The sequence below is a fragment of the Cupriavidus sp. 207A1 genome, from assembly GCF_057798955.1.
Window position 1 is genome coordinate 286,425 of the sequence record NZ_JBYOJO010000004.1, and the last position, 46,006, is coordinate 332,430.

Below are 46,006 nucleotides of genomic sequence, written 5' to 3' on the forward strand. Positions count from 1 at the left end.
AGCGGGGCCTGCCGCTGGTGCCGCGACCCTATGCCGAAGCCGCCGCCTCGCTTGGCATCGCGGAGGATGAACTGCTGGCGCGGCTGCGCCGGCTGCTCGACCACGGCGTGCTGACGCGCTTCGGCCCGCTCTACCAGATCGAGCGCGCGGGCGGCCGCTTCGTGCTGTGCGCCTGCCACGCGCCGGAACAGCGGCTCGACGCGGTGGCCGCCGCGATCAATGCGTTCCCCGAGGTCGCGCACCACTACCAGCGCACCCACCACCTGAACCTGTGGTTCGTGCTGGCGGTCGCGCGGGCCGACGACGTGGCCCCGGCGCTCGCGCGCATCGCCGCCGCGGCGGGCGTCGAGATCCTGCCGTTTCCCAAGGAGCGCGAGTTTTTCGTCAACCTCTACCTTGCCGCATGATGTCCGCCGACGCCTACGATGCCATCGACCTTGCCCTGATCCGCGCCACCCAGGCCGGCCTGCCGCTGGAGCCGGCGCCGTTCGCAGCGGTCGCCGCCATGCTGGGCCTCGAAGAAGCCGAAGTCATCGCCCGGCTGGCGGCGATGCAGACGCGCGGCATGCTGCGCCGCATCGGCGCGGTGCCCAACCACTACCGGCTGGGCTGGCGCGCCAATGGCATGACGGTGTGGGACGTGGACGATGCCCGCGCGCATGCGCTCGGCGAACGCGTGGGCGCGCTGCCCTTCGTCAGCCACTGCTACCTGCGCCCGCGCCGCCTGCCGCACTGGCCCTACAACCTGTTCGCGATGGTCCACGCGCACACGCGCGCCGACGCGGCGCCACTGATCGACCGCATCGCGGCACTGCTGCGCGACGCCTGCCGCGCGCATGACGTGCTGTGGTCCACCCGCATCCTGAAGAAAACCGGCCTGCGCCTGCCGCCGGCCGGCGCTGCCCCACAGGAGCTACGCTGATGTTCCGCCTGTCCCGTTTCATGGAAGCCCTGCGCGATGCCGGGCCGGTCCCGCCTGCCCGCAAGGCCGCCGGGCCGGTGGTGATCTGGAACCTGATCCGCCGCTGCAACCTCAACTGCCGGCATTGCTATGCCACCTCGGCCGATACCGACTTCAAGGGCGAGCTGGGTACCGCCGAGGCGCTGCGCGTGCTGCAGCAATTGCACGACGCACGCGTGCCCGCACTGATCCTGTCCGGCGGCGAGCCGCTGCTGCGGCCGGACCTGTATGACATCGCCGCGCATGCGCGCGCGCTCGGCTTCCACCTGTCGCTGTCGTCCAACGGCACGCTGCTCGATGCCGGCCACGCCGCGCGGCTGGCTGCGGCGGGGTTCGACTATGTCGGCGTCAGCCTGGACGGCCTGCCCGCCACGCACGACCGCTTCCGCCGCTGCGACGGCGGCTTCGCGCAGGCGCTGGCGGGCCTGCGCGTGGCGCGCGCCGCCGGCCTGCGCGTGGGCGTGCGCATGACGCTGACCGAAGCCAACGCCGCGCAGCTGCCCGACATGGTCGCACTGGCCGAACGCGAAGGCATCGACAAGTTTTACCTTTCTCACTTCAACTATGCGGGCCGCGCGCGCAGCCATCGCGCCGAGGACGCGCGGCATGCGCGCACGCGCGCCGCGCTGGACTGGCTGTTCGACCATGTCTGGCAGCGCACGCGCACGGGCCATGCCGGCGACTTCGTGACCGGCAACAACGACGCCGACGGGGTCTACCTGCTGCACTGGATCGCGCAGCGCTACCCGCACCGCGTCGCCGACATGCGCCAGCGGCTGCAACAGTGGGGTGGCAATGCGACCGGCGTGGGTGTCGCCAATATCGACAACCTCGGCAACGTGCATCCCGACACGATGTGGTGGCACGTCACGCTGGGCAACGTGCGCGAACGGCCTTTTGGCGAGATCTGGGCAAGCCGCGCCGATCCGCTGATGGCGGGACTGGCCAGCCGGCCGCGTCCGCTGCAGGGACGCTGCGCGGACTGCTCGCACCGTGCCATCTGCAACGGCAATACGCGCGTGCGCGCGCTCGCGCTGACCGGCAACGCGTGGGCGGAAGATCCGGGCTGTTACCTCAGCGACACGGAAATCGCCACCTTGCCCCACGCGGAGGTGACGGCATGACACGCATTGCCCGATGGATACTGTCCGTGGCGCTGGCTTGCGGGATGCAATCCGCATTTGCGCTCGACCCCGCCGCGCTCTATGGCCAGCACTGCGCCGCCTGCCACGGCGCGGACCGCCTCGGCGGCATGGGCCCCGCGCTGCTGCCGGAAAGCCTGGAGCGGCTGCGCGCCAGCGAACTCGACGCCGTGCTGCGCGACGGCCGCACCGCGACGCAGATGCCGGCCTTCGGCGCCACGCTGGCTGCTTCGGAACTGCAGGCGCTGGCGCGCTGGCTGCGCACGGCGCCCGCTGCCGCGCCGCAATGGAGCGCCGACGCGATCCGCGCCAGCCACGCGGTCATGCATGCACCCGGCACCCTGCCGGCGCGTCCCGTGTACAGCGCCGATCCGCAGAACCTGTTCGTGGTGGTCGAGGCAGGCAGCCATCACATGACCGTGCTCGACGGCGACCGGCTGGCACCGATCCATCGCTTTGCCACGCGCTTCGCCTTGCACGGCGGCCCGAAGTTCAGCCGCGATGGCCGCTATGTCTACATGGCAAGCCGCGACGGCTGGGTCAGCAAGTACGACCTGTGGAACCTGGCCTATGTCGCCGAGATCCGCGTCGGCATCAATACGCGCAACGTTGCCGTCAGCGACGACGGGCGCTGGGTGCTGGCCGGCAATACGCTGCCGCGCACGCTGGTGCTGCTGCGCGCCGACGACCTGTCGCTGGCGCGGGTAATCGACGTCAAGGGCCGCGGTGGCGACGCCTCGCGGGTATCTGCGGTCTACGACGCGGCGCCGCGCCACAGCTTTATCGCGGCGCTGAAGGACATCGCCGAGGTCTGGGAAATCCCGTATGCCGACGCCGCCGGCAAGCCACTGGCGTCGCTGGCGCCGCGTGCGATCGTGCTGGACGATGTGCTCGACGACTTCTTCTTCGACCAGCCTTACCGCCACATCCTCGGCGCGTCGCGCAACGGCGGCGGCCAGGTGATCGACCTGGACCGGGGTCGCAAGGTGGCCTCGCTGGCGCTCGGCGGCATGCCTCACCTCGGCAGCGGCATTACGTGGGAACGGGGCGGCGATCAAGTGATGGCGTCGCCCGACCTCGGGCAGGGCCGCATCCCGGTGATCGACATGCAGGACTGGCACACTGTCGCCACCATTCCGACCCACGGCCCCGGCTTCTTCCTGCGCAGTCACGAGAACAGCCGCTACGCGTGGGCCGACGCCATGATGAGCCCGCGGCGCGACACGCTGCAGGTGATCGACAAGCAGACCCTGCAGGTCGCCGGCAGCGTCACGCCCAGCCCGGGCCGCACCGCCGCGCATGTGGAATTCACGCGCGACGGCCGCTACGCGCTGGTCAGCCTGATGGAGCGCGACGGCGCGATCGTGGTCTACGACGCCGCCACGCTGCAGGAAGTGAAGCGCATCCCGATGGACAAGCCCATCGGCAAGTACAACGTCTTCAACAAGACCACGCGTTCGGCCGGCACCAGTCATTGAGGCCATGCCGCCGCGCATGCAGGAGTCCCTCGCATGAACTTTCCCCTCAAGCCCGGCAAGGTCTGGCTGGTCGGCGCCGGCCCCGGCAGCCCGGACCTGGTCACGGTGCGCGCGGCCCGCGCGCTCGCCTGCGCCGACGTATGGCTGGTCGACGACCTGGTCTCGCCGGAGATGTCCTGCTATGCCCGGCCCGGCACGCATGTCGAGTGGGTCGGCAAGCGTGGCGGCCGCTGCTCCGTCACCCAGGCGCGCATCCAGCAGCTGACGTTGCAGCATGCGCTGGCCGGCCGCACCGTGGCGCGCGTCAAGGGCGGCGATCCGCTGCTGTTCGGCCGCGGCGGCGAAGAAGCCGCCTTCCTGCGCGCGCACGGCGTGCCGGTGGAAGTGGTCAACGGCATCAGCAGCGGCGTGGCGGCGGCGCAGGCGCTGGGCATCGCGCTGACCCACCGCGCCCACTGCCACGGCGTGACCTTCGTCACCGGGCACACCAGCGAACACGGCTCGCCGGACTGGGACGCGCTGGTGCGCGGCGGCACCACGCTGGTCATCTACATGGGCATGAGCCGGCTCGGGGCGATCCGCGACGGGCTGCTGGCGGCCGGCATGCGCGCCGACATGCCGGCCGCGGTGGTGATGCATGCGGGCGGCGCGGACGAGCGCTGCTGGGCCGGCACGGTCCAAACGCTGGCCGATGCATTGGCCGCCGGGATGGCCAGCCCGGCGGTGGTGCTGGTGGGCGGCGTGGTGGCAGAGGCGATGCCGCGTCAGATGGCTATCTCCTCGGCCTTGTCGGCCTCGTCCGCCGCGCCGTAGCTCTCGCTGGCGGGGACTTTCCCGTCCAGCCCCGGGATATGGCACTATCGTCGGCACGCGCCGACCAACACGCACGCGCCCCGAAGTGGCTACCCTGACACATCACTCCCCCAAGCTGCACCTGACCGCCGAGCGTGGCTTCGCCTTGCATGAAAGCCGCCACGCGGGATTCCGGCGCGAATGGCATACGCACGACTGCAGCATGTTGCTGTGGACCCGCGCCGGCCGGTTGCGCAGCGTGTGGGAAACCCAGCCCGACACGCTGCAGCCCGGCCCGGTCGCGGCCACGCTGGTCCGCGGCGGCGCGGTGCTGCTGCCGGCGTCGACGCGCCATTTCACCGCCGCGGAAGCCGGCCGCCAGCATCACGGCGAACTCTACCTGCCCCCTGACAGGCTGCGCGGCGCCGCCCCCTACGGCGCGCTGCGGCTCGACGGCGCTGCGCTGGCGATGCTCGAAGCGCTGCTGACGCCCGGGCTTGCGCCTGCCAGCGCGGACCTGCTGGTGCGCGCCATCGTCGGCCAGGTCATGGCCAGCCCGCCGCTGGCGCTGCCGCAGGAGCCGGCCTCGCTCGCGCTCAGGCTGGTGCGATGCTTCAGCGCGGCGCTGGAGCGCGACCAGGCGCTGCCGTCGATCGATGCCGCGGCCTGTACCCTTGGCGTCTCCGCGCGGCAGCTGCAGCGCGCCTGCCACCTCGAGTTTGGCGCCAGCCCGGTCGCGGTCCGCCGGCGCGTGCTCGCGGCACATGCGCGCAATCTGCTGGCCGCAGGATTGCCGCTGTCGCGCGTCAGCGAGCGCCTTGGCTTTGCCAGCAGCGGCCACCTGGCGCGCCTGCTGCGCGAGGTGCCGCCGGCGGACTGAGCACACTGGCCGGGGGCATTGCCTGCCATTCACGCCAGGCAGGCTTCCAGTTCGATCTCGATCCAGGCACGGTCGGGCAGGCTTGCCACCCCCACCGCGGTGCGGGCCGGCAGCGCCTGATCGGGGAAAGCCAGTGCCAGCAGCGCCGAGGCACTGTCCACCACCAGCGAATGCCGGGTGAAATCGCCATGCGCACGCACGAACCCGCGCAACCGCGTGACCTGCCGCACTGCCGCCAGCTGGCCACCGGCGGCTGCGCGCAGCGCGGCCAGCGCATTCAGCATCGCCACCTCGGCGGCAAGGCGAGCAGCCGGGATATCGGCGTCGGTGGTGCAGCACCCCGCCATCGCAATGCCGTCACGCCGCGGGGTCTGGCCGCTGATGCTGACGCGGCCGTCGCTCACGCAGGCGGGCGCGTAGCTGCCGCGCGGTACGGGCGCGTTCGGCAGCGCAAAGCCCGCGGCGGCGAGCCGGGCTTCCGGCGTCGTGGCGCTCATGGCTGGCTCCATTGGACCGCGCCGGTGAGCCAGCAGCCCTGCGCCGTGCCGTCGGCCGCGACGCGCGGTGCCACCAGGATTTCCGACGGGCGGCCCATGGTTTCGCCCTGCCATACCGCGAGCACCGGCGCGACACCGCGGGAATTGCCGGCAAGGTGTCCCCACAGCGCGGCGGCGGCAATTCCGGTGGCGGCGTCTTCCGGGTAGCCGGAAGCGCGCGGAAACTGCCGTGCATGCACCGCCCGCGTGGCCGGCGGCGGCGCCGGTTCTTCTGGTGCCGCATCCGCATACGGGTACAAGCCGGTGGACCCGATCGCATCGCACAACTCCGCCATCCGTGCGAAGTCCGGCCGCAGCGCGGACAGCGTGGCCACATCCGGCATCGCCACCAGCGTCTTGACGCGGCTGGTGCAGGCATTGGTCATGGCATGGCCGGCGCCATCGCCAGGCAGGCCCAGCACCGCGGCGACCGCCCTGCGCCGGGCCGCATCCAGCGTGCTTGCCTGCACCGGCGGCTGCGAAATCCACACCCGCTGCGCCGCGTCGTCCCAGCGCGCCGTCACGATGCCGCTCAGCGTCTCGACGCGCGCGGCCGGCGTGGTCCAGCGGCCCCATTGGCGCAGCGCCCACAACGCGCCCACCGTGGCATGGCCGCACATCTCCATCTCGTGCCGCGGCACGAAGAAGCGCAGGCGCAGGTTCGCGCCATCGGACGAAGGCGGCAGCACAAAGGCGGACTCATGGCCATGCCGCGCCGCGACCTGCTGCATGTCCGTCTCGGACATGCCTTGCGCATCGGCCACCAGCGGTACCGGGTTGCCGCCGCCGGGGCCCCGCACGAACACGTCGATCAGCGCCGCGCGGCCGCGCGCGGGCAGGGTCTGTAGCTGTGGCTTATTCAAGCGTCGCTCCCACGGACCGGGCAATTCCGCCCCAGTAAGACAAGTCGTGCTGCACGGCGGCGAGCATCTCTGCAGGCGTGCCCGGGCGCACCGTCACGCCCTTGTCGGCGAGTTCGCGGATGATGTCCTTGTCCGCCAGCACCTGGTTGAGCGCCTGGTTCATGCGCGCAACGATCGGCGCCGGCGTCCCGCGCGGAAACGCCAGTCCATACCAGAGCTGTTGCGCAAAGCCCGGCACGCCCTGGCTGGCGAAGCTCGGCACGTTGGGCAGCAGCGGTGTCGGCGCGGTCGTCGCGACGGCAACCAGCTTGCCGGCGCGGAGGTACGGCACGAGTCCCGCGGGGTTGTCGAACATCAGCTGTACCTGGCCACCGATGAGGTCGGTATAAGCGGGCGCCGCGCCGCGATACGGCACATGCGTCAGCGGCACCCTGGACAACGCCTGGAACTGCACACCGATCAGGTGCGATACCGTGCCCACTCCGACCGAGGCAAAGCTGTGCTGCGCAGGCTTGTCGTGGCGCAGCCGGTCGAGCAGCGTCTTCACGTCAGGTGCCTGCAGTGCGCGATTGACCGCGAGCACATAGGGCGAGGTGCCGATAAAGCCAGCGTAGGCAAAGTCGGCGACCGGCTTGTACGGCAACCTGGGATAGACGCTGGCGCTGACCGCATGCGTGCTGGTGGTCGCCACGCCCACCACGTAGCCGTCCGGCGCGGCACGCGCCACGAACGTAGCGCCGATGGTGCCGCCCGCGCCGCTGCGGTTGTCGATCACCACGGGCTGGCCGAGCGCCGCCTGCAGCCGGGGCTGGATGGTGCGGACCAGCAGGTCGGTGCCGCCGCCGGCCGGAAACGGTACCACCAGCGTGACCGGCTTGGCGGGCCAGTCCTGTGCGAAGGCAGCGCCGGCCGGGGCCAGACAAAGCACCCCGAGCAGGCAGGCGGATAGATTGGGAAGGAAAGGTGGCAGGGTTGCCATGGCGCGTTCTCCTGGACTCGAACGGCTTGAGTCTAGGGATGGCGCATCCAGCGGCCAAACCGGCAGCCGACGGGGCTTGATCCGAAATCGGACAACGGCAATCGCCGTTCCACCATGGCGCCGCGCCGGTGTTTGCTTCCCTCTCCCATTAGTGGAAAAGGGGAGCAAACCTGGGCTTTAGCGGGCCGCCGCGGCAGCCAGCCAGCCTTCTTCGGTGCTCGCGGCTGCGACCTGGCTGGCAATCGTGTGGCCCAGCCGGGTCGCATCGGCACAGACCGAGTCTTGCGTCATTTCCGTGGCGCCGTGCACGCCGGCGCCGGCGGCTGCCGCCATCGCCACATGCCCGGCTGCGGCACCGATGCCGGCGGTTTCCGCCACGCCCGGGACATGGCCAGAATCCGCGCTGGCTGCAAAGCTCTGCAGCGGGACCGGGGCGCCGTTGGCGGGCTTGTACGAGATGCGCACGTGGGCGCCGACTTCGCTCTTGCCCGCACCCAGGCCGATCAGCAGGCGGCGGCGGCCGCTGCCTTCATCGATCTTGCGGAAGTCGCCCTCGACCACCAGCGCGTTCGCACCCGCCGGCGCCGGCGCATCGGAACGCACCGCGTTCAGGCCCATGCCGCGCAGTTCGCGCACGATCTCGTTGGCGACCTGCTCGCGCGCTTCGGCGGCGGCCTGGCCTTGCGCGCTCGCCGGCGAACCGCCGGTGGCCATCCTCCTGACCTGCTGCGCCAGGCCGCCGTCAAGCTTCACCTGCCCGGCATCGGCATCGAACGCGTGGACGTAGATCACGTCGGCGTGCACGGCCTGCATCAGGCCCATCTGGTTGATGCCGGTGACACCGGCGTTGGCGCAGCCGGCGCCCAGCACGGTGGTGGCGGCGAGTGCAGCGATGGTCAGGCGCCTGGTTTGCCTGGCGATGGTCTGGAGAGCGTTGCGCATATCGGTTCCTTTGGGTTGGCGAGTGGTGCCGTCAGTGGTCTGTAAAAGCTGTCACCGACATCGTTGCATCAGCGGATCGCAAACCATCGGGCGCTTCTTGCCGCGCTGCCTGCTTCGGTGTTGCCGAGTGTGTTGCCGTTCGGCAGCGCGGTGACGGAAGTATGGGAAAAACCCACGCGCAGCGCCACGCGGGAATTATTTCGCGCCATGTCACGGCCCTGGGACACGAGGCGTGCGGCGCTACGCCACCGGGGCGTGCAGCGGCAGCGCCAGCACCGCTTCAAGCCCGCCGCCATCGCGCGGGCGGAACTGCAGCGAGCCGCCGTGCAGCCGCGCAATGCGTTCGACGATGGCCAGCCCGAGCCCCGTGCCGCCAGCATGGCCGCGCGCGTTGGCGCCACGGCTGAAGGGCGCCTTGAGCTGCTCCAGCTCATGCGCGGCGATGCCGGTGCCGCGATCGCCGACCGCCACGTAGGCACACGCCGCATCGCACCACGTGCGCACGCTGAAGCCCGACTTTCCATAGACGACAGCGTTCTGCATCAGGTTCATCAGCAACCGCATCAGGCTGACCGGGCGATAGGGAACCGGCGGCAGTTCCGCCAGCGACAACTCGAATTCATGGCCCAGGCCGGCGAAATCGGCGGCGAGCTGCGACACCAGCGCGTTGACGTCGCCGGGCTGCGGCTGCTCTTTCTCGCCGCTGCCGGCGTAGTCCATGAACTGCTGCAGGATGGTCTCGATGTGGTCCAGGTAGCCCTCGGCCGAGGCCACGAAGGCGTCGTCGGCGCCGCGCGGGATCGACATGGCCATCGCCAGGCGCAGCTTGGTCAGTGGCGTGCGGATGTCGTGCGAGACACCGGCCAGCATCAGCGCCCGGGTCTGCTCGGCCTGCTGCAAGGCTTGCGTCATCTGGTTGAAGGCACCGCTGACCTGGGCGATCTCGGTCGGGCCGTCGGTCGGCAGCGGCCGCGGTGTCGAGCCCGCGCAGATCTCCCCCGCGGCCCGCGCGAGGTCCTGCAGGGGGCGGTTCAGGTGGCGCTGGATCAGGTAGCCCGTCAACGCCGCCAGCAGCGCCAGCGCGGTCGACAGCGCCAGCGCCGTGGCGATGCCGCCGGCGCGCACGTCCTCGCTGATCGGCAGGCCGATCCAGCGCGGCTCGCCCCCCACATGCATGCGGATCCAGAGTTGCTCGGCCTCGCCGGCCTGCCATCGCACCGGCATGTCGGCGGGCAGGTGGCGCCGCAGCGCCTCCATGAAGACATCGCGTTGCCAGGTGCGCAGCAGGTGCCGCAGGTCGGTCGCGGGTTTCGCGGCGGCGTGCTCGGGCTCTTGCGCCTGCGCCCCCATGCGCGTTGCCGCAACGCCGCTGGGGTCAAGCGGCATTGCCGCCACCACGCGGTCGAGCGTGCGCACGTAGTCGGCAAAGACGATGGCGGCGCGCTCGATGCGCGGGCGCTGCACGTAATGCATCAGCACCGTCAGCGAACAGGCCTGGGTGATGGCCACCAACGCCACCAACAGCAGGATATTGCGCGCCAGCAGCGAGCGCGGCAGCAGGCGCCTGAGCATGGGCGACGACCGCGTCACGAATCCACGCCGGCGACCAGCATGTAGCCGACGCCCCACACGGTCTTGATAAAGCGCGGCTTGGACGGGTCGTCTTCGACGATCTGGCGCAGCCGCAGGATCTGCACGTCGATGCTGCGGTCGAGCGCGTCATGGTCGCGCCCGCGCGCCCGCGCCAGCAGGTTCTCGCGGCTGACCGCGCGGTTCGGCGACGAGCCCAGCGCGTGCAGCAGCAGCATTTGCGCCGAATGCACTTCGACCGGCTCGCCGCCGCGCAGCAGCGTCTGCTTGCCGACATCGAAGGTGAAATCGCCAAAGCGCAGCCGCTGCGTGGTCACGGTAGGGTCGCCGGCCGACATCTTCTGCCGGCGCAGCAGCGCGCGGATGCGCGCCACCAGCTCGTCCGGCACGAAGGGCTTGGCGAGGTAGTCGTCGGCACCCGTTTCCAGCCCCGCCACGCGGTCCATCGGGTCGCCCCTGGCCGTCAGCATCAGGATCGGCAGCGTATGGCCCTCCGCCCGCAGGCGCTTGCAGATGGTGAGGCCGTCCTCGGGCTCCATCATCAGGTCGAGCACCAGCAGGTCGTGCGGCTCGCGCTGCAGGTACTTGTCGAGCTGCTTGCCATCGGCCACCGCGCGCACGCGGAAGCCGTGCCCGGTCAGGAAGCGCTGCAGCATGTTGCGCAGCTCGGCTTCGTCGTCGAGCACGACAATCCTGTTCACCTGTTCCATCACGGGTCTCCCGGCGATGCCGGCGTGCAGTCCGAACTCCGGCTTCAGCGCGACATCATCATCTGCTGCATGAACGCCTCGATCTGCGGCAGCGTCACGTAGCCCAGCCGCTGCGTGTCGATCTGGTCGAAGTGGCTCGCGACCATCGGCATGCCGGCCTGCGCCTGCTCGCGGGTCAGCTTGCCATCCCGCGTGGTGTTCGCGCTGGCGAAACGCTTCTGCAGCTGCTGCAGCGCCCGCTCGGCCCGCGCTCCACCGGCACCCGCCGCCGGCATCTCGGCACTTTGTGCATGCGCGCCTGCAGAAACAATACACAACATAAGCACTGCAATCATCTTCTTCATGATGGACTCCGCTGGGACGGCCGGCCTTGCCGGCAATTGGTAAAGGTGCAGCTGCCGCCACCGCAGGCGCCGCTATGTCCGCTGTTGAACGTGCCGCCGGGGCAGGCGCAGGGAGGCGGCGAGACTGCTGAGGCATTTCGTCATGGCAGGTCCTTCTGGTTCGGTTCATGCCGCGCAACATGTCGCGGCGACGGCCGAACTATAGGAAAGCGACCGCGGCATTTCGCGGTGGAAAGAATGTCGCGGTGTTACACCGCCAGCGGGCATGACATACGGCGAAATAATTGCCGGATGGCGCCGCTCGGGTCCAGCCACTACCTTTGCCTCACCGACGCAGCAAGCAGCCCCCGCAAGCAGGCGTCCCACCTCACCACACTGGACCCCGACATGCACAACCTCGGAAAATTCACGCTCTATGTCACGGCGTTTGTTGTGACGATCTCTCTGGTCGAAGCCTTCTTCCTGGCACGCAAGGCGAATCGCCAGGGCAAGGCCTATCCCTGGCATGAAGTCACGCTGTCGCTGGCCGACCTGGCTGGTCGCAAACTGCTGGCGCTGCTGCCCCTGTCGCTGGCCGCTCCCGTGTTTGCGTTGGCCTGGCAACATCGCCTCTTCACGGTCGAGATCAACAGCGCGCTGGCCGTGCTGCTGCTCTTCCTCGGACAAGAGTTCTGCTACTACTGGTACCACCGCGCCTCGCACCGTATCCGCTTCTTCTGGGCGACGCACGCGGTGCACCACTCGCCGAACGAACTGACGCTGGGCACCGCCTATCGCCTTGGCTGGACCGGCAAGGTCACCGGCACCGCCATCTTCTTCGCGCCGCTGGTCTTGCTGGGTGTTCGTCCTGAAGTGGTGCTGGCCACGGTGAGCCTGAACCTGCTGTATCAGTTCTGGCTGCATACCACCTGGATCCCGAAGCTGGGCTGGCTCGAATACGTGTTCAACACCCCCTCGGCGCACCGCGTGCACCATGCTTCGAACATCGACTACCTCGATGCCAACTTCGGCGGCGTGCTGATCATCTTCGACCGCCTGTTCGGCACCTATGTGGAAGAGCGCGCGGAAGAGCCGTGCCGCTACGGCCTGGTCCACCCGACCACCACGCACAACCCGCTGGTCAACCAGTTCGAACACTGGGTCGGCCTGGGCAAGGACATGGCCAACGCTGGCAGCGTGCGGAATGCGATTGGCTATCTGGTGATGCCTCCCGGTTGGACGCCGGATGGCTCGGGAGAGACCACCGAGGGTCTGCGGCTGCAGGCGCAGGCTGAGCGTGCGGTGGCGGTTGCGGCGGAGGTCAGGTAATACCTGCCGGATGCAGGGTTGAAAGGCGCGGCAAATGCCGCGCTTTTTTGCTTTCGACAACGCGCGCGCGCCGCCGGTTTGCGTTCCTCACTGTCAGTAAGGCAACCCCACATAGTTCTCCGCCAACGCCCGGCACGCCGCGTCCGACCCCACCAGGTAATCGAGCTCGGCCCGCTGCATGCGCAACGAGAACGGATCCGCATCCGGGAAGCGATGCATCAGCGAAGTCAGCCACCATGAAAAGCGCTCGGCCTTCCAGATGCGGCGCAGGCAACGCGCCGAATAGGCATCCAGCTCGCGCTTGTCGTCATGCCGGCAGGCGGCGATCAGTCCGTCGGCCAGGGTCAGCACGTCGCTGGCGGCCAGGTTCAGCCCCTTGGCGCCGGTGGGCGGCACGATATGCGCGGCATCGCCGGCCAGGAACAGGTTGCCGAAGCGCATCGGCTCGCACACAAAGCTGCGCAGCGGCGCGATGCTTTTCTCGATGCTCGGGCCCGTCACCAGCGACTGCGCCGACTGCGGATCGAGGCGGCGGCGCAGTTCGTCCCAGAAGCGCTCATCGGACCAGTCCTCCACACGCTCGCTCGACGGCACCTGTACGTAGTAGCGGCTGCGCGTGCGCGAGCGCATGCTGCACAGCGCAAAGCCGCGTTCGTGGCTGGCGTAGATCAGCTCGTCCGCCACCGGCGGTGTATCCGAGAGGACGCCAAGCCAGCCGAACGGGTAGACGCGCTCGAACAACTGCGTAGCGGTCTGCGGCACGCTCTGCCGGCTGACGCCATGAAAGCCGTCGCAGCCGGCGATGTAGTCACAGTGGATCTCGTGCGTCACGCCGTCCTTGCGGTAACGGACCACCGGCCTTGCGCTGTCGAAGTCATGCAGGCTGACATCCTGCGCGTCATAGACCGTGGTGATGCCCGCTTCCTGCCGTGCCGCCATCAGGTCGCGCGTGACCTCGGTCTGGCCGTAGACGGTCACGCTGCGGCCGACCAGCGCGTGCAGGTCGATGCGATGCCGCTGGCCATCGAACGACAGCTCGATGCCGTCGTGCACCAGCCCTTCCTCCTGCAGCCGCGCCGCCACGCCCGCGCGCTTCAGCGCATCGACGGTCACGCTCTCGAGGATGCCGGCGCGGATGCGCCCCAGCACGTATTCCGGACTGCGTTGCTCGACGATCACGTTGTCGATGCCCGCCCTGGCGAGCAGCTGCCCGAGCAACAGGCCGGCGGGGCCGGCGCCGATGATGGCGACCTGGGTGCGCATGTCTTGTCTCCTTGTGCATATCGATCTGATGGCGCTAACGATAGTGGCCGCGCACCGGCTACGGAATGGACAGACGGAACCAACGACAGGACAATCGGAACATTGCTGGTAAACACTGACGCCCCCGTGAAACCTGTCCCGACCTACTCCCTGTACGGCGTGAATTCAACCGAGCCGCTGTCCGACCAGCTGCATTTCGAATCCATCGCCGCGCGCAGCCGCCTGCACGGGTGGGAGATCAAGCCTCACCGGCATGAGCGCTTCCTGCAAATTCTGTACATCCATGCGGGTGGCGGCGAAGCCCTGCTCGAAGAGCGCCGCGAGCCGCTGCGCAGCGGCTCACTGGTGACGATGCCGCCGCGGCATATCCACGGCTTCGTGTTTACGCCGGACACTGACGGCATGGTCGTCACCATGACCGACAGCCACCTGCGCACGCTGCTGGCGGGTGTGCCGGATGCGCTGCCGCTGTTCGAACACCCGCGCCATGACCGCGTGCGGCGCGGCCACGTGCTGGCGAGTTCGCTGGCGCTGTTTCGTGGGGAGATGGAAGCCGTGTCCGCCTGGCGCGGGGCGTCGCTGTCGGCGCTACTGACTTTGGTGCTGATCGGTATCGCGCGGCTGGCCAATGCCGATCAGCCGGCAGCCGCGCGCAGCGGCAGTCGTCCGGCGCGGCATTTCCAGCACTTCCAGCAACTGCTGGAATCGGACTATCGCGAGCAGAAGGAGATTGGCCACTACGCCGGCGCGATCGGGATCACGTCCACGCAGCTCAACCGCGTGTGCCGCCACGCCTCGGGGCAGTCCGCGCTGCAGATGATCCACGCGCGCGTGCTCGCCGAAGCGCAGCGCGACCTGCTCTTCAGCGACCTGGAGATCAAGCACATCGCGCTGTCGCTCGGGTTCTCCGACGCGGCGTACTTCTCGCGCTTCTTCGCGCGGCTGGTGGGGCAGGCGCCCACGGAGTTCCGGCAGTCGGGACGGGCGCGGCTGCCGGCGTTCGCGGTGCGCTGATCGATCCGATCAGTCCGGCTGGTCCATCGCGGCGAAGATTTCCTCGGCCAGGTGGAAGGCCGAATTCGCCGCCGGCACACCGCAATAGATCGCGGTCTGCAGCAGCACTTCCTTGATCTGGTCGCGCGTGACGCCATTGTTGGCGGCAGCGCGCAGATGCAGCTTCAGTTCATCCGTGCGGTTCAGCGCCACCATCATGGCGATGGTCAGCAGGCTGCGGGTGTGGCGCGGCAGGCCCTCGCGCGTCCAGATCTCGCCCCAGGCGTAGCGCGTGATGAGGTGCTGGAATTCTTCGTTGAGCGGCGACAGCCGCGCCAGCGAGCGATCGACGTGCGCGCTGCCGAGTACCTCGCGCCGCACCGAGAGTCCGGCTTCGTAGCGCGCGTGATCGTCGGTCACGGGCAGGCGGCCTTGCACGAAGTCCACCAGTGCAGCGGTGAAGCGGCCTGGCTGCTCGAAGCTGGAAATATGCGCGGCAGGCAGTTCGACGAAGCGCGCACCGGGAATCGCATCGGCCAGCGCGCGGCCCTCTTGCGCGGTGGTCGACGGGTCCTGGCTGCCGGCGATGACCAGCACCGGCACCGTGATCGACGACACCGTCTCGCGGAAGTCGGCGTCGCGCACCGCCGCGCAGCTGGCCGCATAGCCGCGCGGATCGAGTCCTGCCAGCACGCCGCGCAGGCTATCCAGCGCGCGGTCCGAGGTGGCGGCAAACCCCGGCGTGAACCAACGTTCGATCGATGGCGCGACCATCCCGGCCATGCCGTCGCGCAGCACGGTGTCGATGCGCGTGTTCCATCCCTCGGCGTTGCCGATCTTTGCCGCGGTATTGGCCAGCACGATGCGGCAGAAGCGCTCGGGCGCATGGATGCCGAGCCACATCCCGGTCAGGCCGCCCAATGACAGGCCGCAGAACACCGCTTGGTCAATCCGCAATGCGTCCAGGATGGCGATTACGTCCTGACCGAGCTGTTCAACCGTGAAGGCATCGCCCGGCGCGGTCGAGCGGCCGTGGCCGCGCGTGTCGTAGCGCACCACGCGACAGCGCCCGGCCAGCGCGGCGGCCTGTGGCTCCCACATGGTGTGGTCGGTGCCGAGCGAGTTGGAGAAGATGATGGCCGGCGCGGCCTCGGGGCCGTCGACGGTGTAGAAGAGCCGGGCACCGGCGTGATCGAGATAGGGCAATGCAGTCTCCTGAGAATCCTTGGCGAGTTACCGTGCGGCACGTTCGGCAAGCGCGGATTGCCACGCCTGCACCGCCGCATCCGCGAAAGCCGATGACTGGCCCGCATAGTTGCCAGGATTGGCAAGTCGGTCAAGCGTGGTGTCGTCGAGCAAGCCCGCATGGGCCGGTTCTTCCTGCAGCGTGCGGGCCAGCGCATCGCGCAGGCTGGTGCCATCGGCCACGGCGCGGCGCGAGGCGCGCTCCACCACGTGGTGCGCTTGCAGCCGGCCGATCCTGCCACCGAGCTCCAGCATCGCGGCCTCGCCGAGTATCAACCCATGCGTGAGATCGAGATTGCTGCGCATGCGCGCCGCATCGACCTGCAGCCCCGCCACCACCTCGCCCATCTGGCGCAGCGCGCCCGCGGCCAGCGCGACGATCTGCGGCAGCGTGTCCCATTCCGCCTGCCAGCCGCCCAGCGCACGCTCGTGTTCCTGCACCATGCCTGACAGCATGGTGGCCACCAGCGGCGGCACGCGCACCGACGCCGTCAGCACCGCCGCGCAACCCACCGGATTGCGCTTGTGCGGCATGGTGCTGGAGCCGCCACGGCCGGGCCCGGCGGGCTCGGCCACTTCCGCCACCTCGGTCTGCATCAGCAGCGAGATGTCGCGAGCCATCTTGCCGAGCGTGCCGGTCAGCATGCCGAGCGTGGTGGCAACTTCGACCATGCGGTCGCGATGCGCATGCCACGGCAGCACGGGCGCGACCAGGCCGAGTTCGCGGGCCAGTGCGGCGGTCACGCCGGGCGCGGCGTCGCCCAGGCTCGCGAGCGTGCCCGCGGCGCCGCCGAACTGCAGCGCGCGGGCCTGCGCGCGCGCTGCACCAAGGCGGGCGAGGTCGCGGCGCAGCGCGTCGAGCCAGCCGGCGGCCTTGCAGCCAAAGGTGGTTGGCAGTGCATGCTGCAGCCAGGTGCGCGCCACCATCGGCGTGGCGCGATGCGCGCTGGCCAGCACGGCGCAGGCTTCGCCCAGGCGTACCAGGTCGGCATCGAGCGCGCGCAGCGCGTCCGCGACCTGGAGGACCAGCGCGGTGTCGATGATGTCCTGGCTGGTGGCGCCCCAGTGCACGAAGCGCGCTGCATCGGCATCGCGCTCGGCCACGGCGGCGGTCAGCTGTTTGACAAACGGAATGGCCAGATTGCCGGCAGCGACCGCGGCCTGCGCCAGCGCTTCGCGGTCGATGGCGCCGACGTGGCTGCAGACTTCGGTGATGACGGTCGCGGCAGCGGCCGGGATCACGCCGCATTGCGCTTCGGCACGCGCGAGCGCGGCCTCGACGGCAAGCATGCGCTGCACGGTGCCGGCGTCGGAGAAGATGTCCAGCACCGCGGGGCTGCCGAACATGGGATCGGTAAGACGCGTGACGGTTGGCATGGGGGCGATCGGTAGGGGGTCGTGGCGATGACGACCACCTGATTATGCGTCTGTCGCCGGCGGCCGGGAGATGCCTGCCCGCCGGCGCGGCGTGTCAGATATCGAAGAACACCGTCTCGTCCGGACCTTGCAGCACGATGTTCCAGCGCAGCGTGCCGTTGCCGGCATCGTTGCCGGAATCGAGGCCAACGAGCGTGCCGCGCCGCTCGGCCGGCACCAGCGCCAGCACTGGATCCGCCGCATTGGCCGCGGTCTCGTCCGGGAAGTACATGCGCGTGGCAACGTGCTTGACCAGCCCGCGCATGAACACCGACACCATGATGTGCGGCGCCTGCGGCCGGCCGTCGGCCCCGGGCACGGCGCCCGGCTTGACGGTGACGAAGCGGAACGACCCGTCGGCCTCGGTCGGCACGCGGCCGAAGCCGGTAAAGCCGGGCACCAGCGGCAGTTCGCGCGTGTCTTCGGCGTGGCGGTAGCGACCGGCGGGATTGGCCTGCCAGATCTCGACCATGCCGTCGGGCACGGGCTCGCCGTTGCCGTCGGTGACGCGGCCTTCGATCACGATGCGCTGGCCGGCCAGTGCCGGGGCGCTGGCGGTCAGGTCGGCGCAGTTCAGTCCGCTCAGGCCGATATGGAGGTAGGGGCCGACGGTCTGGGATGCGGTGGCGTAAAGCATGGTCTTACTCCATCGGCGTGGCATCGCGGCCACGCAGCACGATATCGAAACGGTAGCCGAGCGCGTATTCGGGCTGGGTAGTCTCCCAGTCGAGACTGGCGATGAGCCGGTCGCGTGCCTTCTCGTCCGGCACGCAGTTGAAGATCGGGTCGAACGGCAACAGCGGATCGCCGGGGAAGTACATCTGCGTCACCAGCCGCGTGGCATAGGCATTGCCGAACAGCGAGAAGTGGATATGCTGCGGCCGCCAGGCGTTGTGGTGGTTGCGCCAGGGATAGGCGCCGGGCCTGATGGTCTTGAACCGGTAGTGCCCGTTGGCGTCGGTGACGGTGCGGCCCTCGCCGGAGAAATGCGGGTCCAGCGGCGCGTCATGCTGGTCGCGCTTGTGCACGTAGCGGCCGGCTGCGTTGGCCTGCCACACCTCGATCAGCGCGTTCGGCACCGGCCGGCCATTCTCGTCCAGCACGCGGCCGGTCACCAGGATGCGCTCGCCGATAGCCTCCCCACCGTTGCCGGCGGTGAGGTCGTTATCGCCTTCGCGGACGAATTCGGCGCCGAAGGTGGGACCGGTCACTTCGGACAGCGACTGCGGCAGCGCAATCAGCGGCTGGCCGGGCGAGCGCTTCTGCGTGGAAGCGTAGGGGTCGAAGCGGTATTCGGGCTGGGTGTCCCAGTAGGGACGGCGATATTGGGCAAGACGGGTCATTGCGCAGTCTCCTTGTGGTTGGCGTGACAGGACTTTAGGCAACACATAAAGTCATGTAAATTAAGTTTTCTGAGAATTACGATAACTTTCCCGCATGAAAGCCACCGCCCGGCCCGCGCTTGAAATCTTCCGCAACCGCGTTCGGCTGCGGCATCTCTACTGCTTCGTGGCGGTGTCGCAGACGCAGCACCTGGGCCGCGCCGCCGACCGCCTCGGGCTGACACAGCCAGCCGTGTCCAAGACCCTGAGCGAACTGGAAGAGCTGACCGGCACCCGCCTGCTGGTGCGCCAGCGTGCGGGCACGGAACTGACCACCGCCGGCACGCGCTTCCTGCGTCACGCGCTGCGCATCCTTGCGGATATCGATGCGGCGGCCGACAGCATGGCCGGCGAGCAGGCGCAGCCCCGGGAGCGCATCCGGCTGGGGGCGCTGCCCAGCGTGGTGCCGGCAGTGCTGACCGATGCCTTGCTGCGCTTCCGTGCCGCGCACCCCGAGGTCGGGCTTGCCGTCCAGACCGGCATGAACCGCAGCCTGATCGACCAGCTCAAGGCCGATGTGCTGGACCTGGTCATTGGCCGCATGGATGACCCGGTTGCCATGGAAAGCCTGTGGTTCGAATCGCTGGGGCCCGACTCGCTGGCCCTGGCGGTACGCCCCGCGCATCCGCTTGCCGCCGTCTCGCGGCCGACCTTGCTCGACGTGCTGGCATGGCCGCTGGTGATCCCCGCCGCGGGCTCGATCCCCCGCCACAACACCGAAAGCCTGCTGGCCCGCCACGGCCTGCCCCTGCCAGGCGGATGCGTGGAAACGTCGGATGCCTACCTCGGACGGCTGCTGGCCCGCCACAGCGACTGCGTGTGGGCGGCGCCCCTGTCCGCCGCGCGGCGCGCGGTGGCCGAGGATGAGCTGGTTTTGCTGCCGCTCGATACGCAGGGCACCGAGGAACCGATCGGCCTGCTGCGGCACGGCGACCGCACGCTCAGCCCGATGGCCGAAGCGCTGGCCGACTGCATCCGCGCCGCGGCCAGGCCGCTTGCCGCTGAGTGAGAGGTCAGTGAGGTCTCAGTGAGCGGCCACGCCTGCGCTGCCGGCGGCATCCGCACTTGTCGCACGGCTGCCGCTGACATGCTTGATCACGAGCGCACCGGCGGCCAGGAATGCCGGCACGGCGAGCAGCGTAAAGATGGTGTCGAAGCCCAGATGCAGGCGCAGCAGTTCGGCACCGAGCAACGCCCCGGTGATGCCACCGAAGCGGCCGATGCCCAGCATCCACGCCACCCCGGTGGCCCGGCCCTGCGTCGGGTAGAACGCCGCCGCCAGCGACGGCATCGACGACTGCGCCCCGTTCATCGCGGTGCCGGCGAGGAAGATCAGCACGCCTAGCAGCACCTGGCTGCCGGTGCCCTGGCCCACGGCGTAGATCAGCACGCCGGTGGCGGCGTAGGTGATGGCGATCACCTTGTTCGGATTGAAACGGTCCATGAACCAGCCGGCCGCGATGGTGCCGATGCCGCCGCCGAGCGGGAACAGCGCCGTCAGGAATGACGCGTGCTGGATCGAGAAGCCGGCGTCCTTCATCAGCGTGGGCATCCAGCTCGTCAGCAGGTAGAAGATGACCAGGCCCATGAAGTAGGTGCACCACAGCATCGCCGAACCCAGGCGATAGCCCGGCGCCAGCACCGTGCCAATGGCGGACCGGGTCGCGGGCGCCTGCTCGCCGACGATGAAGGCATTCGCTGCCCCCAGGTCCGCGCCGGTCACGCGCCGCAGCAGCTGGCGGATCTGGTCGGCGGGATAGTTGCGCACCACCATGTAGCGCACCGACTCAGGCAGCAGCACCACCAGCAGCAGCGCGAGCGCAAGCGGCACGATGCCGCCGAGCAGCAGCACGCTGTGCCAGCCGAAGTGCGGGATCATCGCGGCGGCGACAAAGCCGCCGGCGGCGGAGCCGAGCGGAAAGCCGCAGAACATGGTGTTGACCAGCACCGCCCGGCGGCGTTGCGGCGCGAACTCGGCGGTGAGCGTCACGGCATTGGGCATGGCGGCACCCAGGCCCAGGCCGGTCAGGAAGCGCAGCACCGTCAGCCAGCCCAGCGTGGGCGCGTAGGCCGTGGCCAGGCTGCAGGCGCCAAAGAAGAAAACCGACAGCACCAGCACCTTCTTGCGGCCGATGCGGTCGGCCAGCGGACCGGCAAAGATCGCGCCGAAAGCCAGGCCGAACAGCGCCGCGCTCATGACGGGCCCGAGGGCCGATTTCTCGATCCCCCAGTCCTGCACCAGCGCCGGCGCGATATACCCGATGGCGGCGGTATCGAAACCGTCGACAGCAACCACCAGGAAGCACAGCACAAGAATGAGCCACTGGTAGCCAGTGAATCGCTGTCCGTCGATCAGGGCCTGGACGTCCGCGACGCCAGCCTTGGATGGGAGGGATTGAGGCACTGTTGTCTCCGTCTGCCTTGGAAATCGCGCAGTGCGCCTGCAAGCAGGCACGACCAACGCCAGGAACTTGTTCTAATAGCGAACTAACGTTCTCTAACTGAACGCATCTTAGGCAACGGGGATCGGGGCCAAGAATTGGCGTTAACCCGGCAAAAGCAGTCGGATTGGGGCGCAAGGATTCACCAGTAGTTCCCGCCTTATCCAGCCCTAAATCAACTCTCAGAACAATCAGAAGATGTTTTCTTCCATAGATTCCTATGGTCGAGAAATTTTCCACCTGACCCCGACTGATGAATAAGGAAATTTCATATCGAAAGCGCCAGCCTTCAATTTACATTCCGGGAATCCGTGAAGTCAGGAACCTGGCGCCCCCAGCAGGCCGGAATCAACGCGTCCATCCGCCGGTCAAATGCTCAAGTTGGCCTCACCATCTCCCATCCCGATGCAACGCCTGTTACTCATCCTGGGCGCCGTGCTGCTTGCCGCCGGCGCCGCCTGGCCCTGGCTCGCCAAATTGCCGTTCGACCGCCTGGGCCGCCTGCCCGGCGATATCCACATCGTCCGCGACGGCTTCAGCTTCTACCTGCCGATCACGACCTGCATCCTGGTGTCGGTGGTGGTTTCGGTGGTGATCTGGCTGCTGCGGCGCTAAGCCCGCGCCAACGGCATCAGTCCGCCTGCGCCTCGGTGCGGAACACCGCCACCGCCCGCTGCATCTGCAGCGCCTGCTCCTGCAATGACTGCGCCGCGGCCGCGGCCTGCTCCACCAGCGCCGCGTTCTGCTGCGTGACCTGGTCCATCTGCGCCACCGCCTGGTTGACCTGGCCGATGCCACTGCTCTGCTCGCGCGAGGCCTGGCTGATCTCATCCATCATCGCCGTGACCCGGCCGATAGCGGCGACGGTGCCGGCCATGGTCCCGGCAACGTCCAGCGCCAGCGTGTTGCCCGCGGCCACGCGCTCGCCGGATTGCGAGATCAGCATGCGGATCTCCTTGGCCGAGGCGCCGGTGCGCTGCGCCAGCCCGCGCACTTCGCTGGCCACCACCGCAAAGCCGCGGCCGGCCTCGCCGGCGCGCGCCGCTTCCACCGCCGCGTTCAGCGCCAGGATATTGGTCTGGAAGGCAATGCCGTCGATCACCGCGATGATGTCGGCGATGCGCCTCGAGTCGGCGTCGATCGCCTGCATGGTCTGCTGCATGCGGCCGACCGCGTCGCCGCCGGCGCGCGCCGCGGCAGACGCCTCGCGCGCCAGCGCGCTGGCCTGCCCGGCATTGCCGGCGTTCTGCTGGACGGTGGCGGTCAGCTGCTCCATGCTGGCCGCGGTCTGCTCCAGCGACGACGCCTGCTGCTCGGTGCGCTGCGACAGGTCGATATTGCCCTGCGCGATATCGGCCGCCGCGGCCAGCACGTTGTGCGCGCCGGCCTTGGTGTCGCCGATCAGCGTGCGCCAGCCAGCCGCCAACGAAAGCAGGTGCCGCTTGATCTCGCTCAGCTCGTCGCGCCCGTTCACCGCGAGGCGCGCGGTCAGGTCGCCCGCATTGATGCGCGCGACCATCGCGGCGACCTCGCTTACGTCGGCACGCATGCCGCGGCTGAAGCCGATGAACAGGTAGAACGCGGCGGCCACCGTTACCAGCGCAATGCCGGCCAGCCACGCGGTCTGCCGGGCCTGCGCCGCGGCACGCTGTGCCAGCATCTCGCTGGCGATTGCGGCGAATTCGCGGCTGGCTTCCGCCACGCCTTCGATGGCGGCGGTGGCTTCGTCGAAATAGGCCCTGGCCTCGATGTCGATGCCGGCCGCGCCCAGCATGCGCACCTGCAGCGTGCGATGGAAGCGGTCCATCGCCTCCAGCCGTGCCAGCGCGGCATCGATGCGCGTACGGTAAGCGGGCGCGGCCTTGCCGACGCGAGCGATATCGCGCCGTATCGTGTCCAGCCCTGCGCGGATCTGTTCGGCCAGCGCACCCAGTCCCGCCTGCTGCACGGCATCGGCATAGCCACCCTGCGCGATGATGCCGGCGCCGCGGCCGCGTGCCAGCGCGCTCTGTTCTGCCAGTTGCGGCAGCGGTCCCGTCAGCAGGCTGACCAGGTAGTACGAGCCGGTCTCGCTGTCCAGCGCCAGTTGCGAGCGCTCGGCCACGTCGGCGATATACGCCTGCGTCTGCCGCACCAGCGCGCTGTGGCGCTCGAACAGCGGCTTCGCCGCGGTGTCCAGCCCAGGGCCGCGCAATTGCTGCCAGTCCTGCTCCAGCTGGCCCAAGCCTGGGGCGAGCGCAAAGCCGGGATTCTGTGCAATGCTGCGCGCCAGTGCGGCAAGGCTGGCCGCTGCCTGCCGATCGGCCTTGTCGAAGGTGGCGCGGAAGGCGGCATTGCCGGACAGCACCGCATGCGCGGCGCCACGCCGGACCTGGACCTCGCGCATGAAGTCGAGCGCGTGCGCGACCACTGCCAGCCCGCGGATTTCCTGGCTGGTGGTGCGGCGCGCTTGCGCCGCATCGCGCAGCGCCACGGACATCGCGCCGACCAGGGGCACCAGGAACAGCACGGCAATCAAGGCCAGCTTGCGGCGGATATTCAGGCGCGCCATCAGGCGTTCGGCGGGAAGGAAGAAGGGGGGCATCGATGGTCTCGGAGGGGCTGGGTTTCCCCTGCTATCGGCCCGGTTTGGCGGTGCTGAAGCGCAGATGTCCGGGTTTTTGACCATGCGCAAATGCGGTGCGACCAAAGCGCTGAAGTTGGGCAGAACGCGCGCCGAACCGGGGCATGCCGCCCTGTTGGCGGGCGGTTTTTTTCGGGCATCGCCGGTCGGATTACAGCTGTGCGCCGATCAGCGAGGCCAGGCGGTCGCGCAGCCGTTCCCGCCATGGACGGTTGCGCCACGCCTCATAGGTCATCGCCCGCGACAGCTTCAGGTCTTCCTCGAAGATCCGCGTCTGCTGCGCGGCAAACGCCGCGTCGAGGATGTTGAGCGTGGCCTCGTCATTGAGGCGGAACGAACGGTTGTCGAAGTTGGTGGACCCCACCGAGACCAGCAGGTCGTCGACGATCAGCACCTTGCAGTGGTACATGGTCGGCGCGTACTCGGCGATCAGCGCGCCGGCCTTCAGCAGTTCGCCCCAGCGCGCCCGCGACGCGGAGCGCACGGTTTCCGAGTCGATATGCTCGCCCGGCACGATCACCCGCACCCGGACACCTCTTGCCAGCGCCGCCAGCAATGCCTTCTCGGTGAGCGCGTCGGGAACGAAATATGCCGCGGACAAATCGATGGTGCGCGCCGCGGCGGTGATCGCCAGGTGGTACATCAGCGCCATGCTCTCGCTGCCGCCCGTCGGCGAGCTGCTGAACATCTGCGCCCGCCCATTGCCGACCGGCGCCAGCTCGGGAAAGTAGTCGGGGCCGTGCGGCACCGCGCCGCTGACCTTGATCCAGTTGTCCAGGAACACTGACTGCATCTGGCCGACCACCGGGCCTTCCACCTCGAAATGCGTATCGCGCCAGTGCCCGGGGTCCTGCGCATGGCCGGTCCACTCCGGCGCGATGCCGACGCCGCCGGTAAAGCCGATGCGGCCGTCGACCACCAGCACCTTGCGGTGGGTGCGGTTGTTGAGCTTGCCGATGGTGTACCAGCGCACCGGATGGTAGCGCCGCACATCCACGCCGGCACGGGTCATCAGGTCGAGCGCGCCCTTGTCGATCTTGGAACTGCCGACCGCGTCCAGCAGCACCTTGACGCTGACGCCGGCCCTGGCGCGCTCGGCCAGTGCCTGTGCGAAATCATGGCCGATATCGCCCGACCAGTAGATATACGACTCGAAGTTGATGGTCTTCTGCGCGGCGCGGATCGCGCCCAGCATCGCCGGGAAGATCTCGTCGCCGTTCCTGAGCACGCGGTAGCGGTTGCCGTCGACCACGGGCGGGCCCAGCAACACGCCCAGCTCGCGCGCGAACTGCGGGTCTTCCAGGCTGTAGAGGCGGTCGAGGCGGCGCTCGATGCGCTTCTCGCCGCCGACCAGGTTGTAGGCGACGATGCCCGCCAGGGCAAGCAACACGATGGCGGCGGCAAACGCGAACATGCGGCCCCTTGTCCGAAACCTGGGAAAAACGCGGCGGATCACGCAGGCACCATGATGTGGGGCGCGGGGTTGCCCGCGGCGGATGTAGTGGCCGATACAGGATAGGCGTTATCGGCGCGCTTGTGGCATCCGGCCCGCGCCGCGCCCGCGTGGCACGCGCCTGCGTTCGACCATGCCGGCGGTCGGGATGGCCTGCCGCATGGCGTCGGCGAACAGGCGCAGCTTGGCCGGATAGAAGCGCGCATGCGGATAGACCAGGTAGATCGGCAGAGGATCGGCCTGCCATTGCGGCAGCAGGTGCAACAGCCGGCCGCTGGCGATGTCGTCGGCAAAGATCCACGACGAGCCCACGGCAACGCCCAGTCCCAGCCGGGCTGCCGCATGCAGCGCGTACAGGCTGTCCGTGCTCATGCGCGGCGCGAACGACAGGCCCTGGCGCGCCTCGGTCTGCAGGTTCTGCAGCACGATCTCGTTGCGGTAGAACGTGCGCAGCGCCAGCCAGGGCAGGCCTTCCAGGTCCTGCGGCCGGCGCGGCAGCGGCTTGCCGTCGAACAGCGACGGCGCGGCGATGACCGCGCGCGGCACTTCCGCCAGGCGCACGGCGACCAGGCCGGGTTCATGCACCTCGCCCACGTGGATCGCGCAATCGATGGCCTCGGCGATGAAATCCGGAGTCCGGTCGTGCAGCAGCCATTCGACCGCGACCTGCGGATATTGCCGCAGGTAGTCCGCCAGGGGGCCCACCAGCACCTCCTGCCCGAACGCGTGCGGCACCACCACGCGCAGCGTGCCGCTGGGGGCGTGGCCGACGCCGCGCACGTCGGCTTCGAAGCGGGCCCAGTCGGCCACCAGTTCGCGCGCGCGCTCGTAGCAGCGCGCGCCGTCTTCGGTCAGCTTCATCGCATGGGTGGACCGCTGCAGCAGGCGCACGCCCAGCAGCCGCTCCAGCGTCTGCAGGCGCCGGCTGATGGTGGGCTGGGTGGTCTGCAGCTGCGCGGCGGCCAGCGACAGGCTGCCGGCTTCGACGATGCGCACGAAGGTCTGCATCAGGTCGATGCGGTCAGCGCCGGGCGCACCGCGGATGGCGGCGGCAGGGGCGGCGCTCGGGTTGGTGGCTGGCTGGCCTGTCATACGCGTCTCGTATAGCCATTGTTCATCCCGCACGTCTACCAGAATCGGCGCGCGTGGACAACACTTCGGGCCATCCCAACCCTTTTGCGAACCGCGCAAACCCGCCATGTCCCCTGTTCCCGCAACCTCGCCCGCCGCCACGCTGGCCAGCCCGGCTGTGCCTGGCCGCCTGGTCCTGCTGCTTGCCACCGGCGCCGGCCTGGCGGTGGCTTCGCTGTACTACAGCCAGCCCATGCTCGGCGTGATGGCCCCCGACCTGCACGCCACGGATGCCACCGCCGGTGCCATCCCCACCCTGACGCAGCTCGGCTATGCGCTGGGCATCCTGCTGCTGGCGCCGCTGGGCGACCGCTATGACCGCCGCCATATCATCGTGGCCAAGGCGGTGGCGCTGGTCGGCGCGCTGCTGCTGGCGGGCCTGGCGCCGGGCATCGGCATGCTGCTGGTGTCGAGCCTGGTGGTGGGCCTGTCCGCCACGCTGGCGCAGGACATCGTGCCGGCGGCCGCCGCGCTGGCGCCGGCCGCGCAGCGCGGCAAGGTGGTCGGCACCGTGATGACGGGGCTGCTGCTGGGCATCCTGCTGTCGCGGGTGGTCAGTGGCTTCGTCGCCGCGCACTTCGGCTGGCGCACGATGTTCATGCTGGCGGCGGCCAGCATCGCCGCGGTCGCGCTGGTGGCGCGGCGCCAGCTGCCGCGCTTTGCCCCGGCCACGACGCTGCCGTACCGCGCCCTGCTGGCCTCGCTGGCAGCACTGTGGCGGCAGCATGGCGCGCTGCGCCGCGCGGCACTGGCGCAGGGGCTGCTTGCGGTGGGCTTCAGCGCGTTCTGGTCGACGCTGGCGGTGATGCTGCATGGCGCGCCCTTCCACCTGGGCAGCGAGGCCGCCGGCGCGTTCGGCCTGGCCGGGGCCGCCGGCGCGCTCGGCGCGCCGCTGGCCGGGCGCCTGGCCGACCGCGGCGGCCCGGAACGGGTGACCCGCGCGGGCGCGGCGCTGGCGGCGCTGTCGTTTGCCGCCATGCTGCTGACCCCGCTGGTGCCGCCGCAGGCGCAGCTGTGGCTGATCGGCGCCAGCGCCATCGGCTTCGACCTGGGGGTGCAGGTGGCGCTGGTCGCGCACCAGACCATCGTCTATGGCATCGACCCGGGCGCGCGCAGCCGCCTCAATGCGGTGCTGTTCGTCTGCATGTTCACCGGCATGGCCGCCGGCGCGGCGCTCGGCAGCCTGGCGCTGGCGCGCTTCGGCTGGACCGGCGTGGCCGCGCTGGCCACCGCCGCTGCCCTGGCTGCGCTGGCGGTGCGGCTGCTGCCGAAGGGCGCGGCGCAGTAAGCCGGAACCGGCCCTATGCCGCGGGCGCGGCCCCTTCGCCGGGCGTGCCCGCCTCATCGCCCTGCGCCGGCGCCAGCGGCACCTCCACCGTCAGCGCCGTGCCGCCGGGCGCCGAGCGGATCTGCAGGCGGCCGCCGATCGCCGCGGCGCGCACCTGCATATTGCGCAGCCCGCGCCCGCCGCGCGTGGCCTCGGCATCGAAACCGCGGCCGTCGTCGGCCAGCGTGATGCGGATCGCCTGCGTGTCCGCCTGGGCGGTCACGGTCAGCGTGCGCGCCGCAGCGTGCTGCAGCACGTTGGTGATGCCTTCCAGCAGCAGGTATTGCAGCTCCTGCACCTTGCGCGCGGAGAAATGCGGCAGCGCCGGCAGGCGTTCGACCTCCCAGCGGATCTCCAGCCCGGCATCGGCGATGCGCGGCCCCAGCCGGTAGCGCAGGTTGCCCAGCACCGCCGCCAGGTCGCCGCCGGTGTCCTGCATCGCATCGATCGAGAGCTTCAGCGAATCCAGCGCATGCCGCACCTGCGTCGCCACCTCCGGGCCGCTGGCCTTGCCCGACTCCAGCATCGACAAGGTCGTGACCAGCTGGCTGCCCAGGCCGTCGTGCATGTCGCGCAGGATGCGGCCGCGTTCGCGCAGCGCGGTTTCTTCGGCGGCAATCTTCTGCGTGCGCGCAAAGGCCGCGCGCAGCTGCGCCTCGCGCTGCGCGACGCGCTCGGTCAGCACCTGGTTGGCGTTCTGCAGGCTCTGCACCGCGCTGGTGTAGCGTTCCACCAGCATCCACGCCATCACCACGCTGAACGGCACCGAAACATAGCGGGTCATCGAATGGACCCAGTAATAGTCGCCGGTCAGCCAGACCTTGATCCAGTCCGCCAGGAACAGCACCGCCGACACGCCCACGGTGACGGCCAGCAGCGTCGCCTCGCGGCTGGGCCGGCGCAGCGCGCCCCACACCATCGCGCCGGCCACGGTCAGGATGATGCCGACCTTGACCAGCCAGCTCAGCGGAAACACCAACGGATGGCTGGAGATGGCGGCCAGCGGCGCAAGCACCGGCAGCGCCAGCCACAGGTAAGCGTTGAGGGTGCGATGCAGCCAGCGCCACGGCACCCGGATCACCAGCAGGCAGAACCTGGCGATGGCGCCCAGGAACACCTCGCGCGCGGCAGCGACGACATAGCCGCGCACTTCCGCCGGGATGGCAAGGTCATCGACGAAGTAGTCGAGCAGGCGCACGCTCCAGGCAACTTCGGCCAGCCCGTACAGGCCGAACAGCGGATCGCGCTGGCGCCACCAGATCAGCAGCGCCAGCCCGCCCAGCACGACGCTGAGCACCGCCGCGATCAGCGGGCCGACCACGCGCAGCAGGAAGGCCCGCTCATACTGCGCGCGCACCTCGGCGGCCGGGCCCACCGTCACCGGCAGCAGGCCCGAGCGCGCATAGGCGCGCGCGGCCACGGTGATGCGCAGCAGGTTGCCGTGCGTGTTGGCCAGCTCGGGCGGCACCGCCACGTAATACGGGCGCTTGGCCAGCGCCGACGCCGGCGCGTCCAGGCGTCCGCCGGCGGCGATCAGCACGCCGTTGAGGCGTACCTCGTAGCTGCCGCCGGCCCACGGCACGAACAGTCCGCCGGGCGCCGCCGCGGGCCAGTTGCGGTCGAAGCGCAGTTCGTAGACCACGGTGCCGGACTTGCCCGGCATCACCCGGTCCCAGTAGTCGGGCAGCGTCAGCGCGCGCGCCGGCAGCACGGTGCCGTCGGCGAGCGTGGCCGCGCGCGTGGCCTCGGCCAGCACCATCGTTTGCGCCGCCGCCATGCCGGGCAGCAGCAGGCTGGCCCACGCCAGCAGCAGGGCAAGCATGGTGCGCACGGATGGCGGCCAGGACGGCATGGCGCGCTTACAGGGACTTGAGCAGGCCGAGCTTGGCCGCCTCGAACACGGCCTCGCCGCGCGATCGCACCGCCAGCTTGCCGTAGATGTTCTTGATGTGCGATTGCACGGTATGCACGCTCAGCCCCAGGTAGCGCGCGGTTTCGGCGTAGGTATAGCCGCGCGAGATCAGGTCCAGGATCTCGTTCTCGCGCACCGACAGCACTACCGCGCCAGGGGCCGCGGCATCGCGCGCCACTGCCTCCGGCGGCGCGCCGCGCAGCCGGTTCACCACCTGCCGCGCGATCAGCGGGCTCATCGGCGAGCCGCCCGCGCGCAGTTCGCCGATCGAGGCGGCGATGCGGTCGGTGGTTTCGTCCTTGAGCAGGTAGCCGATGGCGCCGGCCTCGATGCTGGCCAGCACATGCTGGTCGTCGCCGAACACCGTCACGACCATGCAGTCGCAGGCGCGATAGCGCTCGCGCGCGTTGCGGATCACGTCGATGCCGCTGCCGTCGGGCAGGCCGAGGTCGCACAGCAGCACGTCGGGCTGGTGCTGCGCCAGCCACGCCTGCGCCTCCGCCACGGTGGAGGCGCAGGCCGCCACCACGGCATCCGCCGCATGCAGGTCGACGGCCTGCACCAGCCGGCGCAGCGCCAGGGGGTCGTCTTCGACGATGAGGACTCTTGTTGTGCTTGCCATGCCTGTATTCCCGAGCCACGCCGCGATGCGAGCCCTGCCCCTCTGTGTTGCCGCGCGGTGCGCTGGTTGGGCAAGTTGCGCCGGCACGACGGCGGATTCTGACATATCCCGCCCGCGCGCGGACGGCCCGGCGGGCCCGTTCAGGGTAAACGCCGCCGCCCGTACCCATCGCACGGCCGCACGGTGTTGCCCATCCCATATTCAGGGGAGGCGGCGCGCCGGGGCTGCTCCTATGATCGCGGCAAAACAGCCCCGCCCGTCCGGATGACGGCCGGCAGCGCGGGCAACAAAGACATGACGGGAATACGGGGAGCATGACCGTGACAGACAAGACAGCCGGCACACCGGCGGCACGGGAAATCGGGGAAGCAGAGGGGAAAGCCGCGCGCGCCATCCCGCCAACGGCCGCGCTGCGGCTGGCTGGCGGGATGGCGGCATGCGGGCTGGTGGCGCTGCTGGCGGGATGCCTTGCCACCGCGCCGAACGCCGCCGGCGTGTCCGCCATGGAACTGGACCCCGGCCGCAAGGGCGCGGTGTCCGGCGTGGGCCTGGAGGGCCACGACATCGTCGCCATGGCCGACCAGATGATGCGCGACATCCTGGCGCAGCCGCGCTTCGCGCCCGGCCGCGACGGCAAGCGCCCGCGCATTGCCCTGGACGGCGCCAACTTCGTCAACGACAGCGCGCAGCCGCTGGACCGCCAGCTGATCGTGGACCGGCTGCGCGTCAGCCTGAACCGCGCCGCGCAGGCGCGCATCCAGTTTGTCAGCACGCAGACCGCGCTGGTCGAGCGCGAACGCCAGGCCAAGCGCAGCGGCGCCACCGACGCCGGCACGCTGGGGCTGGCCCGCGCGCGCCTGGGCGCCGACTACAGCCTGTCGGGCCGGATCGGTTCGCTCGACAGCCGCAGCGCCACCACCGGCATGGTGCAGCGCTATATGCAGATCTCGTTCGAGCTGGTCGAGGTGGAAACCGGCGAACTGGTCTGGAGCAACATCTATGCATTCCAGCGCGCCGCGGCAGACGATGTGGTCTATCGCTAGCCGCTGCGGCGCGCTCGCCGCGGCATCGCTGCTGACCGCCTGCGCCGCCACGCCGCCCGCCCATACCGGCTGCACGCCGTGGCAGCAGCAGCGCGCGCGCCCGGCCCTGCCGGTCTCGTTCCTGTCGCCGGAGCTTGCCGCCATGGTGGCGGTGCCTGAAGCCGGCACCGCGCCTAACGCCAGCGGGCTGCGCGCGGTCCACGCCGCCCTGCACAACTGCACCGAATTCGACGTCGCGTTGCTGGTGCGCACGCGCTTTCGCGCGACGCAGCCGGCCACAGCGGCTGAGCCGCCCAGCGCCTGGCACACGCTGGTGCTGCCGCCCCGCACGCAGGTCGACTACGCCGAGCATGCCGTCATGGCCGGTTCGGTGCCGGCCGCACTGGAAATCCTCGACGCCCAGCGCGCGCAGCAGCCCTACCGGCCGGGACAGCACTATCCGGTCCTGCCCGGGCCCGCGCGGCCGTGACCGCCCCTGGCCGCCGCCGGGCCAGCAGCACAGACATTCTCTAACGCCTTTTTCATGCCCGAGCCATGACCGTTGCCCACTTCATGCCACGCTTTGCTTCGCTCGCCACGCCGCTGGCCGCCCTCCTTGCCACCCTCCTGGCCGCCGGCTGCGCCGCGCCGCCGATGGCGCTCAAATCCACCCGCACCGGCGGCGACAGCGCGCCCGTGGTGCGCGCCGACGTGGCCGGCAAGGCTGACCTGGCGGGCTTGAACGTGGGCGATACCGTCGCCGTTTCGCCGGGCAACAACAAGGTCGTGGTGGCCTCGACCCCGCTGGTCTACACCCTGTATGAAGACGGCATGGTGACGCAGGCCGAGGTCAGGCGCCAGCAGCTCACGGTCAACCGCAAGGACGCGCCGCGCATCGAATTCATCAAGGGCGAACTGCACCGCGGCGACTTCATCCGCCGCGAGATCCTGCTGGACCTGCACAGCAAGGACCCGGACGAGTTCAACCGCACCATCCACTTCCTCGCCTTCAACCGCGGCGACAAGGCCTTCCGCGGCGACCTGACGGTCTATGACCTGCTGCCCGCCGAGCTGGACCTGGTGAAGCTCGGCAGCGCCAACAAGTACACCGACCAGACCATGGTCAAGGGCGTGCTGGGCGGACTGCCGTTCCTGTCGCTGGTGACGCTGGCCATGGACAACTATTCGCGCTCCGACGAAGCGGTGCCGATGCGCCATGAACGCCTGGACCAGGTGCAGAAGTTCAGCTTCCAGCGGCTGGTGCTGGAGCCCGGCCAGGCCGTCGGCTTCACCATGCACGTGCGCTACCAGTTGCCGGGCGAAGCGGAACTGGCCGACCTGCGCGAAACCGCGGCGCCGCTGGCGCGGCAGCAGTAAGGAGCACCGGTGCGGTTTCGCGACACGGCCGCGGCATGGCGGCGCGCCGGCGCGGCGCTGTTGGCGCTGGCGCTGGCCGCGCCACTGTCCGGCGCGGCGGCCTGGTTCGGCAGCGACGAGAAGCGCCTCGCGGCCGAGGCGGACCGCTTTGTCGCCGACAAGCCCGCCGAGCTCCAGCGCATCCTGCATACGCTGTACATGGAGGGCGAATGGAATGCGGTGCTCAACCTCGACCTGCTCGGCCTGGCCGCGATCGAGGCCGGCCGGCCGCGCCTGGCCGAGCGCGCCTTCGACATGGCCGCGGCACGCATCCTGCGCGTCTATGCCGACGACCCCCATGCCCGGCAGGCGCGCTCGCTGTGGTCCGCCGAGAGCGTCAAGGACTGGAAGGGCGAGCCGTACGAACGCGCCATGACGTTCTACTACCGCGGCCTGCTCTACGCGCACGCCGGCGACTACCAGAACGCCCGCGCCGCCTTCCTGCAGGCCGATATCCAGAACGCCTTCGGGCAATACGAACAGCCTGACGGCGGCCACGGCAGCTTTGCGCTGATGGCATGGCTGGCGGCATGGGCCTCGCAATGCGCCGGCGACCCCGCGCGCGCGGCCGAACTGGCAGCCCGTGCGGCCGGTGCGGCCGAGCCGTTCTACGCGCAAACCCGTGGCGCGCTGCCGCGGCACCTGAGCCTGTTCGAGGCCGGCCTCGGGCCGGAGAAGGTCACGCTCGGCGAGACCAGGAGCCTGCTCGGCTTCCTGCCGCAAGGCGCGGCCCCGGGCGCGCCAAGGATCGGCTACGGCGCGCAGGTGAAGCCGCTGGCCGCGGGCACCGCCGCCAGCCTGGACCGGGTCGCGCTGACCCGTGGTGGGCGGCCAATCCAGGGCATCCTGGACGGCAAGGCGGTGTTCAAGGAAAACACCGCCACGCTGGCGGACGCCGCCGGGGCGTTGTCGTCGGGCCTGGCGCAGGCGGCGGTGTCAGGAGCCAGCAGCGGCAACGCCAGCCTGGCACAGGGCCTGGGCGCCGCCGGGGCGGCCGGCTCGCTGCTCAGCCTCGCCGCCGGGGCACTTTCCGGCGCGGCCAATGCCGAGGCCGATACCCGTTACTGGGCGTCCTTGCCCAAGACCATCTATATCGAGGCGCTGGCCGCCCCGCTGGCCCAGCCGGCGGTGCAGTTCAGCTTCGCCGCCGGCGGCAAGCCGCGCGCGGCGCTGCTGCAGGGCCGCCAGGGCGACTGCTCGCTGGCCTGGGGCCGCGAGCATTCCGCCTTCGATGGCGAGCACGGCGGCGTGGCCAACCCTGCGCCGTGGCCGGCCGAACCGGTCGAGTCCGGGCGCGAACGCGCCAACGCCGTGCTGCGCAACGAGCTGCTGGTGCTGCCGTTCGGGCCGTAACATTCCAGACCCGTTCGGGGGATGCCGGCCTCAGTTTCTCGACCGTTGCGGCGCTTTTGGCAGTTCTGTTGGATTTTGCAAGATGTACGCATACAATGCCCCGGCGTCAGCCGATAGAGCTGGCGGACCTGGAGAAGAAGCAAAATGCAGACGGGAAAACTGATGGCAGGGCTGGTCCTGGCCGGGTTGCTGGCCGGTTGTGAGTCAATGGATGGCGCAATGTCCTCCATCAACGGCGTGCTCGACGGCACCGGCGACGTGCTCAGCGGCGACTTCCGCATGCTGGCCGACCCCAAGCCGGCTTCGCTGGGCGACATCTGGGCCGACTGGAAGAAGAACGAAATCACGGCGAAGAAGAAGTGGGACGCGCAGGCGATCCTGGTGTCGGGCACGGTCTCGCGCATCACCAAGGTCGACGGCCTGAGCATCACCAACGACACCATCGCGGTCTACTTCAAGGATTCGGTCAATCCGCAGTGCACCGGCAAGGCGCTGATGCGCGATGCGATGCTGGTCAACCAGAAGAAGATCAGCAACCTTCAGACCGGGGACAAGATCAACGTGACCGGCGTGCTGGCGACCAGCGATTCCGAGTCGTACAACAGCAGCAACAAGGAATGCTATTTCGCCTTCGCCAAGTCGAAGATCGAAGCGGCGCCGGCAAGTACGGCAGCCGCCAGCACGGCGGCCCCGTCGAAGGCCGCCACCGGCGCCAAGTCGAAATCGACCAAGACCAGCAAGAAGTAAGCAGCCCCGCGCGGGACGCGCGCCGGCGGCCGGCATGAACCGGCCGCCGCGCTCCATGCCCCCTGTGCCTGCCCCGCTGCGTGCGCGCCACGCCACATGCCGCCGCCAAGGCTGCATCCCTTACACGCTCTGAAACCGTTGCACGGAGGTCCGTCTGCCCGCTTCCCGTCTGCCGGGGCTCCGAGGCCATTCGGCCGCACGGTACGAATCTTGCCCCTAAGCTGATATCCGCCCGCGGTGCCGGTGCGATTTTGCGCCGGTTTCTGCACATGGCGTTTTACTTGTCAGGAAATCAGCATGGGCTACTACTACGATGAGCGTGAAGCGCGCGACCAGCGCGAGCGCCGCCAGGCATGGGACGACGATGACTGGCAGCCGGAATCGGAACGCGACCGCTGGCAAGCGCAGCGCCGACGCCAGCAAATGACTCCGGGCCAGACCAGCTACGGCGGCCCCGCCCGCCCGGCCCGGGAATTCAATGAGCAGTACGGCGCCAGCCGCTACCCCGACTATCCCCGCGAGGGGCGCTACGGCAGCGACCTGCGCTACGGCCTGAACGGCGGCTACGGCTGGGAACGTGCCGGCGAATGGCGCGACCCGCAGGCCTGGGAACGCGACGACGAATACGCGGAACAGCAATGGCGCCAAAGCGCCGAACGCGCCCGCGAGCCGCGCGAGCGTTATCAGGCGCGCGAACGCTATGAGGGCCGCGGATCGTCACGCGACGAGGGCCGCGAGCGCTACTTCAGCGATCTGCGCAGCGACCGCCGCTACTGGACCGACCCGGACGACGACGAAGAGGAAGAACACCGCTACACGGTGCAAAGCCACAGTCCGGGCTATCGCCAGTACGCACAGCGGCGCGGCTGGGAGACCGACGAAGATCGCGACGACGACCGCGAGCACGGCATGCTCTACAACCTGGGCCGCCGCATCGGTGAAGTGGTGGGCGACTTGTTCGGCACGCCCGACGAGCGCGAACGCCGCTCCGGCCCGCGCGGCTACCAGCGCAGCGACGAACGCATCCGCGACCAGATCTGCGAGCGGCTCAGCTACGCGCGCGGCGTCGACGTGAGCGATGTCAGCGTCGACGTCAACGACGGCGTGGTGTCGCTGACCGGCAGCGTGCGTGACCGCGGCCAGAAGTACTACATCGAGGACATGGCCGACGGCACCTACGGCGTCAAGGAAGTCAACAACGATATCCGCGTGCGCCGCGACAGCGACCGCCCGGGCGAGTCGTCCGGCGGCGCCAGGAGCGCGACCAGCGCAGCCAGCGCGGCCAGCACGAGCAGCGCCGGTAGTGCGGCCGGCACCACCGGCAGCACCACCACCGGCGGCAGCACCACCAGTCCGAGCGGCAGCACCTGGCGCGCATAAGGCGAGCAGCCGGCGGAGCCTTCCGCCGGCTTTTTTTTGCATCCCCTCATCGCCCATCCCGCATGCCCGCGTCCACGCTGAAGATCGCCACCTTCAACATCAACGGCATCCGCAGCCGGGTGGGGGCGCTGTGCGACTGGCTCGCGCGCGAAGCGCCGGACATCGTCTGCCTGCAGGAACTGAAGACCGCCGACGAGAGCTTTCCGGCGCGCGAGATCCGCGACGCCGGCTATGGCGCGATCTGGCACGGCCAGAAGTCCTGGAACGGCGTCGCCATCCTGGCGCGCGGCGCGGAGCCGGTCGAAGTGCGCCGCGGCCTGCCCGGCGACCCCGACGACAGCCACAGCCGCTACCTGGAGGCGGCGGTCGCAGGCATGCTGATCGGCTGCCTTTACCTGCCGAACGGCAACCCGCAGCCGGGGCCGAAGTTCGACTACAAGCTCGCCTGGTTCGAACGGCTGATCGCGCATGCGCAGGAACTCTTCGACAGCGGCCACCCGGTGGTGCTGGCCGGTGACTACAACGTGGTGCCGACCGACCAGGACATCTACAACCCGCGCTCCTGGCGCAAGGATGCCCTGCTGCAGCCGGAAAGCCGCGAGGCCTACGCGCGCCTGCTGGCGCAGGGCTGGACCGATGCGCTGCGCCAGCACCATCCCGACGCGCCGATCTACACCTTCTGGGATTACTTCCGCCGGCACTGGCAGACCAACTCCGGCCTGCGCATCGACCACCTGCTGCTGAGCGCCGAACTGGCGCCGCGGCTGCGCGACGCCGGCGTCGACCGCTGGGTGCGCGGCGAAGACCACCCCAGCGACCATGCGCCGGCGTGGGTGGTGCTGGGCCCGGCGGCGCGGCGCAAGCGCGCGGGCTAGCCCGTGGCCTCGGCCACCAGCTTGTCGCGGATAAAGCCCAGGAAGGCGCGCACGCCCTCGGGCAGCGTGCGGCCCGCCAGCGTCTGCAGTTCGATCGCCCGGCTGCGCATGCCGCGTTCGCGGATCGACGCCGCATGCAGCTCGCCGCGGCGCAAGCGGTCGCCCACGGTCACGCTGCCCGAGATCGACAGGCCGCCGCCGTGCAGCACGAAGCTGGTCAGGGTCTCGAAGTGGTTGGTCACCAGCACCGGCTCGAACACCATGCCGCGCTCGCCGCAAGCCAGGTCGAACAGCTGGCGCACGGTGTTGTCGCCTTCGGGCAGCGCCAGCGGGTACGGCTGCATCTGCGCCAGCGTGACGCTGCGAAAGCGCGCCAGCGGATGATCGGGACGCATGATGGCGATCACCGGCGCGGCCTGCCGGTGCGCGATGCGGATGCCCTGCTCGGCGGCGCGGCTGTACGTGATGCCGATATCCGCGTCGCCGTGCAGCACGATGCCCGTGACATCGGCGGGAGGCGCCACGCGCACGTGGAACTGCAGGCCCGGATAGCGCTGGCGGAACTCGGCGATGATGCGCGGCAGGAACTCGATCGCAAACCCGGCGGAACTGGCCAGCCGCACCCGGCCGCGGCGCAGGCCCTGCAGCGCGGCGATCTCCGACACCACGCGGTCGGCTTCCAGCGCGCCGCGCAGTGCGTAGGCCGCCAGCAGTTCGCCGGCGGCGCTGGCCACCATGCCGCGCGGGCGGCGATCGAACAGCGGCACGCCGAGCAGGGCCTCGAGCGCGGCGACCTGCCGGCTCACCGCCGACACGGTCACGTTGAGCCGTTGCGCGGCCTCGGTCAGCGAGCCGCTGCGGACCACTTCCAGGAAATAGCGCAGCGAGGTGTCCTGCAGGCGATGCGACAACATGGGGCGGGCTCCGGCCGGTTTGCGTTTTACGCAAGGATATTTGAAAAATTCGTCGATTGCGGGAAAGCACGGGTCGCTCGTATGCTTTCCCCACACATCACCGGAGACCCCGCGCCATGGCGCCTGCCCAAACCCCCGCTACCGCTGCCGACCCGATCACCGACCTCGATGCCGTCGCGCTGTCGCGCGCCATCCATGCGCGCGACGTCTCCTGCATGGAAGTGCTCGATGCCTTCCTCGGCCAGATCGACCGCCACAACCCCCGCGTCAACGCCATCGTCGCCATGGTGGACCGCGACACGCTGCGCCGGCAGGCTCGCGCGCTGGACGACGATCTGGCGCGCGGCACCAGCCGCGGCCCGCTGCACGGGTTCCCGCAGGCGCCCAAGGACATCAGCCCGGCCGCTGGCATGGTCACCACCAAGGGCTCGCCGATTTTCGCCGGCCAGGTCAGCGACGCCGATGCCGTGATCTTCGAGCGCATGCGTGCCGGTGGCGCGATCTTTGTCGGGCGCACCAACTCACCGGAATTCGGCCTCGGCGGCCACACCTACAACCCGGTCTACGGCACCACCCGCAATGCCTTCGACCCCACCCGCTCCGCCGGCGGCAGCAGTGGCGGCGCCGCGGTGGCGGTGGCGCTGCGCATGCTGCCGGTCGCCGACGGCTCGGACATGATGGGGTCGCTGCGCACGCCCGCGGCGTTCAACCATGTCTATGGGCTGCGCACCTCGGTCGGCTGCGTGCCGCACGGCCCGGGCGACGAAGTGTTCTTCCAGCAGTTCAGCGTGGCCGGACCAATGGCCCGCAACGTGCCGGACCTGGCCTTGCTGCTGTCGGTGCAGGCCGGCTTCGATGCGCGCCTGCCGCTGACGCGCCGCACCGAGGCGCCCGGCAGCTTCGCGCTGCCGCCCGAGCGCGACTGGACCGGCGTGCGCATCGGCTGGCTCGGCGACCTGGGCGGGCACCTGCCCACCGAAGCGGGCCTGCTCGACACCTGCGTGCAGGCCCTCTCCCACCTGCGTGCGCTCGGTTGCGTCGTCGACGCGGCGCTGCCCGACTTCGACCTGGAACGCCTGTGGCGCGCATGGATCGATTTGCGCAGCTTCTCGGTAGCTGGCGCCAACGCGGCCCTGTACCGCGACCCCGCCAAGCGCGCACAGCTAAAGCCCGAGGCGGTCTGGGAAATCGAACGCGGGCTGGCGCTGCCCGGCACGCGCCTGTACGAGGCCATGGCCGAACGCAGCGCGTGGTACCAGGCGCTGCGCGCGCTGTTCGAGCGCTTCGATTACCTGGTGCTGCCGGCCGCGCAGGTGTTCCCGTTCGACGCCAGCTGGGACTGGCCGCACGCCATCGACGGCCGCGACATGGACACCTACCACCGCTGGATGCAGGCGGTGGTGCCGGCCACCATGGCCGGGCTGCCGGCGCTGGCCGCGCCCGCCGGCTTCGGCCCGCAGGGGCTGCCCGCCGGTATCCAGATCATCGGCCCGGCGCAGGCCGACGCCGCGGTGCTGCAACTGGGCCATGCCTACGACCAGGCCGGCGGCTTCTCGCGCGTGCGCAGCCCCTGGCTGGGCTGAGCCCCGCTGCCCATCGATTCCGCTTGCCTCCCATTCCCATAACTGCCGCTGGAGTGCCACGATGACTGCATTGCCCCCGAAGCTGTTTCTCGCCTGCGCCACCGCCCTGGCGACGCTGTCCGCCGCGCCCGCCGCCCACGCGCAAACGTGGCCGGAGCGCCCGCTGCGGCTGGTGGTGCCGTTCGCTGCAGGCGGCGCTACCGACGTGCTCGGCCGCCTGCTGGCGGTCGGCCTCGGCGAAAGACTCGGCCAGCCGGTGGTGGTCGAGAACAAGCCCGGCGCCAGCACCGTGATCGGCGCCACCCAGGTGGCCAAGGCCGCGCCCGACGGCTACACGCTGCTGCTGGCGGCCAGCACCACGCTGACGCTGAATCCGGCGATCCGCCAGAACCTGGGCTACGACCCGATCAAGAGCTTCACCCCGCTGGGCCTGATCGCCGACATGAGCCTGGTGCTGGTGGCCAACCCCGACACGCAGATCGCCTCGCTCAAGGACCTGGTGACACAGGCCAAGGCCAACCCGGACAAGTTCTCCTACGGCTCGTTCGGCGCCGGCTCGTCGGTGCATTTCGGCGCGGAGATGCTCAAGGCCGCCACCGGCATCCGCATGGTCCACGTGCCGTTCAACGGCAGCGCGCCAAGCCTGACCGCGCTGGCCGGCGGCCAGGTGCCGGTGGCCGTCGATACCGTGGTGGCGACCCTGCCACTGATCAAGGGCGGCAAGATCCGGCCGGTGGCGGTGCTGTCGCCGCAACGCCTGCCGGCGCTGCCGCAGGTGCCGACGGTCGCCGAAAGCGGTTATCCGGGCTTCCAGATGGGCACCTGGTTCGCACTGATGGCGCCCGCGGGCCTGCCCGCGCCGGTGCAGCAGAAGCTGGAAAAGGCACTGGCCGACGTCGCCAATTCTCCCGCCACGAAAGCGCGCATGGTCGAGCTGGCGTTGACGCCGGCTTATGGCAATGGGGCGGCGGTGAAGGCGCGGGTGGAGAAGGAATTGCCGGAGATGCGGGCGGTGGCGGCGCGGGCGGATATCCGGGCCGAATGAGTTGCCTCACGCGCGCTCGGCGCGCCCGCCATCGACATGCGCCGCGAACCCCATGGCTTGCGGCGCCACCTCTTGGCGCAGCGTGAGCTGCGGGATCAGGTAGTCCCCGCCGTTCTGCCGCCGGAACGGAATCGGCGCGGTCGTTCCCAGCGCATCCAGCCGCTCGCCCAGTTCCTCGCGAATCCGTGCAAAGCGCGCCGCATCGACCTTGCCGGTCCGATAAACCACGTAAGGCGGCAGCACGTCGAACCCGGGGTAGTGCAGGATGCCGTGGTGGATCGGGAACAGGATGTCGTCGATCGGGCCGTTGATGCCGCGTGCGCTGTAGTGCGATTCCCAGCCGCCGGCGGTGACGATCAGCATCGCGCGCTTGCCGGCGAGCGTGCCCTCGCCATAGCGGTCGCCCCAGCGCTGGTCCGAGTGCTCGCCGACGCCGTAGGCAAAGCCATAGGCATAGACGCGCTCGACCCAGCCCTTCAGGATGGCCGGCATCGAGAACCACCACAGCGGGAACTGCAGGATCACGGCGTCGGCCCAGCGCAGCTTGTCCTGCTCGCGCGCGATGTCATCGCTCTGCAGCCCGTTGTCGAAGGCATGCTTCGAATCCAGCGACGGGTGGAACGGCGCGTCGGGCTTGGGAACCTTCGAATCCGAGGCGTCGAGCTGCGGCTTCCATTGCATCGCGTACAGGTCCGAGACCTGGACTTCGTGGCCGGCGTCGCGCAAGCGCTGCACCGCAAAGTCCCGGATGGCGCCGTTGAGCGAGCGCGGTTCGGGGTGGGCATAGACCAGCAGTACCTTCATGTCGGTGGCTTCACAAGTTTTGGTGAAGCCAGCATAGGCCGTGGTCCGGTATATTAGAAATGAATATCCGATATTCCAGGTATTGTCATGACTAATTCCGCGGCCAGCCTCAGGCGGCTCGACCTGAACCTGCTGCTGACCCTCGACGTGCTGTTGTCCGAGCACAACGTGACCCGCGCGGCCGAGCGGCTGCATCTTTCGCAGCCTTCGGTCAGCGTCCACCTGGCCCGGCTGCGCGACCACTTCGGCGATCCGCTGCTGTTGCCGGGGCCACGCGGCATGCGCCCCACCGCCAGGGCGGAGGCGCTGCGCGAGCCGTTGCGCGAAGCGCTGGCCGCACTGGCGCAGGCTGTTTCTGCCGACACCCCGTTCGATCCCGCCACGTCGACCCACACCTGGCGCGTGGCAGCGACCGACTATGGCGAATCGACCATCGTGCTGCCGGCGCTGCAAGAGCTGCGCAAGGCCGCGCCCGGCGCGCGGCTGGCCGTGGTGGAGATGGTGCCGACACGCATCGCCCGGCAGGCCGAGCGTGCCGAACTCGACCTGGCCTTCCACACCACCGAAGGCTCGCCACCGGCGCTGCACCGGCGCGCGCTGTTTACAGAGCGTTATGTACTGGTGGGCCGCGCCGGCCATCCGCGCCTGAAGCGGCGGCCCACGCTGGCGCAGTTCTGCGCGCTCGAGCACGTGATCGTGTCGCCGGACGGCGGCGGCTTCCATGGCGTCACCGACGACGCGCTGGCCCGGGCCGGGATGCAGCGCCGCGTGGTGCTGTCGGTACCGCACTTCCTGTTCGTCACGGCGGCGCTGGCCGGCACCGACCTGGTGGCGATGCTGCCCGAGCGGCTGGTGCGCGGCGCTCCGGCATTGCGCGCGGTGGCACCGCCGGTCGAAGTGCCGGGCTACGAGATGTCGATGCTGTGGCCCGAGCGCGTGCATCGCGATCCGGCGCACCGCTGGCTGCGTGAACACATCGCCACATCGGTGTAAGCGTCTTCCTTATCTCTGTTTTGCATACAAAACTGGAATACAATCATCGCTTTCAACGTTGCGGCATGGCCAGGCCCTGCCGCCCCAGTTTTGGAGGAGATCATGACGTTTTCGGAAACCGGCCTGACGTCCCGCCACGTGGCCGCGCTCGCGCCGATCGAGGACTACCTGCAGGGCCATATCACCGGCAAGGCCGAGTTCATGTACAAGGCCTTCACCGCCGACGCACGCATCGTCTCGTTCCGTGACGGCAAGCTGCATGCGCTGACGGTCGAGGAATTCGCCACGGCGCGCTGCCCCGGGCATCCGGCCGCGGACGAAGCCCAGCGCAAGCGCTTCATCACGCAGTTCGACGTGGTCGGCAACGCCGGCGTGGCCAAGGTGGTGCTGGAATACCCGGGCGTGACCTTTACCGACTACATGACGCTGCTCGAGATCGACGGCGTCTGGAAGATCGTCAACAAGACCTTCAGCGCCGCAGCGCGCTGAGTCCGGACTACATCCCGGGGCTGCCGCGGCTCAGGCCGGCAACACCGCCGTTGCTTCGATCTCGAACAGCATGTTGTCCAGCGCCAGCCGCGGCACCGGGATCAGCGTGCAGGCCGGCGTCGGCCGGTCGCCCCACATCTCGCGCAGCGCCGCGCCGAAGGTGCGCAGGCGGTCGTGCGAATGATCCACCACCAGCACCGTAAGCTTGGCCACGTCGCCGACGTCGGCACCGGCCGCCTGCAGCGCAATGCGCAGGTTGTGCATGGCGCGCGCCACCTGGCGCGGAAAATCGAGCGGCAGGCAGCCCGCCGCATCCTCGCCGCCCTGCCCCGACACATAGATGATGCGTGCGGGGCCTTCGACCAGGGCCACGTGCGAATAGCCGTTGGGCCGCGGGTCATACAGGCCGTCGGGATTGAGCAGGCTCAGCGAGTCATTGGGGCGCGCGAAGGGCACCGCCGGCGTGACCGGCAAGGCGGGCAACGCGGGCATGGCGGGCGAGCGCAGGGATGAAGGCGAGAAGGGAAACATCGTCATTGTCATCGGCTTGTGGAAGGCGTCTCGGACAGAGGAGCCGCCAGTATCAAACCTCAAGTTAGGTTAAGGTCAAGCGCGGCCATGGTGGTAGCATGGGCATTCCTGCGTTCCTCCGGTGACTTCCCTTTGCCATGGCCTCCAGGCAACCGCCCCCCTCCCCGCGCCGGCGCCGCCCCGCGCCCTCTGAAGAACTGCTCTCCGTTGGTGAAGTCTCGGCGCGCACCGGCATTGCGGTGTCCGCCCTGCACTTCTATGAAGCGCGCGGCCTGATCGCCAGCACCCGCAGCGGCGGCAACCAGCGCCGCTATGCGCGCGCCGTGCTGCGGCGCCTGGCGGTGATCCGCGTGGCCCAGCGCATGGGGCTGCCGCTGGCGGTAATTTCCGACGCCATGCAAAAGCTGCCCGACGGCCGCGCACCCACGGCGGCGGACTGGCGCAAGCTCTCCGCCAGCTGGCGCGATGACCTCGATGAACGGATTCGCACGCTCACGCAATTGCGCGACCAGCTGGATGGGTGCATCGGCTGTGGATGCCTGTCGCTGAAGGCGTGTCCATTACGCAATCCGCAGGACGCGCTGGCGGGCGAAGGGCCGGGGCCCCATTTTGCGGAGTGAGCCTGCGCGGGCAGGGCCGCGCCGGCTTACTTGAAGGTCTCGAGGTAGGCCAGCAGATCGGTGATCTGCTGATCGTCGCCCAAACCCCAGAACCGCATCTTCGTGCCCGGCACCACCTTGCCGGGCGAGCGGACGAAGGCGCGCAGGGTGTCATGCGACCACACCACCTTCGACGCGCGCATTGCGTCCGAATACTGGAAATCCGTCGTGCTGCCCGCGGTGCGGCCAAAGATTCCGTTCAGTTGCGGACCAAAGCCCGCGCGCGCATTGCGCCCGACGTGGTGGCACGAGGCGCAGCGCGTGGCAAACAGCGCCTTGCCGGCCTGGAGATCGGCGGCGGCCATGGCGGCGGTGGGAATGGCGGTGAAAGCGGTCAGTGCCAGCAGGGTGGCGGCGGTACGGCGCATGAGCAGCTTGGAAGGAAAATGCCTGGACAACGGGTTGGGATGATACAGGCAAGGCCCGCGCGCCCCGCAGGCGCGGGGTTACACCACGTCACACTTGCAACACTTCGCGCGCCCCATATTACAGCCCGCGCCCCTACAGTGAGCCCATGTCCAACGCCCCTTGGGAGGCAGCCATGAAACGAATCATCGCAATGGCGGTAGCAGGTGGTGCAATGCTGGTGGCCAGCGCTGGTGCTTACGCCGGCGTGAATATCGATATCGGCATCGGCGTGCCTGGCGTGGTGGTGGCGCAGCCGGCGCCGGTCTACCATCCGGCTCCGGTCTATGCGCCGGCGCCAGTGTATGCGCCCGCTCCCGTGGCCTACGCACCGCGCCCGGTCGTGGTTGCGCCGCGGCCCGTGGTGGTGGCGCCGGTGCCGGTGCGCTACGACAATGACCGCGGCTATCGTCGCGCCTACTACCGCGGCCATTACCGCGATGGGTACCGCGACGGCTACCACGACCACCGCCGCGAATGGCGCGGGCGCGAGTGGGGGCACCGCCATGGCGACCACGACGACCACGGCCGCGGCCACGGACGCCGCTGGGACTGAGCCCCGCCATGGCGCGGCGGGCGGGCGCGCGGCCACCGGCTGAAGCGTCCGCCTGCAAGGATTCGCCAGTCACGCTACCCTGTCGGCAATTTCCAATTCGGGCCGGGGCCATGGCCTCGCCCCGGCCATGCCCAGGAGCAGCCATGCCACAACCCCTCAAGATCGACTTCGTCTCCGACATCGCCTGCCCCTGGTGTGCCATCGGCCTGTCTTCGCTGCAACTGGCGCTGCAGCGCGTTGGCGATGCGGTCGACGCCGAGATCGTCGTGCATCCGTTCGAGCTGAACCCCGGCATGCGCCCCGAGGGCGAAGCCATCGTCGACTATCTCGGCCGCAAGTACGGCCGCACTCCGGCGCAGATCGCCGAAACGCAGGCGATGATCCGCGACCGCGGCGCCGCCGTGGGCTTTGCCTTTGGCCCGCGCACCCATGTCTACAACACCTTCGACGCCCACCGCCTGCTGCACTGGGCCGGACTGGAAGGCAAGCAGCTGCCGCTGAAGCAGGCGCTGCTGCGCGCCTACCATGCGGACGGCAAGGACCCCAGCAACCATGACGTGCTGGTCGACGCGGCCCAGTCCGTCGGCCTGGATGCCGCCGCGGCACGCAAGGTGCTGGCGGGCGGCGACTATGCCGACGCGGTGCGCGCGGAAATCGAGGAATACCAGCGCATGGGCATCCAGTCGGTGCCGTCGATCATCTTCAACGACCGCTACCTGGTGACCGGCGGCCAGCCGGTGGAGGCCTTCGAGCAGGCCATCCGCGACATTGCAGCCGAAGCGCAGCAGGCGCAAGGCTAGCCTATTGCCTTGCCCGCCAATGCAAGTGGCGCGCCCCGGAACCCCGGCGGGCCCCACAGCGTTAGGCGCACAAAAAGTTAAACGCCCCCCCGGCGGCCAAA

Annotated in this window: 48 protein-coding genes (1 of these 48 running past the window's edge); 25 read left to right on the forward strand and 23 right to left on the reverse strand. The window is 69.6% G+C overall.

The genetic code is table 11. The features are described 5' to 3' along the window. From AC3FMM_RS09380 to AC3FMM_RS09405, 6 genes are all read left to right on the forward strand, one after another. Positions 1-407 carry the 3' portion of an Lrp/AsnC family transcriptional regulator gene (locus AC3FMM_RS09380; RefSeq protein ID WP_115713972.1) on the forward strand. 76 nt of this gene lie to the left of the window's left edge, so only the last 407 of its 483 coding nucleotides appear in the window; its start codon lies beyond the left edge, outside the window; its stop codon occupies positions 405-407. Next, positions 404-922: a siroheme decarboxylase subunit beta gene (gene ahbB, locus AC3FMM_RS09385; protein ID WP_439897365.1), complete on the forward strand. Its 519-nt coding sequence runs from the start codon at positions 404-406 to the stop codon at positions 920-922. Before AC3FMM_RS09380 ends, ahbB begins: the two co-directional genes overlap by 4 nt. After that, positions 922-2,085, forward strand: a complete 1,164-nt coding sequence (gene nirJ / locus AC3FMM_RS09390; RefSeq protein WP_488686489.1) for a heme d1 biosynthesis radical SAM protein NirJ — start codon at positions 922-924, stop codon at positions 2,083-2,085. Before ahbB ends, nirJ begins: the two co-directional genes overlap by 1 nt. A 44-nt stretch (positions 2,086-2,129) precedes the next feature. Continuing rightward, complete coding sequence (locus tag AC3FMM_RS09395) at positions 2,130-3,581, forward strand: cytochrome D1 domain-containing protein (protein WP_488686490.1); 1,452 nt, start codon at positions 2,130-2,132, stop codon at positions 3,579-3,581. Positions 3,582-3,614: 33 nt separating this feature from the next. After that, complete coding sequence (gene cobA / locus AC3FMM_RS09400) at positions 3,615-4,394, forward strand: uroporphyrinogen-III C-methyltransferase (protein ID WP_488686491.1); 780 nt, start codon at positions 3,615-3,617, stop codon at positions 4,392-4,394. 85 nt (positions 4,395-4,479) lie between these two features. Further along, positions 4,480-5,253 carry an AraC family transcriptional regulator gene (locus AC3FMM_RS09405; protein ID WP_488686492.1) on the forward strand — a complete coding sequence of 258 codons (774 nt, stop codon included), beginning with the start codon at positions 4,480-4,482 and terminating at the stop codon, positions 5,251-5,253. Between the two features lie 29 nt (positions 5,254-5,282). On the opposite strand, the gene AC3FMM_RS09410 is transcribed toward AC3FMM_RS09405, so the two are convergent. The 8 genes from AC3FMM_RS09410 to AC3FMM_RS09445 all read right to left on the reverse strand — a co-directional run bounded on the left by AC3FMM_RS09410 (position 5,283) and on the right by AC3FMM_RS09445 (position 11,217). After that, a complete protein-coding gene (locus tag AC3FMM_RS09410; protein WP_116313944.1) occupies positions 5,283-5,750 on the reverse strand; it encodes a RidA family protein in 468 nt (155 codons plus the stop codon). Beyond that, the gene (locus tag AC3FMM_RS09415; protein WP_488686493.1) at positions 5,747-6,652 is read right to left on the reverse strand and encodes a PhzF family phenazine biosynthesis protein; all 906 of its coding nucleotides are present in this window, start codon (positions 6,650-6,652) and stop codon (positions 5,747-5,749) included. The genes AC3FMM_RS09410 and AC3FMM_RS09415 overlap by 4 nt, the downstream gene beginning before the upstream one ends. Continuing rightward, positions 6,645-7,631 (reverse strand): Bug family tripartite tricarboxylate transporter substrate binding protein, encoded by a 987-nt coding sequence (locus tag AC3FMM_RS09420; RefSeq protein ID WP_488686494.1) that lies wholly within the window; start codon positions 7,629-7,631, stop codon positions 6,645-6,647. Before AC3FMM_RS09420 ends, AC3FMM_RS09415 begins: the two co-directional genes overlap by 8 nt. Before the next feature lie 177 nt (positions 7,632-7,808). Beyond that, positions 7,809-8,573, reverse strand: coding sequence for a DUF4410 domain-containing protein (locus tag AC3FMM_RS09425; RefSeq protein ID WP_326346396.1), 765 nt, complete (start codon positions 8,571-8,573; stop codon positions 7,809-7,811). Between the two features lie 68 nt (positions 8,574-8,641). Beyond that, the gene (locus AC3FMM_RS09430) at positions 8,642-8,782 is read right to left on the reverse strand and encodes a hypothetical protein (RefSeq protein ID WP_172581857.1); all 141 of its coding nucleotides are present in this window, start codon (positions 8,780-8,782) and stop codon (positions 8,642-8,644) included. A 31-nt stretch (positions 8,783-8,813) separates the two neighbouring features. Further along, positions 8,814-10,145 carry an ATP-binding protein gene (locus AC3FMM_RS09435; RefSeq protein WP_488686495.1) on the reverse strand — a complete coding sequence of 444 codons (1,332 nt, stop codon included), beginning with the start codon at positions 10,143-10,145 and terminating at the stop codon, positions 8,814-8,816. A gap of 14 nt (positions 10,146-10,159) precedes the next feature. Then, entirely contained in the window at positions 10,160-10,873 is a 714-nt protein-coding gene (locus AC3FMM_RS09440; protein ID WP_115713981.1) for a response regulator, read from the reverse strand. Positions 10,874-10,917: 44 nt separating this feature from the next. Next, positions 10,918-11,217: an EF-hand domain-containing protein gene (locus tag AC3FMM_RS09445; protein WP_116313941.1), complete on the reverse strand. Its 300-nt coding sequence runs from the start codon at positions 11,215-11,217 to the stop codon at positions 10,918-10,920. 387 nt (positions 11,218-11,604) lie between these two features. Between AC3FMM_RS09445 and AC3FMM_RS09450 the strand changes: the two genes are divergently transcribed. Further along, entirely contained in the window at positions 11,605-12,525 is a 921-nt protein-coding gene (locus AC3FMM_RS09450; RefSeq protein ID WP_116313940.1) for a sterol desaturase family protein, read from the forward strand. 93 nt (positions 12,526-12,618) lie between these two features. Here the strand turns inward: AC3FMM_RS09450 and pobA are convergent, their stop codons facing one another. Then, positions 12,619-13,788, reverse strand: a complete 1,170-nt coding sequence (gene pobA / locus AC3FMM_RS09455) for a 4-hydroxybenzoate 3-monooxygenase (protein WP_116313939.1) — start codon at positions 13,786-13,788, stop codon at positions 12,619-12,621. A gap of 126 nt (positions 13,789-13,914) precedes the next feature. Between pobA and AC3FMM_RS09460 the strand changes: the two genes are divergently transcribed. Further along, positions 13,915-14,802 (forward strand): helix-turn-helix domain-containing protein, encoded by an 888-nt coding sequence (locus AC3FMM_RS09460; protein WP_116313938.1) that lies wholly within the window; start codon positions 13,915-13,917, stop codon positions 14,800-14,802. Positions 14,803-14,811: 9 nt separating this feature from the next. Here AC3FMM_RS09460 and pcaDC read toward each other — a convergent pair whose 3' ends face one another. From pcaDC to pcaH, 4 genes are all read right to left on the reverse strand, one after another. Further along, positions 14,812-15,987: a bifunctional 3-oxoadipate enol-lactonase/4-carboxymuconolactone decarboxylase PcaDC gene (gene pcaDC, locus AC3FMM_RS09465; RefSeq protein ID WP_414248549.1), complete on the reverse strand. Its 1,176-nt coding sequence runs from the start codon at positions 15,985-15,987 to the stop codon at positions 14,812-14,814. Positions 15,988-16,014: 27 nt separating this feature from the next. Further along, complete coding sequence (locus tag AC3FMM_RS09470) at positions 16,015-17,403, reverse strand: 3-carboxy-cis,cis-muconate cycloisomerase (protein WP_488686496.1); 1,389 nt, start codon at positions 17,401-17,403, stop codon at positions 16,015-16,017. Positions 17,404-17,497: 94 nt separating this feature from the next. Continuing rightward, positions 17,498-18,079: a protocatechuate 3,4-dioxygenase subunit alpha gene (pcaG, locus tag AC3FMM_RS09475; protein ID WP_115713988.1), complete on the reverse strand. Its 582-nt coding sequence runs from the start codon at positions 18,077-18,079 to the stop codon at positions 17,498-17,500. A 4-nt stretch (positions 18,080-18,083) separates the two neighbouring features. Beyond that, entirely contained in the window at positions 18,084-18,785 is a 702-nt protein-coding gene (gene pcaH, locus AC3FMM_RS09480) for a protocatechuate 3,4-dioxygenase subunit beta (RefSeq protein ID WP_115713989.1), read from the reverse strand. Positions 18,786-18,879: 94 nt separating this feature from the next. Between pcaH and AC3FMM_RS09485 the strand changes: the two genes are divergently transcribed. After that, entirely contained in the window at positions 18,880-19,833 is a 954-nt protein-coding gene (locus AC3FMM_RS09485) for a LysR substrate-binding domain-containing protein (RefSeq protein WP_115713990.1), read from the forward strand. 15 nt (positions 19,834-19,848) lie between these two features. On the opposite strand, the gene AC3FMM_RS09490 is transcribed toward AC3FMM_RS09485, so the two are convergent. Continuing rightward, a complete protein-coding gene (locus tag AC3FMM_RS09490) occupies positions 19,849-21,228 on the reverse strand; it encodes an MFS transporter (protein WP_115713991.1) in 1,380 nt (459 codons plus the stop codon). Between the two features lie 442 nt (positions 21,229-21,670). Between AC3FMM_RS09490 and AC3FMM_RS09495 the strand changes: the two genes are divergently transcribed. Further along, positions 21,671-21,880, forward strand: coding sequence for a DUF2905 domain-containing protein (locus tag AC3FMM_RS09495; RefSeq protein WP_115682339.1), 210 nt, complete (start codon positions 21,671-21,673; stop codon positions 21,878-21,880). Between the two features lie 16 nt (positions 21,881-21,896). Here the strand turns inward: AC3FMM_RS09495 and AC3FMM_RS09500 are convergent, their stop codons facing one another. From AC3FMM_RS09500 to AC3FMM_RS09510, 3 genes are all read right to left on the reverse strand, one after another. Further along, positions 21,897-23,849: a methyl-accepting chemotaxis protein gene (locus AC3FMM_RS09500; protein WP_116313933.1), complete on the reverse strand. Its 1,953-nt coding sequence runs from the start codon at positions 23,847-23,849 to the stop codon at positions 21,897-21,899. Positions 23,850-24,039: 190 nt separating this feature from the next. Then, positions 24,040-25,302, reverse strand: coding sequence for a phospholipase D-like domain-containing protein (locus tag AC3FMM_RS09505; protein ID WP_116313932.1), 1,263 nt, complete (start codon positions 25,300-25,302; stop codon positions 24,040-24,042). A 108-nt stretch (positions 25,303-25,410) separates the two neighbouring features. Then, complete coding sequence (locus AC3FMM_RS09510) at positions 25,411-26,433, reverse strand: LysR family transcriptional regulator (protein ID WP_116313931.1); 1,023 nt, start codon at positions 26,431-26,433, stop codon at positions 25,411-25,413. A gap of 106 nt (positions 26,434-26,539) precedes the next feature. On the opposite strand from AC3FMM_RS09510, the gene AC3FMM_RS09515 reads away from it, so the two are divergent. Then, a complete protein-coding gene (locus AC3FMM_RS09515; protein ID WP_488686497.1) occupies positions 26,540-27,760 on the forward strand; it encodes an MFS transporter in 1,221 nt (406 codons plus the stop codon). A gap of 13 nt (positions 27,761-27,773) precedes the next feature. Here the strand turns inward: AC3FMM_RS09515 and AC3FMM_RS09520 are convergent, their stop codons facing one another. Together AC3FMM_RS09520 and AC3FMM_RS09525 are read right to left on the reverse strand one after the other, a co-directional pair. Next, the gene (locus AC3FMM_RS09520) at positions 27,774-29,621 is read right to left on the reverse strand and encodes a sensor histidine kinase (protein WP_240987776.1); all 1,848 of its coding nucleotides are present in this window, start codon (positions 29,619-29,621) and stop codon (positions 27,774-27,776) included. 37 nt (positions 29,622-29,658) lie between these two features. After that, positions 29,659-30,333: a response regulator gene (locus tag AC3FMM_RS09525; protein ID WP_115713997.1), complete on the reverse strand. Its 675-nt coding sequence runs from the start codon at positions 30,331-30,333 to the stop codon at positions 29,659-29,661. Positions 30,334-30,653: 320 nt separating this feature from the next. On the opposite strand from AC3FMM_RS09525, the gene AC3FMM_RS09530 reads away from it, so the two are divergent. The 7 genes from AC3FMM_RS09530 to xth all read left to right on the forward strand — a co-directional run bounded on the left by AC3FMM_RS09530 (position 30,654) and on the right by xth (position 37,126). Then, positions 30,654-31,376 carry a penicillin-binding protein activator LpoB gene (locus tag AC3FMM_RS09530; protein ID WP_240987775.1) on the forward strand — a complete coding sequence of 241 codons (723 nt, stop codon included), beginning with the start codon at positions 30,654-30,656 and terminating at the stop codon, positions 31,374-31,376. Further along, positions 31,360-31,845 carry a hypothetical protein gene (locus tag AC3FMM_RS09535; RefSeq protein WP_147309739.1) on the forward strand — a complete coding sequence of 162 codons (486 nt, stop codon included), beginning with the start codon at positions 31,360-31,362 and terminating at the stop codon, positions 31,843-31,845. The genes AC3FMM_RS09530 and AC3FMM_RS09535 overlap by 17 nt, the downstream gene beginning before the upstream one ends. Positions 31,846-31,910: 65 nt before the next feature. Next, on the forward strand, positions 31,911-32,732 hold the full coding sequence (locus tag AC3FMM_RS09540; protein ID WP_240987774.1) for a hypothetical protein: 822 nt from the start codon (positions 31,911-31,913) through the stop codon (positions 32,730-32,732). 9 nt (positions 32,733-32,741) lie between these two features. Continuing rightward, positions 32,742-34,124 carry a hypothetical protein gene (locus AC3FMM_RS09545; RefSeq protein WP_488686498.1) on the forward strand — a complete coding sequence of 461 codons (1,383 nt, stop codon included), beginning with the start codon at positions 32,742-32,744 and terminating at the stop codon, positions 34,122-34,124. 219 nt (positions 34,125-34,343) lie between these two features. Continuing rightward, complete coding sequence (locus tag AC3FMM_RS09550; protein ID WP_240987773.1) at positions 34,344-34,871, forward strand: OB-fold putative lipoprotein; 528 nt, start codon at positions 34,344-34,346, stop codon at positions 34,869-34,871. Positions 34,872-35,168: 297 nt separating this feature from the next. Then, complete coding sequence (locus tag AC3FMM_RS09555; protein ID WP_116313927.1) at positions 35,169-36,251, forward strand: BON domain-containing protein; 1,083 nt, start codon at positions 35,169-35,171, stop codon at positions 36,249-36,251. Positions 36,252-36,313: 62 nt separating this feature from the next. Then, positions 36,314-37,126, forward strand: a complete 813-nt coding sequence (gene xth / locus AC3FMM_RS09560) for an exodeoxyribonuclease III (RefSeq protein WP_115714002.1) — start codon at positions 36,314-36,316, stop codon at positions 37,124-37,126. Here xth and AC3FMM_RS09565 read toward each other — a convergent pair. Continuing rightward, positions 37,123-38,040, reverse strand: coding sequence for a LysR family transcriptional regulator (locus AC3FMM_RS09565; protein WP_116313925.1), 918 nt, complete (start codon positions 38,038-38,040; stop codon positions 37,123-37,125). The genes xth and AC3FMM_RS09565 overlap by 4 nt on opposite strands. Positions 38,041-38,156: 116 nt before the next feature. On the opposite strand from AC3FMM_RS09565, the gene AC3FMM_RS09570 reads away from it, so the two are divergent. After that, positions 38,157-39,623, forward strand: coding sequence for an amidase (locus tag AC3FMM_RS09570; RefSeq protein ID WP_116313924.1), 1,467 nt, complete (start codon positions 38,157-38,159; stop codon positions 39,621-39,623). A 61-nt stretch (positions 39,624-39,684) separates the two neighbouring features. After that, positions 39,685-40,668 (forward strand): Bug family tripartite tricarboxylate transporter substrate binding protein, encoded by a 984-nt coding sequence (locus AC3FMM_RS09575; RefSeq protein WP_115714007.1) that lies wholly within the window; start codon positions 39,685-39,687, stop codon positions 40,666-40,668. 6 nt (positions 40,669-40,674) lie between these two features. Here the strand turns inward: AC3FMM_RS09575 and AC3FMM_RS09580 are convergent, their stop codons facing one another. Beyond that, the gene (locus AC3FMM_RS09580; RefSeq protein ID WP_115714008.1) at positions 40,675-41,472 is read right to left on the reverse strand and encodes an NAD(P)H-dependent oxidoreductase; all 798 of its coding nucleotides are present in this window, start codon (positions 41,470-41,472) and stop codon (positions 40,675-40,677) included. Positions 41,473-41,559: 87 nt separating this feature from the next. Here AC3FMM_RS09580 and AC3FMM_RS09585 point away from each other — a divergent pair, with 87 nt between their 5' ends. Beyond that, on the forward strand, positions 41,560-42,465 hold the full coding sequence (locus AC3FMM_RS09585) for a LysR family transcriptional regulator (RefSeq protein ID WP_115714009.1): 906 nt from the start codon (positions 41,560-41,562) through the stop codon (positions 42,463-42,465). Between the two features lie 102 nt (positions 42,466-42,567). Then, entirely contained in the window at positions 42,568-42,954 is a 387-nt protein-coding gene (locus AC3FMM_RS09590; protein ID WP_115702201.1) for a nuclear transport factor 2 family protein, read from the forward strand. A 30-nt stretch (positions 42,955-42,984) separates the two neighbouring features. On the opposite strand, the gene AC3FMM_RS09595 is transcribed toward AC3FMM_RS09590, so the two are convergent. Further along, the gene (locus tag AC3FMM_RS09595; protein WP_240991375.1) at positions 42,985-43,491 is read right to left on the reverse strand and encodes a RidA family protein; all 507 of its coding nucleotides are present in this window, start codon (positions 43,489-43,491) and stop codon (positions 42,985-42,987) included. 131 nt (positions 43,492-43,622) lie between these two features. Between AC3FMM_RS09595 and soxR the strand changes: the two genes are divergently transcribed. Then, a complete protein-coding gene (soxR, locus tag AC3FMM_RS09600; RefSeq protein WP_326346380.1) occupies positions 43,623-44,105 on the forward strand; it encodes a redox-sensitive transcriptional activator SoxR in 483 nt (160 codons plus the stop codon). A gap of 26 nt (positions 44,106-44,131) precedes the next feature. On the opposite strand, the gene AC3FMM_RS09605 is transcribed toward soxR, so the two are convergent. After that, on the reverse strand, positions 44,132-44,512 hold the full coding sequence (locus AC3FMM_RS09605; protein ID WP_115681889.1) for a c-type cytochrome: 381 nt from the start codon (positions 44,510-44,512) through the stop codon (positions 44,132-44,134). Positions 44,513-44,685: 173 nt separating this feature from the next. Here AC3FMM_RS09605 and AC3FMM_RS09610 point away from each other — a divergent pair, with 173 nt between their 5' ends. Together AC3FMM_RS09610 and AC3FMM_RS09615 are read left to right on the forward strand one after the other, a co-directional pair. Continuing rightward, positions 44,686-45,105, forward strand: coding sequence for a hypothetical protein (locus tag AC3FMM_RS09610; RefSeq protein WP_172581858.1), 420 nt, complete (start codon positions 44,686-44,688; stop codon positions 45,103-45,105). 143 nt (positions 45,106-45,248) lie between these two features. Beyond that, on the forward strand, positions 45,249-45,905 hold the full coding sequence (locus tag AC3FMM_RS09615; RefSeq protein ID WP_116313922.1) for a DsbA family oxidoreductase: 657 nt from the start codon (positions 45,249-45,251) through the stop codon (positions 45,903-45,905). Positions 45,906-46,006: the final 101 nt, after the last annotated feature.

What these genes read in the sequence shown, in the direction of transcription:
- ahbB (WP_439897365.1), top strand. Translation starts at nt 404, where the DNA reads ATGATGTCCGCCGACGCCTACGATGCCATCGACCTTGCCCTGATCCGC.
- nirJ (WP_488686489.1), top strand. Translation starts at nt 922, where the DNA reads ATGTTCCGCCTGTCCCGTTTCATGGAAGCCCTGCGCGATGCCGGGCCG.
- AC3FMM_RS09395 (WP_488686490.1), top strand. Translation starts at nt 2,130, where the DNA reads ATGCAATCCGCATTTGCGCTCGACCCCGCCGCGCTCTATGGCCAGCAC.
- cobA (WP_488686491.1), top strand. Translation starts at nt 3,615, where the DNA reads ATGAACTTTCCCCTCAAGCCCGGCAAGGTCTGGCTGGTCGGCGCCGGC.
- AC3FMM_RS09410 (WP_116313944.1), bottom strand. Translation starts at nt 5,750, where the DNA reads ATGAGCGCCACGACGCCGGAAGCCCGGCTCGCCGCCGCGGGCTTTGCG.
- AC3FMM_RS09420 (WP_488686494.1), bottom strand. Translation starts at nt 7,631, where the DNA reads ATGGCAACCCTGCCACCTTTCCTTCCCAATCTATCCGCCTGCCTGCTC.
- AC3FMM_RS09425 (WP_326346396.1), bottom strand. Translation starts at nt 8,573, where the DNA reads ATGCGCAACGCTCTCCAGACCATCGCCAGGCAAACCAGGCGCCTGACC.
- AC3FMM_RS09430 (WP_172581857.1), bottom strand. Translation starts at nt 8,782, where the DNA reads ATGGCGCGAAATAATTCCCGCGTGGCGCTGCGCGTGGGTTTTTCCCAT.
- AC3FMM_RS09435 (WP_488686495.1), bottom strand. Translation starts at nt 10,145, where the DNA reads ATGCTCAGGCGCCTGCTGCCGCGCTCGCTGCTGGCGCGCAATATCCTG.
- AC3FMM_RS09440 (WP_115713981.1), bottom strand. Translation starts at nt 10,873, where the DNA reads ATGGAACAGGTGAACAGGATTGTCGTGCTCGACGACGAAGCCGAGCTG.
- AC3FMM_RS09445 (WP_116313941.1), bottom strand. Translation starts at nt 11,217, where the DNA reads ATGAAGAAGATGATTGCAGTGCTTATGTTGTGTATTGTTTCTGCAGGC.
- AC3FMM_RS09450 (WP_116313940.1), top strand. Translation starts at nt 11,605, where the DNA reads ATGCACAACCTCGGAAAATTCACGCTCTATGTCACGGCGTTTGTTGTG.
- pobA (WP_116313939.1), bottom strand. Translation starts at nt 13,788, where the DNA reads ATGCGCACCCAGGTCGCCATCATCGGCGCCGGCCCCGCCGGCCTGTTG.
- AC3FMM_RS09470 (WP_488686496.1), bottom strand. Translation starts at nt 17,403, where the DNA reads ATGCCAACCGTCACGCGTCTTACCGATCCCATGTTCGGCAGCCCCGCG.
- pcaG (WP_115713988.1), bottom strand. Translation starts at nt 18,079, where the DNA reads ATGCTTTACGCCACCGCATCCCAGACCGTCGGCCCCTACCTCCATATC.
- pcaH (WP_115713989.1), bottom strand. Translation starts at nt 18,785, where the DNA reads ATGACCCGTCTTGCCCAATATCGCCGTCCCTACTGGGACACCCAGCCC.
- AC3FMM_RS09485 (WP_115713990.1), top strand. Translation starts at nt 18,880, where the DNA reads ATGAAAGCCACCGCCCGGCCCGCGCTTGAAATCTTCCGCAACCGCGTT.
- AC3FMM_RS09495 (WP_115682339.1), top strand. Translation starts at nt 21,671, where the DNA reads ATGCAACGCCTGTTACTCATCCTGGGCGCCGTGCTGCTTGCCGCCGGC.
- AC3FMM_RS09500 (WP_116313933.1), bottom strand. Translation starts at nt 23,849, where the DNA reads ATGCCCCCCTTCTTCCTTCCCGCCGAACGCCTGATGGCGCGCCTGAAT.
- AC3FMM_RS09505 (WP_116313932.1), bottom strand. Translation starts at nt 25,302, where the DNA reads ATGTTCGCGTTTGCCGCCGCCATCGTGTTGCTTGCCCTGGCGGGCATC.
- AC3FMM_RS09510 (WP_116313931.1), bottom strand. Translation starts at nt 26,433, where the DNA reads ATGACAGGCCAGCCAGCCACCAACCCGAGCGCCGCCCCTGCCGCCGCC.
- AC3FMM_RS09515 (WP_488686497.1), top strand. Translation starts at nt 26,540, where the DNA reads ATGTCCCCTGTTCCCGCAACCTCGCCCGCCGCCACGCTGGCCAGCCCG.
- AC3FMM_RS09520 (WP_240987776.1), bottom strand. Translation starts at nt 29,621, where the DNA reads ATGCTTGCCCTGCTGCTGGCGTGGGCCAGCCTGCTGCTGCCCGGCATG.
- AC3FMM_RS09525 (WP_115713997.1), bottom strand. Translation starts at nt 30,333, where the DNA reads ATGGCAAGCACAACAAGAGTCCTCATCGTCGAAGACGACCCCCTGGCG.
- AC3FMM_RS09535 (WP_147309739.1), top strand. Translation starts at nt 31,360, where the DNA reads ATGTGGTCTATCGCTAGCCGCTGCGGCGCGCTCGCCGCGGCATCGCTG.
- AC3FMM_RS09540 (WP_240987774.1), top strand. Translation starts at nt 31,911, where the DNA reads ATGACCGTTGCCCACTTCATGCCACGCTTTGCTTCGCTCGCCACGCCG.
- AC3FMM_RS09550 (WP_240987773.1), top strand. Translation starts at nt 34,344, where the DNA reads ATGTCCTCCATCAACGGCGTGCTCGACGGCACCGGCGACGTGCTCAGC.
- AC3FMM_RS09555 (WP_116313927.1), top strand. Translation starts at nt 35,169, where the DNA reads ATGGGCTACTACTACGATGAGCGTGAAGCGCGCGACCAGCGCGAGCGC.
- xth (WP_115714002.1), top strand. Translation starts at nt 36,314, where the DNA reads ATGCCCGCGTCCACGCTGAAGATCGCCACCTTCAACATCAACGGCATC.
- AC3FMM_RS09565 (WP_116313925.1), bottom strand. Translation starts at nt 38,040, where the DNA reads ATGTTGTCGCATCGCCTGCAGGACACCTCGCTGCGCTATTTCCTGGAA.
- AC3FMM_RS09570 (WP_116313924.1), top strand. Translation starts at nt 38,157, where the DNA reads ATGGCGCCTGCCCAAACCCCCGCTACCGCTGCCGACCCGATCACCGAC.
- AC3FMM_RS09575 (WP_115714007.1), top strand. Translation starts at nt 39,685, where the DNA reads ATGACTGCATTGCCCCCGAAGCTGTTTCTCGCCTGCGCCACCGCCCTG.
- AC3FMM_RS09580 (WP_115714008.1), bottom strand. Translation starts at nt 41,472, where the DNA reads ATGAAGGTACTGCTGGTCTATGCCCACCCCGAACCGCGCTCGCTCAAC.
- AC3FMM_RS09585 (WP_115714009.1), top strand. Translation starts at nt 41,560, where the DNA reads ATGACTAATTCCGCGGCCAGCCTCAGGCGGCTCGACCTGAACCTGCTG.
- AC3FMM_RS09590 (WP_115702201.1), top strand. Translation starts at nt 42,568, where the DNA reads ATGACGTTTTCGGAAACCGGCCTGACGTCCCGCCACGTGGCCGCGCTC.
- AC3FMM_RS09595 (WP_240991375.1), bottom strand. Translation starts at nt 43,491, where the DNA reads ATGACGATGTTTCCCTTCTCGCCTTCATCCCTGCGCTCGCCCGCCATG.
- soxR (WP_326346380.1), top strand. Translation starts at nt 43,623, where the DNA reads ATGGCCTCCAGGCAACCGCCCCCCTCCCCGCGCCGGCGCCGCCCCGCG.
- AC3FMM_RS09605 (WP_115681889.1), bottom strand. Translation starts at nt 44,512, where the DNA reads ATGCGCCGTACCGCCGCCACCCTGCTGGCACTGACCGCTTTCACCGCC.
- AC3FMM_RS09610 (WP_172581858.1), top strand. Translation starts at nt 44,686, where the DNA reads ATGAAACGAATCATCGCAATGGCGGTAGCAGGTGGTGCAATGCTGGTG.
- AC3FMM_RS09615 (WP_116313922.1), top strand. Translation starts at nt 45,249, where the DNA reads ATGCCACAACCCCTCAAGATCGACTTCGTCTCCGACATCGCCTGCCCC.